Annotated in this window: 55 protein-coding genes and 4 pseudogenes (1 of these 59 running past the window's edge); 23 read left to right on the forward strand and 36 right to left on the reverse strand. The window is 56.0% G+C overall.

Going from position 1 to position 56,954, the window contains the following annotated elements:
• Positions 1-502, reverse strand: a pseudogene (locus tag IQK56_RS05570) (AlgP family protein); the annotation flags it as partial.
• Positions 503-694: 192 nt separating this feature from the next.
• On the opposite strand from IQK56_RS05570, the gene IQK56_RS05575 reads away from it, so the two are divergent.
• Positions 695-1,372, forward strand: a complete 678-nt coding sequence (locus IQK56_RS05575) for an FKBP-type peptidyl-prolyl cis-trans isomerase (RefSeq protein WP_193862419.1) — start codon at positions 695-697, stop codon at positions 1,370-1,372.
• Positions 1,373-1,424: 52 nt separating this feature from the next.
• Here IQK56_RS05575 and rsd read toward each other — a convergent pair whose 3' ends face one another.
• From rsd to IQK56_RS31685, 8 genes and pseudogenes are all read right to left on the reverse strand, one after another.
• Complete coding sequence (gene rsd, locus IQK56_RS05580) at positions 1,425-1,883, reverse strand: sigma D regulator (RefSeq protein ID WP_150762434.1); 459 nt, start codon at positions 1,881-1,883, stop codon at positions 1,425-1,427.
• Between the two features lie 213 nt (positions 1,884-2,096).
• Positions 2,097-2,618: a disulfide bond formation protein B gene (locus IQK56_RS05585; protein WP_122305509.1), complete on the reverse strand. Its 522-nt coding sequence runs from the start codon at positions 2,616-2,618 to the stop codon at positions 2,097-2,099.
• 234 nt (positions 2,619-2,852) lie between these two features.
• Complete coding sequence (locus IQK56_RS05590; protein WP_150674478.1) at positions 2,853-4,094, reverse strand: heme biosynthesis protein HemY; 1,242 nt, start codon at positions 4,092-4,094, stop codon at positions 2,853-2,855.
• 5 nt (positions 4,095-4,099) lie between these two features.
• On the reverse strand, positions 4,100-5,227 hold the full coding sequence (locus IQK56_RS31055) for a uroporphyrinogen-III C-methyltransferase (RefSeq protein ID WP_224794038.1): 1,128 nt from the start codon (positions 5,225-5,227) through the stop codon (positions 4,100-4,102).
• A gap of 18 nt (positions 5,228-5,245) precedes the next feature.
• Positions 5,246-6,007 carry a uroporphyrinogen-III synthase gene (locus tag IQK56_RS31060; RefSeq protein WP_224794920.1) on the reverse strand — a complete coding sequence of 254 codons (762 nt, stop codon included), beginning with the start codon at positions 6,005-6,007 and terminating at the stop codon, positions 5,246-5,248.
• Complete coding sequence (gene hemC / locus IQK56_RS05600) at positions 6,004-6,945, reverse strand: hydroxymethylbilane synthase (protein WP_122305511.1); 942 nt, start codon at positions 6,943-6,945, stop codon at positions 6,004-6,006. Before hemC ends, IQK56_RS31060 begins: the two co-directional genes overlap by 4 nt.
• Positions 6,946-7,083: 138 nt before the next feature.
• Entirely contained in the window at positions 7,084-7,830 is a 747-nt protein-coding gene (locus IQK56_RS05605; protein ID WP_193862420.1) for a LytR/AlgR family response regulator transcription factor, read from the reverse strand.
• Positions 7,827-7,943: pseudogene (locus IQK56_RS31685) on the reverse strand (sensor histidine kinase); the annotation flags it as partial. The pseudogene IQK56_RS31685 and the gene IQK56_RS05605, both read right to left, overlap by 4 nt.
• Positions 7,944-8,333: 390 nt before the next feature.
• On the opposite strand from IQK56_RS31685, the gene argH reads away from it, so the two are divergent.
• A complete protein-coding gene (argH, locus tag IQK56_RS05610) occupies positions 8,334-9,728 on the forward strand; it encodes an argininosuccinate lyase (RefSeq protein WP_193862421.1) in 1,395 nt (464 codons plus the stop codon).
• A 37-nt stretch (positions 9,729-9,765) separates the two neighbouring features.
• Here the strand turns inward: argH and IQK56_RS05615 are convergent, their stop codons facing one another.
• A complete protein-coding gene (locus IQK56_RS05615) occupies positions 9,766-10,425 on the reverse strand; it encodes a glutathione S-transferase family protein (RefSeq protein ID WP_193862422.1) in 660 nt (219 codons plus the stop codon).
• A gap of 125 nt (positions 10,426-10,550) precedes the next feature.
• Between IQK56_RS05615 and IQK56_RS05620 the strand changes: the two genes are divergently transcribed.
• The 3 genes from IQK56_RS05620 (at position 10,551) to IQK56_RS05630 (ending at position 14,188) form a co-directional block, all read left to right on the forward strand.
• Entirely contained in the window at positions 10,551-10,835 is a 285-nt protein-coding gene (locus IQK56_RS05620; RefSeq protein ID WP_150674479.1) for a hypothetical protein, read from the forward strand.
• Positions 10,836-10,930: 95 nt separating this feature from the next.
• Positions 10,931-11,182: a TIGR02647 family protein gene (locus IQK56_RS05625; RefSeq protein WP_193862423.1), complete on the forward strand. Its 252-nt coding sequence runs from the start codon at positions 10,931-10,933 to the stop codon at positions 11,180-11,182.
• A 165-nt stretch (positions 11,183-11,347) separates the two neighbouring features.
• Positions 11,348-14,188, forward strand: coding sequence for a class I adenylate cyclase (locus IQK56_RS05630; RefSeq protein WP_193862424.1), 2,841 nt, complete (start codon positions 11,348-11,350; stop codon positions 14,186-14,188).
• On the opposite strand, the gene rnk is transcribed toward IQK56_RS05630, so the two are convergent.
• The 3 genes from rnk to cyaY form a co-directional block, all read right to left on the reverse strand.
• Positions 14,185-14,598 carry a nucleoside diphosphate kinase regulator gene (gene rnk, locus IQK56_RS05635; protein ID WP_122305518.1) on the reverse strand — a complete coding sequence of 138 codons (414 nt, stop codon included), beginning with the start codon at positions 14,596-14,598 and terminating at the stop codon, positions 14,185-14,187. The genes IQK56_RS05630 and rnk overlap by 4 nt on opposite strands.
• A 131-nt stretch (positions 14,599-14,729) precedes the next feature.
• A complete protein-coding gene (locus tag IQK56_RS05640) occupies positions 14,730-14,948 on the reverse strand; it encodes a DUF1289 domain-containing protein (protein ID WP_015886498.1) in 219 nt (72 codons plus the stop codon).
• Between the two features lie 2 nt (positions 14,949-14,950).
• On the reverse strand, positions 14,951-15,283 hold the full coding sequence (gene cyaY, locus IQK56_RS05645; RefSeq protein ID WP_150674481.1) for an iron donor protein CyaY: 333 nt from the start codon (positions 15,281-15,283) through the stop codon (positions 14,951-14,953).
• 238 nt (positions 15,284-15,521) lie between these two features.
• Here cyaY and lptM point away from each other — a divergent pair, with 238 nt between their 5' ends.
• The 6 genes and pseudogenes from lptM to IQK56_RS05675 all read left to right on the forward strand — a co-directional run bounded on the left by lptM (position 15,522) and on the right by IQK56_RS05675 (position 20,103).
• Positions 15,522-15,689: an LPS translocon maturation chaperone LptM gene (lptM, locus tag IQK56_RS05650; protein ID WP_017845169.1), complete on the forward strand. Its 168-nt coding sequence runs from the start codon at positions 15,522-15,524 to the stop codon at positions 15,687-15,689.
• Between the two features lie 9 nt (positions 15,690-15,698).
• The gene (gene lysA / locus IQK56_RS05655; protein ID WP_193862425.1) at positions 15,699-16,946 is read left to right on the forward strand and encodes a diaminopimelate decarboxylase; all 1,248 of its coding nucleotides are present in this window, start codon (positions 15,699-15,701) and stop codon (positions 16,944-16,946) included.
• A gap of 3 nt (positions 16,947-16,949) precedes the next feature.
• Positions 16,950-17,779 (forward strand): annotated as a pseudogene (gene dapF / locus IQK56_RS05660) (diaminopimelate epimerase).
• Positions 17,780-17,792: 13 nt separating this feature from the next.
• Positions 17,793-18,509 carry a DUF484 family protein gene (locus IQK56_RS05665; RefSeq protein ID WP_099585985.1) on the forward strand — a complete coding sequence of 239 codons (717 nt, stop codon included), beginning with the start codon at positions 17,793-17,795 and terminating at the stop codon, positions 18,507-18,509.
• Positions 18,510-18,511: 2 nt separating this feature from the next.
• A complete protein-coding gene (gene xerC, locus IQK56_RS05670; protein WP_193862426.1) occupies positions 18,512-19,411 on the forward strand; it encodes a tyrosine recombinase XerC in 900 nt (299 codons plus the stop codon).
• Positions 19,408-20,103, forward strand: a complete 696-nt coding sequence (locus tag IQK56_RS05675) for an HAD family hydrolase (RefSeq protein ID WP_122305523.1) — start codon at positions 19,408-19,410, stop codon at positions 20,101-20,103. The genes xerC and IQK56_RS05675 overlap by 4 nt, the downstream gene beginning before the upstream one ends.
• A gap of 119 nt (positions 20,104-20,222) precedes the next feature.
• On the opposite strand, the gene sutA is transcribed toward IQK56_RS05675, so the two are convergent.
• From sutA to glnK, 4 genes are all read right to left on the reverse strand, one after another.
• A complete protein-coding gene (gene sutA, locus IQK56_RS05680) occupies positions 20,223-20,549 on the reverse strand; it encodes a transcriptional regulator SutA (protein WP_032884367.1) in 327 nt (108 codons plus the stop codon).
• Positions 20,550-20,651: 102 nt separating this feature from the next.
• Entirely contained in the window at positions 20,652-21,077 is a 426-nt protein-coding gene (locus tag IQK56_RS05685; protein ID WP_099585988.1) for a secondary thiamine-phosphate synthase enzyme YjbQ, read from the reverse strand.
• Positions 21,078-21,288: 211 nt separating this feature from the next.
• Positions 21,289-22,626: an ammonium transporter gene (locus tag IQK56_RS05690; RefSeq protein WP_112192747.1), complete on the reverse strand. Its 1,338-nt coding sequence runs from the start codon at positions 22,624-22,626 to the stop codon at positions 21,289-21,291.
• A gap of 34 nt (positions 22,627-22,660) precedes the next feature.
• Positions 22,661-22,999 carry a P-II family nitrogen regulator gene (gene glnK / locus IQK56_RS05695; protein WP_002555808.1) on the reverse strand — a complete coding sequence of 113 codons (339 nt, stop codon included), beginning with the start codon at positions 22,997-22,999 and terminating at the stop codon, positions 22,661-22,663.
• Positions 23,000-23,421: 422 nt separating this feature from the next.
• On the opposite strand from glnK, the gene IQK56_RS05700 reads away from it, so the two are divergent.
• The 7 genes and pseudogenes from IQK56_RS05700 (at position 23,422) to IQK56_RS05730 (ending at position 32,115) form a co-directional block, all read left to right on the forward strand.
• Positions 23,422-23,682: an accessory factor UbiK family protein gene (locus tag IQK56_RS05700; protein ID WP_099585989.1), complete on the forward strand. Its 261-nt coding sequence runs from the start codon at positions 23,422-23,424 to the stop codon at positions 23,680-23,682.
• 141 nt (positions 23,683-23,823) lie between these two features.
• Positions 23,824-24,732, forward strand: a pseudogene (locus IQK56_RS05705) (YifB family Mg chelatase-like AAA ATPase); the annotation flags it as partial.
• Between the two features lie 65 nt (positions 24,733-24,797).
• On the forward strand, positions 24,798-27,080 hold the full coding sequence (locus IQK56_RS05710) for a hypothetical protein (protein ID WP_193901594.1): 2,283 nt from the start codon (positions 24,798-24,800) through the stop codon (positions 27,078-27,080).
• The gene (locus IQK56_RS05715) at positions 27,081-29,174 is read left to right on the forward strand and encodes a hypothetical protein (RefSeq protein ID WP_193901596.1); all 2,094 of its coding nucleotides are present in this window, start codon (positions 27,081-27,083) and stop codon (positions 29,172-29,174) included.
• Positions 29,171-29,677, forward strand: a complete 507-nt coding sequence (locus IQK56_RS05720; RefSeq protein ID WP_193863579.1) for a hypothetical protein — start codon at positions 29,171-29,173, stop codon at positions 29,675-29,677. Before IQK56_RS05715 ends, IQK56_RS05720 begins: the two co-directional genes overlap by 4 nt.
• Positions 29,670-31,043 carry a tyrosine-type recombinase/integrase gene (locus tag IQK56_RS05725; protein WP_246500160.1) on the forward strand — a complete coding sequence of 458 codons (1,374 nt, stop codon included), beginning with the start codon at positions 29,670-29,672 and terminating at the stop codon, positions 31,041-31,043. The genes IQK56_RS05720 and IQK56_RS05725 overlap by 8 nt, the downstream gene beginning before the upstream one ends.
• Positions 31,044-31,269: 226 nt before the next feature.
• Entirely contained in the window at positions 31,270-32,115 is an 846-nt protein-coding gene (locus IQK56_RS05730; RefSeq protein ID WP_193863580.1) for an inositol monophosphatase family protein, read from the forward strand.
• 116 nt (positions 32,116-32,231) lie between these two features.
• On the opposite strand, the gene IQK56_RS05735 is transcribed toward IQK56_RS05730, so the two are convergent.
• Complete coding sequence (locus IQK56_RS05735; protein WP_193863581.1) at positions 32,232-32,660, reverse strand: hypothetical protein; 429 nt, start codon at positions 32,658-32,660, stop codon at positions 32,232-32,234.
• Entirely contained in the window at positions 32,657-34,513 is a 1,857-nt protein-coding gene (locus IQK56_RS05740) for a DEAD/DEAH box helicase (RefSeq protein WP_193863582.1), read from the reverse strand. The genes IQK56_RS05735 and IQK56_RS05740 overlap by 4 nt, the downstream gene beginning before the upstream one ends.
• Between IQK56_RS05740 and IQK56_RS05745 the strand changes: the two genes are divergently transcribed.
• Positions 34,512-34,652, forward strand: coding sequence for a hypothetical protein (locus IQK56_RS05745; RefSeq protein WP_193863583.1), 141 nt, complete (start codon positions 34,512-34,514; stop codon positions 34,650-34,652). The genes IQK56_RS05740 and IQK56_RS05745 overlap by 2 nt on opposite strands.
• A 167-nt stretch (positions 34,653-34,819) precedes the next feature.
• On the opposite strand, the gene IQK56_RS05750 is transcribed toward IQK56_RS05745, so the two are convergent.
• From IQK56_RS05750 to IQK56_RS05760, 3 genes are all read right to left on the reverse strand, one after another.
• Positions 34,820-36,724 (reverse strand): UvrD-helicase domain-containing protein, encoded by a 1,905-nt coding sequence (locus tag IQK56_RS05750; protein WP_193863584.1) that lies wholly within the window; start codon positions 36,722-36,724, stop codon positions 34,820-34,822.
• A 2-nt stretch (positions 36,725-36,726) separates the two neighbouring features.
• Positions 36,727-38,709 (reverse strand): AAA family ATPase, encoded by a 1,983-nt coding sequence (locus tag IQK56_RS05755; protein ID WP_193863585.1) that lies wholly within the window; start codon positions 38,707-38,709, stop codon positions 36,727-36,729.
• A 273-nt stretch (positions 38,710-38,982) separates the two neighbouring features.
• Complete coding sequence (locus tag IQK56_RS05760; protein ID WP_017846214.1) at positions 38,983-39,201, reverse strand: helix-turn-helix domain-containing protein; 219 nt, start codon at positions 39,199-39,201, stop codon at positions 38,983-38,985.
• A 105-nt stretch (positions 39,202-39,306) separates the two neighbouring features.
• Here IQK56_RS05760 and IQK56_RS05765 point away from each other — a divergent pair, with 105 nt between their 5' ends.
• From IQK56_RS05765 to IQK56_RS05780, 4 genes are all read left to right on the forward strand, one after another.
• Complete coding sequence (locus tag IQK56_RS05765; RefSeq protein WP_193863586.1) at positions 39,307-39,867, forward strand: hypothetical protein; 561 nt, start codon at positions 39,307-39,309, stop codon at positions 39,865-39,867.
• Positions 39,864-41,252, forward strand: coding sequence for a DEAD/DEAH box helicase (locus tag IQK56_RS05770; RefSeq protein ID WP_193863587.1), 1,389 nt, complete (start codon positions 39,864-39,866; stop codon positions 41,250-41,252). Before IQK56_RS05765 ends, IQK56_RS05770 begins: the two co-directional genes overlap by 4 nt.
• Before the next feature lie 638 nt (positions 41,253-41,890).
• On the forward strand, positions 41,891-42,223 hold the full coding sequence (locus IQK56_RS05775; protein ID WP_046487075.1) for a DUF2790 domain-containing protein: 333 nt from the start codon (positions 41,891-41,893) through the stop codon (positions 42,221-42,223).
• A 220-nt stretch (positions 42,224-42,443) separates the two neighbouring features.
• On the forward strand, positions 42,444-43,769 hold the full coding sequence (locus IQK56_RS05780) for an OprD family porin (RefSeq protein WP_193863588.1): 1,326 nt from the start codon (positions 42,444-42,446) through the stop codon (positions 43,767-43,769).
• Positions 43,770-43,909: 140 nt separating this feature from the next.
• On the opposite strand, the gene IQK56_RS05785 is transcribed toward IQK56_RS05780, so the two are convergent.
• The 14 genes from IQK56_RS05785 to IQK56_RS05840 all read right to left on the reverse strand — a co-directional run.
• On the reverse strand, positions 43,910-45,169 hold the full coding sequence (locus IQK56_RS05785) for a YVTN family beta-propeller repeat protein (protein ID WP_246500161.1): 1,260 nt from the start codon (positions 45,167-45,169) through the stop codon (positions 43,910-43,912).
• 150 nt (positions 45,170-45,319) lie between these two features.
• Positions 45,320-45,541 carry a hypothetical protein gene (locus IQK56_RS05790; RefSeq protein ID WP_193863589.1) on the reverse strand — a complete coding sequence of 74 codons (222 nt, stop codon included), beginning with the start codon at positions 45,539-45,541 and terminating at the stop codon, positions 45,320-45,322.
• Positions 45,531-45,641, reverse strand: coding sequence for a DUF6957 family protein (locus IQK56_RS31690; RefSeq protein ID WP_390620690.1), 111 nt, complete (start codon positions 45,639-45,641; stop codon positions 45,531-45,533). The genes IQK56_RS05790 and IQK56_RS31690 overlap by 11 nt, the downstream gene beginning before the upstream one ends.
• Before the next feature lie 318 nt (positions 45,642-45,959).
• Positions 45,960-49,118, reverse strand: coding sequence for an efflux RND transporter permease subunit (locus IQK56_RS05795; RefSeq protein ID WP_193863590.1), 3,159 nt, complete (start codon positions 49,116-49,118; stop codon positions 45,960-45,962).
• Positions 49,115-50,599 (reverse strand): efflux RND transporter periplasmic adaptor subunit, encoded by a 1,485-nt coding sequence (locus IQK56_RS05800; protein WP_193863591.1) that lies wholly within the window; start codon positions 50,597-50,599, stop codon positions 49,115-49,117. Before IQK56_RS05800 ends, IQK56_RS05795 begins: the two co-directional genes overlap by 4 nt.
• The gene (locus IQK56_RS05805) at positions 50,596-51,852 is read right to left on the reverse strand and encodes a TolC family protein (RefSeq protein ID WP_172689356.1); all 1,257 of its coding nucleotides are present in this window, start codon (positions 51,850-51,852) and stop codon (positions 50,596-50,598) included. The genes IQK56_RS05800 and IQK56_RS05805 overlap by 4 nt, the downstream gene beginning before the upstream one ends.
• Positions 51,853-51,953: 101 nt before the next feature.
• Positions 51,954-52,295 carry a hypothetical protein gene (locus IQK56_RS31065; RefSeq protein ID WP_090401472.1) on the reverse strand — a complete coding sequence of 114 codons (342 nt, stop codon included), beginning with the start codon at positions 52,293-52,295 and terminating at the stop codon, positions 51,954-51,956.
• Positions 52,296-52,542: 247 nt separating this feature from the next.
• Positions 52,543-53,412: a sterol desaturase family protein gene (locus IQK56_RS05810; protein WP_193863592.1), complete on the reverse strand. Its 870-nt coding sequence runs from the start codon at positions 53,410-53,412 to the stop codon at positions 52,543-52,545.
• 68 nt (positions 53,413-53,480) lie between these two features.
• Positions 53,481-54,227 (reverse strand): helix-turn-helix transcriptional regulator, encoded by a 747-nt coding sequence (locus IQK56_RS05815; RefSeq protein ID WP_246500162.1) that lies wholly within the window; start codon positions 54,225-54,227, stop codon positions 53,481-53,483.
• 217 nt (positions 54,228-54,444) lie between these two features.
• On the reverse strand, positions 54,445-54,912 hold the full coding sequence (locus tag IQK56_RS05820) for a DUF411 domain-containing protein (protein WP_052966109.1): 468 nt from the start codon (positions 54,910-54,912) through the stop codon (positions 54,445-54,447).
• On the reverse strand, positions 54,902-55,717 hold the full coding sequence (locus IQK56_RS05825; RefSeq protein ID WP_080370512.1) for a c-type cytochrome: 816 nt from the start codon (positions 55,715-55,717) through the stop codon (positions 54,902-54,904). The genes IQK56_RS05820 and IQK56_RS05825 overlap by 11 nt, the downstream gene beginning before the upstream one ends.
• Positions 55,718-55,726: 9 nt before the next feature.
• Positions 55,727-56,701: a copper resistance protein B gene (locus IQK56_RS05830; protein WP_050683289.1), complete on the reverse strand. Its 975-nt coding sequence runs from the start codon at positions 56,699-56,701 to the stop codon at positions 55,727-55,729.
• A complete protein-coding gene (locus IQK56_RS05835; protein ID WP_177346273.1) occupies positions 56,673-56,921 on the reverse strand; it encodes a hypothetical protein in 249 nt (82 codons plus the stop codon). The genes IQK56_RS05830 and IQK56_RS05835 overlap by 29 nt, the downstream gene beginning before the upstream one ends.
• A gap of 12 nt (positions 56,922-56,933) precedes the next feature.
• Positions 56,934-56,954: the 3' end of a copper resistance system multicopper oxidase gene (locus IQK56_RS05840; protein ID WP_193901598.1), read on the reverse strand. 1,950 nt of this gene lie beyond the right edge of the window; the window shows 21 of its 1,971 coding nt (coding positions 1,951-1,971); the start codon falls outside the window, past its right edge; the stop codon is at positions 56,934-56,936.

A 56,954-nucleotide genomic window follows, 5' to 3' on the forward strand; every position in this document is an offset into this window, starting at 1 on the left:
CTTGGCGGCTGGCTTTGCAGCAGCAGTCTTGGTCAACTGGCTTGGCGGCTGGTTTTGCAGCAGCAGTCTTGGCAGCTGGCTTGGCGATCGCTTTAGCAGGTGCGCGCGCGCCCAGTACCTTCGCTACAGCTTCTTTCACACGACCAACGCCCTGGGCCAGTTTCAGGCTTTCCTGAGCATCTTTCTTGAGTTGGGAAATGTAGGTGCGGGTTTCAGCCTGGCGATCCTTGAGGGCGTCCAGCAGGTCCTCAAGTTCTTTGACAGCGTCTTTGGCTTTGGCTTGTGCCTTGGCCTTGCCGGCAGTAGCGGCACCTTGCAGTTTGGTTCGGGATTTGTGCAGTTTTTCTTGCGCCTTACCGCGTTGTTTTTCCAACTTGGCGAGCAGTTTTTCTGCATCGGCCAACGCTTGGGAACACGCGCTTTCCAGATGTTCGAGCAGGCTGCTCGACAGTTGTTGGAGTAAGTGCAACGGGGTATTAACAGGCTTCTGTTTGGCCGACATGGTTTACCTCCTGGCTGACGTGGGTGCGGCTCATACTAGCCCTCTGCTCTTACCGCCGCTAGGGCATGTTGACAGTATCGTTTGCCATGCGTTGCACGGTACGAAAATTCTTATCGATATAACGAAAATACGCGACACTTTTTACCCATTCACACTGGCATAATCCGTCGCACTTCAGGCGGGAGAATGCCCATGTCGCGTTACCTTTTTCTTGTGCTGGGCTTGGCAATTTCCGTGGCCAATGCGAACGAGCAATCACCTTCCAAAATGGCAGACCAAGACCAGCACGACCTTGCCTACAGCCTTGGCGCCAGCCTCGGTGAACGCCTGCGTCAGGAAGTACCGGAGCTGCAGATCCAGGCCTTGATCGACGGCCTCAAGCAAGCCTATCAAGGCAAGCCGCTGGCGCTGGATAACGCACGCATCGAACAGATTCTTGCCCAACATGAAGCGCAGGCCGAAGCCGACGCTCAAGCCCCCAAAAGCGAAAAGGCCCTTGCCGCTGAGCAGCAGTTTCTGGCCAAGGAAAAAACCGCGAAAGGGGTGCGCGAGTTGGCCGATGGAATCCTGCTCACAGAACTGGCAGCCGGCAGCGGCAGCAAGCCCGGAGCGAAGGATCAGGTTCAAGTGAAATACGTGGGGCGCTTGCCCGATGGCACGGTCTTCGATCAGAGCACACAGCCCCAGTGGTTTCGCCTGGACAGCGTGATCAGCGGCTGGAGCGGCGCTTTGCAACAGATGCCCGTGGGAGCGAAATGGCGCCTGGTGATTCCATCCGCCCAAGCCTATGGCGCCGACGGTGCAGGTGAGTTGATCCCGCCTTACACGCCATTGGTATTTGAGATCGAATTGCTCGGCACTCGCCACTGACCCAATAAAAAACGGTGCGCCATGCGCACCGTTTTTTCCCCACCGCCAGGGCTCAAGCCTCAGCGATAGGCTCTTCCTTGTGAGCGTTGTGCAGCACTTCGATCAGGCAATCTTCCAGTTCGAAACGCTCGTGAAGCAGACCACCAAGCTCCTTGAACTTTTCAGCAACACACTTGCCTTCATCGCACAGATCGTTGAAGGCCAGCAGCTTCTCGGTGATCACATCAATACGCGGGTAAATGGTCTCGGCCAACTCCAAGCCACGCTTGTTGTTGAAGGCTTTCGCTTCGCCGGTCAGTTGCTCGTAGATCTCAAAATGGCCTGCTGAAACGTAGTCCACCAAAGTCCCACAGAACTCTCGCAATGAATTGTGATTTTCTGCCAGAGCCTCAGGCTTGGCGCCAAGCGCATCAAAGGAGCGAACCAGTTCGTGACGTGCCTTCAACCAGATGTCGATCAGCTTGTGCACCCCACCCCAGCGTTCCTGAGCATTCTGACAACTTTCCAGCATGATGATCTCTCTTCCCTATAGGGGCGCTGCCGCCTGATGCCCACGCAAAACTTCAAGGATCAAGCTGCAGCGGGACAAAGCCGCATCTGACAAACAAACGGTTTTGATAACGCGTGCGGGCCAGATTATGCCCGCACGACTATGGCTTCAAGGTACGCAGGAGAGAAAGTTCATACAAGTGTTTAATCCCGTCCTACAAACTGCGACCTTCATTCAGCGCCTTACCGGACGCAAAGGGCGACTCAAAAACAGCCGTGAAAACTGTATGACACCGAGGATCAACATGCCCAGGAAGAACAACAGGCTCCACTCGGGAAGGCTCAAGTCAAACAGTGTCCAGCTGATTTCCACACAATCGACCGTACCTTCGAACGCCCATTGCAATGCCTGCCACACCGAGAGATTTTCAATGGCGTGACCCAGGCTGGGCAAGCACTCGGCGGCCTGATCCGGTGCGACATTTTGCAGCAGCACCTGACGCACGGCGGTGATGGCGCCCAACAACGCACAGGCAATGCTCGCCAGCCCATACAGATAGTAAGTGGCGCGCCTGGGGTTATGGATGAAGGCGAGCAGGTTGATGAGCGCGAATGCAGCCAGAAAGGCCCGTTGTATCTGGCACAACACGCACGGGCGCAACGATGCACCGAACTCAAGATAGAAGGACGCGCCCAACGTCAGCGCACCTGCCATGAACGCAAGGAAAAACAAGGAGCGTGAAGGGGCCAAAGACATGCTTTATCCGCACCGCGAGAGATAGGTGGTTACGGTAGAGGAAAGGCCTGACCGCTTTCAATACGCGCCAGAGCAGACATTTCTGTAACAGGCTGGGGACATCCCGCAAAAGGATGGAAGACTTCGAACAGCCTGGCGTAGGAGTTTGCAACAAAGCGCTTCAGCCCCCCGCACGTAGGGCTTGGAGGGCCAGCTATCAGACGCATCTGAGCCAACCCTCGCATCGCTCCTACATCAAGCTCGGGCAGTAGCTGGCAGCGGAGACGCCAGTAGGCGGTTATCCAACAGGCCCAAACCTTCCTGGAACAGCTGGTTGCTGCGCTCGGTATCACCCAGTTGAGCCAACAACCGCGCCAGCTCGGCACACGCCTCGGGATTGCGCTGCACCTGCAGGCTGCTTTCCAGATAATCCCGCGCCTTGCCCCACAGGCTGTTTTGCAAGCACAAACGACCCAGCGTCAGCAGCAGGCTGGCATCCCCCGGATGATCCTTGAGCCACCCCTCGGCAAACTTCAATTGCCGGGCAGGATCACTGCCGCGCAGCAGGCCGTAGAGACGAATCAGGTGGCTGTCGTAACCCCGTTTGATAGCACTGCGCAACGCCTCCTCCGCCTTGGCATCGGCGCCCAGTTGGCGCAGTTGCTCGGCGTAGGCCAGAACCAACTGCGGCTCCTGGCGCTGGGCCGAAGTGAGTTGCTGCCAGGCCCGTTCAAGGGACTGCAAACCCGCTTCGCCCTGCTCTTCGCGCTGGGCTGCCAGGCTCAGGTTCTCACCCCAGGCACGGCGCTCCAGCTCGGCCAGTTCGCCGGCCGGCAGCACTTTGTCCTTGCGCAGCTCCGGGAGCAGTCGGATTACCGACGACCAGTCGCCTCGCTGCTGGTGCAGACGCTGCAATTGGCGCAGCACCTGGGCGTTATGGGGATGACGCTCGTGCATGGCCTGCAAAGTGATCAGCGCACCATCAGTGTCACCACGGTCCAATTGCAATTGCGCATGGCTCAAAGCGACCGCCAGTTCCGCTTGGGGCTGGCGCTCCAGCGCACGTTCCAGCAACCCGTCGGACTCTTCATAACGCCCCAGCTCATTCGCCGCCCGGGCAGCGCCGAGGTAGTAAAGCAGCGGTTGGCGCTCAGCTTCGGCGGCACGGTGCAGATGCCGCTCCGCACTGGCCCAGCGGCCTTCGGCGAGGTCCATCTGGCCCTGCTCGATAGCGATCTGCACGCGGCGACTGCGGTTACGCCGCGACCACGGATTGACCACGCCACCGGAGGTGGTCACCAGGCTCAGCAACACGCGGATCAGGTAGATGGCGAGGCCGATGGCAAACACGGCCACCACGGTCGCCCATAGGCTCGACTCGTAATGCAGCACGTGAGGGTAGGTAATCAGCACGTAGCCGGTGTGTTTCGAAATGCCCACAGCGAGTGCCAGGGCGATCGCAATCGCCAGCACCAGGATCACATAGAAACGCTTCATCGGGTCTACTCCTGCTTCGCCGACGAGGCCGCCGGGGTGCCAGCCGCCGCCTTGGCTTCATCAGCAGACAGATGACGACGTTCGAGGTACGCCTGCACTGCGGCCAGGCTCGCCGCCAAATCCGGTGTCACCACCGACACGGCTTTGGGCTCAAGCTCGGCGATACGCGCCAGCATCGCTTTGCTTTGCGGGTTGTCCTGGTTGAAGTTGTCCTGCAACACGCTGCGCGCCTCGCCCAGCGAACGGCTGTACACCGCCGACTCGCCATTGAGCGCCGCCCATTGGGCTTGCTCCAGGGCCAGGCTGAGGGCCAGGCGCACTTGGTTCAAGCCCTGGCCGGCAAGCAGCGGGCGGATGTTGTCGTCGGGGTTGAAGTCGATGCGGAAGTAGCGGGAAATCTGTTCCCACCACTGGCTCCAGCGGTTATCCGTATCCGTGCTTGGACGCCCCTGGGAGGCGGGCTCGGTGAGCTGATATTCGGGGGCAATGGCCGCCAACTGAACAACCTGGTCACGCAAGGCTGCCAATTGCAGGTACAACCCGGTACGGTCCGGCTGCTCGGTACTGCGCAACGCGGCCAGGCTCTTGGCCAGTTGTTCACGAGCAGCGTAGGAACCTGGATCGCTCTGCTCGCGAAGAATCTCGTCGGCACCCTGGACCAGCGCCTGGGCACTGTTGATATCCTGCAGGGCGGACAACCGCAGGCTCGCCAGACGGATCAAGTGCTCGGCCTCGGCGAGGCGCCAGTCCTTGCGGCTGGCCCCCAGCACGGTTTCCAGGCGCTGGTTCAGGCGCTGCTGATCACCTTGCAGTTGGGCGACCAGACGGCGGCGCTCTTCCAGTTCGTCCGCACCCGGCAACTGGGCAAGGCGTGCAGCCAGTTGCTGCTGGCTTTGCTTGAGGGACTGGGATTGGTCGTCCAGGGTCTGCACCTGACCCGACTGCTGCTGGCTGCTGGCTTGCAGGGCGCGGACCTGCCAGATCCCCCAGCCGCCGGCGGCAACACCCGCGGCGCCAAGTAGCAGGGCGACAACTGCCAGGCCATTGCCACGGCGCGGCGTGGTGACCGGTGACTCAACCGGCGCATCGAGTGCGGGTTGGGTTTCATCTTTAGGCAAGGCTGTTTCGCTCACGTATCCGTCCTTTGCGTATCAGAGAGTGGGAACGGAATGACTCCGTAACGCCACTAACAAAGCCGCGGCACTCGCGCCGCGACAATCCACAACTTTTTCTGCGCCGGCAGCCCGCGCCATCTCGGCGACGCGTGGGCTGGGCACGAACAACGGCAGCTGTGCCACCTGTGGCCAATCGGAGCCGGCCAAGGCTTGCAGGTGCAAAAAACCCTGCCCACTGCTGACCACCAGCCCGTTCAAGCGTTCCAACTGGATACGTTGCACCAGCACACCGGCGTCATAGTCTGGAAGAAAACGGCGGTACAACTCCAGATAGTCGACACTAGCACCTTGCTCGCGCAAACGCTCCGCCAGCAGCTCCCGACCACCCTCGCCCCGCAGGATCAACACCCGCGGACCGGGGCGTGCTGCAGCCTCGCGCAACGCCGGCAGCTGAAGCAAGGCCTCGCTGTCGTCGCCGGTTTGGGGATAGTGAACGTTCAGGCCATGATCGGCCAGTACCTGCGCAGTTGCCGCGCCGACGCTGAACCAGGGCATTCGCGGCGGGGGACGAAAAGCCAACTGCTGCACGGCAAGGCGTGCAGCGGGTTTGCTCACCACGATCACCGCGCAATAGCGCTCCAGGTCGCTCCATACAGCCAGCTGCTCGGGCGTGACGGGTAAAGGCTCAGTGTCGAGCAAGGGCAAGCTGCTGCTGAAAATGCCGGCTTCAGACAACGACACCGCCAGGGCTGTCGACTCCTCGGCAGGCCGCGTCAGCAGCACTCGCCATCCGCTCACTGCGGGCCGGCCTCACCGTAGACTTTTTGCAGGATGGCACCGGCGCCTTTATCCAGCAGCTCTTCAGCGACCTGGATCCCCAGGGCCGTGGCATCACGCTGCGGCCCGCGCACCTCAGCCGTCAGCAAGGTGCCGCCGTCGGGGTCGCCGACCAGGCCACGCAGCCACAGGTTTTCACCTTCGAGCACGGCGTAGCAGGCGATGGGCACCTGGCAGCCGCCGTTGAGGTGCTTGTTCAGGGCACGCTCGGCCGTGACGCGCACTTCGGTATCGTGGTGATCGAGAGGCTTGAGCAGTGCGTGGATTTCACTGTCAGCGGTGCGGCATTCGATGCCCACGGCGCCCTGCCCGCCAGCAGGCAAGCTGTCTTCGACGCTGATGGCCGAGGTGATACGGTCTTCGAAGCCCAGGCGGATCAGACCGGCAGCGGCGAGGATAATCGCGTCATATTCGCCGGCGTCCAGCTTGGCCAGGCGGGTGTTGACGTTGCCGCGCAAAAAGCGAATCTGCAGGTCTGGACGACGGGTCAGCAACTGGGCCTGGCGACGCAAGCTGGAAGTGCCGACGATGCTGCCCAGCGGCAGCTCATCCAGGGACGCATAGGTGTTGGAAACGAAGGCATCACGCGGGTCTTCACGCTCGCAGATGCAAAAAAGGCCCAGGCCTGCGGGGAAGTCCATGGGCACGTCTTTCATCGAGTGCACAGCGATGTCGGCTTCGTTTTCCAGCAGCGCGGTTTCCAGTTCCTTGACGAACAGGCCCTTGCCGCCGATCTTCGACAGCGGCGAGTCGAGCAGCTTGTCGCCGCGACTGACCATGGGCACCAGGGACACCGTGAGGCCAGGATGGGCCTGCTCAAGGCGTGCTTTGACGTATTCGGCCTGCCATAAGGCCAGGGCACTTTTACGGGTGGCGATGCGGATTTCGCGAGAGGACATGGATCAATCCGTACTGGGTAGATACGGCAGATAATAACAGCTCAGGCAAATGCGCTTTGATTTGAATCAGCAAGTGCGGGGCCTCCCTGGCCACGTCGCACCGGGATAAGGAATGCAGGCCGCGCTACAGCCCTCGGGCTAAAGCTGCTGCATCATTTTGCGCACGCCGGCGACATGGCGTCGGCTGACGATCAACGCATCGCCGTTAAACCCTTTGAGGAACAATTGGAAGTGCCCCAGTGGCGTGCGTTGCAAGCGCTCGATTCGCTCGCGGGCCACCAGCGCGTTTCGGTGGATACGCACGAAGCGATCGCCGAACTCATCCTCAAGCGCCTTGAGCGGCTCATCAAGCAACACTTCGCCGGCCTCATGTCGCAGGGTCACGTACTTGTGATCGGCAATGAAGTAAACCACCTGGCCCAGCGGGATCAGCTCAATGCCTTTGCGTGTGCGTGCGCTGATGTGGCTGCGCGGCCCGTTGCCACTTTGGGCGGCAGGCTGGGTCAAGGCGGCCAGTTGAGCGCGGTTGGGGCGCTCGGCTTTCTTCAGGGCCTTGAGCAAGGCGTCGGCAGTCACTGGCTTGATCACAAAGCTGACGCCACTGGCTTCCAGTGTCTGTTCGGCAAACTCTTCCTGCGCGGCGCACAACACCACGGCAGGCGGCGATTCTCGCTCGCTCAGCCGGGCGGCAACTTGCAGGCCATCGAGGCCCGGCATGCGGATATCGAGCAACACCAGGTCCGGCTTGAGGCTGTCGATCAGCGTCAACGCCTCCTCCCCGTTGGTGGCACTCGGCTCAAGGACTGTATAACCCTCAAGCTCACTGACCAAGCGGGTCAGTCGCTCGCGGGCTTGGGGTTCGTCATCAACGATCAGGACATTCATATAGCGCTGGATTCCTGCGTGAGTCTCGCACAAGGATAGCGTAGACAGGTGCGGTGACTTGCGTCACAGCGATCCACGCTAAGACTAGCGCGAGCGGCAAAAAGTGCCCCGACAGCGGCACCCATATTTACCCGGACCTGTTCAATAGCGCCCAAAACCTGCTGCCATCGGGCATCGTCGTAGGGTTTGCTGATACACAATCCGAATACCCCCCTTTTAAATGGATAGTCAGGCTCTGACCGCAATACCCGACTTTGGTGCATTCACACACTATCAGTCCAACTGTAGACGCTCACTGGAACGATATTGCTCAATCGTCAAATATCGTTTCAATAAACACCTGCCTCCAGTCTCTTCCCGGACGCGGTCGGCGGCAAGGCACTTAGCCATCCTTTGCACAAATAAAAATGCCGACGACCCGCAGCACCGCCTCCACGGGCAACCCTGTTATTATCGCCGGCAGACTTCCATGCCTCTTTATTAAGCAGACCACGAGCGAATCCATGAGCACCGACAAGACCAACCAGTCCTGGGGCGGCCGCTTCAGTGAACCCGTCGACGCCTTCGTCGCCCGTTTCACCGCCTCCGTCACCTTCGACCAGCGCCTGTATCGCCACGACATCATGGGCTCCATCGCCCACGCGACGATGCTGGCCAAAGTCGGCGTGCTGACCGACGTCGAACGCGACAGCATCATCGACGGCCTGACCACCATCCGCGGTGAGATCGAGGCCGGTACGTTCGACTGGCGCGTCGACCTGGAAGACGTGCACATGAATATCGAGGCCCGTCTCACCGACCGTATCGGTGTGACCGGCAAGAAGCTGCACACCGGTCGTAGCCGTAACGACCAGGTGGCCACGGATATCCGCCTGTGGCTGCGCGACGAAATCGACCTGATCCTGTCCGAAATCACTCGCCTGCAAAAAGGTCTGCTGGAGCAGGCCGAGCGCGAGTCGGACACCATCATGCCCGGCTTCACTCACCTGCAAACCGCCCAGCCTGTGACGTTCGGCCACCACCTGCTGGCCTGGTTCGAAATGCTCAGCCGCGACTACGAGCGCTTGGTGGACTGCCGCAAGCGCGCCAACCGCATGCCGTTGGGCAGCGCCGCGCTGGCCGGCACCACTTACCCGATCGACCGCGAGTACACCGCGCAATTGCTGGGCTTCGACGCCGTAGGCGGCAACTCCCTGGATGGCGTGTCGGACCGTGACTTCGCCATCGAATTCTGCGCCGCCGCCAGCATCGCGATGATGCACCTGTCGCGCTTCTCCGAAGAGCTGGTGCTGTGGACCAGCGCGCAATTCCAGTTCATCGATCTGCCGGACCGTTTCTGCACCGGCAGCTCGATCATGCCGCAAAAGAAAAACCCCGACGTGCCAGAGCTGGTACGTGGCAAGAGCGGCCGTGTATTCGGTGCGCTGATGGGCTTGTTGACCCTGATGAAAGGCCAGCCGCTGGCCTATAACAAGGACAATCAGGAAGACAAGGAACCGCTGTTCGACGCCGCCGACACCCTGCGCGACTCGCTGCGCGCCTTTGCCGATATGATCCCGGCGATCAAGCCCAAGCACGCGATCATGCGTGAAGCGGCCTTGCGTGGGTTCTCCACCGCGACTGACCTGGCGGACTACCTGGTGCGCCGTGGCCTGCCGTTCCGTGACTGCCACGAAATCGTCGGCCATGCCGTGAAATACGGCGTGGACACCGGCAAGGACCTGGCGGAAATGAGTCTGGAAGAACTGCGCACATTCAGCGACCAGATCGAGCAGGACGTGTTTGCCGTGCTGACCCTGGAAGGCTCGGTGAATGCCCGTAACCACGTCGGCGGCACTGCGCCAGCGCAGGTGAAGGCAGCTGTCGTACGCGGCCAGGCCTTACTGGCTAGCCGCTAAAAAATGTGGGAGGAGGCTTGCCCCCTCCCACACTTGATCACTTTTTGGCTGCGATCATCGCCATAAACGCCGGCATCGCGGCCTCCCGGTCCGCCGCCACTTTCTGGGCATTCGGCATGGCGTGCAATTTTTCCAGCAATGCCTTCGCCTTTGGCATCTCAGCCAGCAAGTCCAGGCCAAACAGCTTCTCGCTCACGCCACAGGCGAGGTTCACGCTGTACATGAAATACAGGTCTGCAAGCGTAAAGCCCTCTCCCGCCACATAAGGCGCAAACTTGCCGTGCCTGCCTAAAGCACCGATCCCCAGCAGCAACTCCGCTTTGGATTTCTCCTTGATCGCCTCGGGCACCGGCATGCCGAAGAACGCTTCGGCAAAACATGCGCGGGCAGGCAGCTCGATGTACAGCTCGATTTCACGGCACAGCGCCAGCACCTGGGCGCGCTGGAATGGGTCGGCCGGCAACAGCGACGGACCTTCCTGGGTTTGCTCGATGTACTCGAGGATCACACTGGTTTCGTTGATAAACCCCTGCTTTACGCCCAGCGCCGGCACCTTGCCACGTGGGCTGATTGCCAAGGCTTGCGGGGTTTGACCAGCGTAGAAAGGCACCTCTTCAAACAGGAGCCCTTTCTCCAGCAGCGCCAGTTTCACCATGTTGTAGTAGTTGCTGACCGAAAATCCGTAAAGCTTGAGCATCGCAAAGCCTCCAGGCCGTGTGCGGGGTTGGCTGCAGGAGTTATAGATCCTGGGGCGCGGCCTGACCAGCAGCATCACCTGCCTGAATGGGGGTAGACTGGCGCCCTTTCCTTGAGGAGCCTGCCATGAGCGAGCCGACCGATATCGACAACGACGAAGAAGAATTCACCGAAAACACCCTGGTCGAAGCGATCGAGAACCAGATCGAAAACGACAACCCGCCTGCCGCCAAGGCTACCTTCAACAAATTGACGTTGGTGGGTTATGAGCGTGAAGAGATCCTGAATCTCATGGCCCACGTGCTCGCATTCGAGATCGACGCAATGCTGGACGAAGACCGCGCCTTCAATACCGAATGGTATGAAACCGCGCTGCGGGCGTTGCCTGAGTTGCCGCCTGAAAAGGAATAATCCCGGCACGCAGCAACACGCTGGACAGTTCGGCAAAGTGCGTTCACCTTATGGTCTGCTAGCCTCTAATAAATTTTAGAAAGTCTGGAGTCCTTATGTCGTATACCCCTGAGTTGGTTGCCGAACTGGAAATCCTTGCACTCTTCAACCTGGACAGCTCCCAGGAAGGTCTGAAAGTCCACCAGACCGCCGCGCCCACTGCCATCGCCGCTGCCAAAAGCCTTTTTGACAAAGAACTGATTACCCTGCCAGATGGTGGTTACCTGACCAGCCTTGGCCGGGATGCGGCCCAACATACCCAAAGCCTGCTGACGATCCTGAATACAACGAAAAAAGAAGCTGCCTGATACCTGACACAGCCCATGGAATCCGCCTCTTGCGGATTCGCGGGCGTTGCTGTGCAAGTGCGAAAAATCTGACGTCAAACCCCATTTCCCGCTAAACCTCCTACGCGACTGACTGTAAACTCCTACACGGCCGCCCACGTCGGCTCTGCGAGCCACGAGTTCGACATGACCCGCACCCATGAAATCCGCCCGGACCTGGACGAAGGCATCGACCGCAAGGTGCTGGCCCAATTGCGCGCGCGCTTCATGGCCCTCAACGAAGGCCGCATGGCCCGTGCCGTTGAGGGACTGACGCCGCGCCAACAAAGCGTGTTGACCCTGCTGCCGCTGTTTTTCCATGTCAATCATCCGCTGTTGCCCGGCTATGTATCGGGCAGCACGCCGGCCGGGCTGTCGAACTTCGAACCTGACGCCCAGGCCCTGGCCGAAGCCCAACGCCTGACCCGCTCGTTCTCTTACAAGCCACGCCCGGTCAATCAGCCCAAGCCGATCCATGGCCTGTTCCTGATGGGCAGCCTTGGCACCCTCGCCCAGGCGGATCAGAGCGACATGGACGTGTGGGTCTGCCACGCTCCCGACCTGAGCGAAAACGAGCAGGCCGAACTGCGCAAGAAATGCCAGTTGCTGGAAGCCTGGGCCCTGACCATGGGCGCCGAGGCGCACTTCTTTCTGATCGAGCCGACGCGCTTTGTGCTCGGTGAACGCGACACCCAGCTGAGCTCCGACGACTGCGGTACCACCCAGCATTACCTGCTGCTGGACGAGTTTTACCGCACCGCCATCTGGCTCGCCGGGCGCACGCCGATCTGGTGGCTGGTGCCGGTATACGAAGAAACCCGTTACGCCGAATTCACCCATACGCTACTTTCCAAGCGGTTTATTCGGGCCGATGAAACCCTCGACCTGGGCCACCTCGCGCATATTCCCCCCGGCGAATTCATTGGAGCCGGGCTGTGGCAACTGTTCAAAGGCATCGAGTCGCCCTACAAATCAGTGCTCAAGCTGCTGCTGACTGAGGTCTACGCCAGCGAGCACCCGAACGTGCACTGCCTGAGCCTGCGCTTCAAGCGTGCGGTGTTCGCCAACCAGATGGACTTGGATGAGCTGGACCCGTACATCGTGGTGTACCGCCGCATTGAGGAATACCTCAAGGCCCGCAACGAGCCGGAACGCCTGGAGCTGGTGCGCCGTGCGCTGTACCTGAAGGTCAATCGCAAACTCACCGCCGGCCAACGCAGCACCAGTTGGCAGCGACTGCTGCTGGAGCGCCTCGCCCACGAGTGGGGCTGGGACCAGCGTCAACTGGCCCTGCTGGACAGCCGCAGCCAATGGAAAGTGCGCCAGGTGGCGTCAGAGCGCCGTGCGCTGGTCAGCGAGCTGAACTACAGCTATCGCTTCCTGACCCAGTTTGCCCGTACCGAACAGACCGTCAGCCTGATCAACAAGCGCGATCTCAATGTGCTGGGCCGGCGCCTGTACGCCGCCTTTGAGCGCAAGGCCGGCAAGGTCGAGTTCATCAACCCCGGCATTGCCCCGGACTTGGCCGAAGACACCCTGACCCTGGTGCAGTCGCCCAACCGCAAGGAACCGGGCCAGCACCACTGGGGCCTGTACAACGGCAACCTCACCGCGCTGGAATGGGAACACTTCGCGCCGATCAAGCGCAGCCGCGATCTGCTGGAGATGCTCACCTGGTGCCATCGCAATGGCGTGATCGACAGCAGCACGCGCCTGGCGTTGCACCCCGGCACCAGCGACATGACCGAATTCGAGCTGTTCAACCTGCTGGGCAGCCTGCAACAGACCGTCGCCCTGCCCCTGACCAGCGTCGATGAAATCAGCCTGCTGCGCTCGGCGGTGCCCGAGGAGGTGTTGCTGCTGATCAACGTCGGCGTCGACCCGCTCAAGCATCACCGCGACCTGAATATCCTGATGACCACCGAGCGCACCGACTCCCTGAGCTATGCCGGGGTACGCGATAACCTGGTGCTGACCCTGGACCAGGTCACGCTCAACAGCTGGAACGAGGTGATGGTCAGCCGCTACGACGGCCCGCACGCCTTGCTCGACTGCCTGCGCGACTACCTCAATCAACTGCCGCCGGACCACCTGCCACGGCTGCGGGTGCGCTGCTTCTGTCACAACCGTGCGCAATTCATTGCCCAGCGCGTGGAAGAAATCTTCGACACCGCGCAGAACCTGCTGATGGGTCAGTCCAATCACCGCTACTTGCTGCAAGTCCAGCAGCACTACCACGTGATGGAGTTGATGCCGGGCCAAGCCACCCATGTGTCACTGGCAACCCAGGACGCGCTGATCGCCTACCTCAGTGAAGAGCTGGCCAGCTACAGCCCCTTGCATCTGGATTCCATGGCGTTGGAAGACCACGACTTGGCGCTGCTGTTGCCCATGGGCATGGCCGATTGCGTGCAGGTCTTCTATCGGGTCAATGAAGGTTTCGCCGAGCTGTATGTGCTGGATGAGTTCAACGCACTGTGGCAACAGCGCCTGCCGTTTCATGACGAGCAGAGCCTGTTGGCGCCGTTGCAGCGCTTCCTGCAATCGATCATCTACCGTCGGGATGCGTTGTCGCCGCTGGACACGCAACAACCGCTGGGCGCGGCGCAGACGTTGTACTACCAAGTATTGCCGTCAGGAAGCGGCCGCGCACGCGGCATAGAGCCCCGCCCGGCGCCGCACAACCCGACGAACAAACCGTTTTACGACGTGCAGGCGATTATTGGCAAGGCAGCACCGGGGCAGGTGGGCATTACCCTGTACTGCAATCAGCGGGAGTTTTCCGAGTTGGAATTCGGCGACCAGCTATTTGCCGTGGTCGCCCAGGAGATCGTCGGGCAGCGCCGGGAAACCGAACGCTACCGCTGCTACATCACCGACCTTGATCTGTCGGGCCTGCTCGGCGATGTGCAGAGCCCGAGCAACCTTTACCTGCGTTACAAGGCCGAGCTGGAGCTGTCGCTCAACGAGGCGCTGAGCCAGATTTAGAGAGCAAAGGCGCCGCCATCTTTTGGCTGGCCTTCAACGCTGAGCAACTCAAGCTTGAGGGTCTTGCCACCCGGGGCCGGCCAGTCGATGTGCTGGCCCACTTGCAGGCCGAGCAGCGCGCTGCCCACGGGGGCCAGGATCGAGATCTTGCCGGCGTCTGCATTGGCGTCTTTGGGATAAACCAACGTCAGGTGATAGTCCTTGCCGCTGCTTTGCTCACGGCAATGCACGCTGGAGTTCATGGTCACGACACCCGCAGGCACTTCATCGTGGCCAACCACGTCTTCGGCGCGGTCGAGTTCGGCTTGCAACGCTTCGACGCCGGGAGTTGCGTCGCCCAAGCGGTCGATCAATTGCTCCAGACGCTGCACGTCAAGACGGGTGAGGATGATGGACGGTGCGGTGGTCATGATTCAGGCAGACTCCTTTTTTCTGCACAAAAAAGCAAAACCCCGCCAAAAAAAGGCGGGGTTCTCACGGGCCTCGGTGAGTTGAGGCGTACCCGGACACTACCACAGCGTCATAAATAAACAAGACAGCCTCAGGCGTGCGCCCTGCGCTGCTCGGCCTCGGCACAGATCACCCGGCGCCGGGCATCGTCGGCGGAGCGCCATTCGCGGATGTCTTCGACGTGGCGAAAGCAGCCGAGGCAGACTTTTTGCTCGTCCAGGCGACACAAACTGATACAAGGTGACGGCACCGCCGGGCTGACATTGCTGAACAGCGGCTTGGGCGGGCGGACAGGTGCAGGCTGGGTCACGGTCAGATCTCGTCGAAATCCAGCTCTTCGCCGGTATATTCCTGGACCAGGCGCGTGAGCATCTCGCCCAGCAGCTCTTCACTCTTGTCGCACTGCCATTTGCCGCTTTCTTCGTCGTAGTCGAAGTGAACACCACCGGAACGCGCCGCCAGCCACAACTGACGCAGCGGTTCCTGACGGCTGAAGATCAACTGCTGGCCGCTCTCGAACTTGACGGTCAGCACGCCCGCCGAGTTTTCCAGGTCCACGTCCAGATCGCTGTCGTCGAAAATATCTTCCAGCTTCTCCTGCGTGGCATCCACCAGGTCGTGAAAACGGGCTTCGGTCAAACTCATTGTGGCAACCTCAAAAGTGTCTGGTTTTGCTCAAGCGCCGCACGATACGGGCGAGCTTCGCCGATTGCAAAGGATACCGATTTCGTTACCGGTGACGGTACGAAATATCCTCTGCCAGCGTAGCCTGCTTCACCTTCGTGTCGGCAAACCCCCGCCGGACGGGTATTTCAGCGCATAGGCAAGCTGGCGGGTGGTCGGTATACTCGGGCGCAATTAATGCATATTCAAGGATTTCGCCATGAAGCGCCTGATCTCTTCCCTTGCTGCGCTCGTCGCGGTCGCTTGCCTCGTTAGTGCCTGTGGTCAAAAAGGCCCGCTGTACCTGCCCGATGACAGCAAAGACCCGAACGAACAGGCGCAATCGTCGCAAAAACCGGCAAAAGCGCACAAGCACGACACTTACTAAGGGAAAATCATGGACGCTTTTAACTACCGGGACGGCGAGCTGTTCGCGGAAGGCGTGGCGCTGTCCGCGATTGCCCAGCGCTTTGGCACCCCGACGTATGTGTACTCCCGCGCTCACATCGAAGCGCAATACCGCTCCTTCACCGACGCGCTGGACGGCGTACCGCACCTGGTGTGCTACGCGGTCAAGGCCAACTCCAACCTGGGTGTACTGAATGTCCTGGCGCGTCTGGGCGCTGGTTTTGACATCGTGTCCCGTGGCGAGCTGGAGCGAGTACTGGCGGCTGGCGGCCAGGCTGACAAGATCGTGTTCTCCGGCGTCGGCAAGAGCCGCGAAGACATGCGCCGCGCCCTGGAAGTCGGTGTGCGTTGCTTCAATATCGAATCCACCGACGAGCTGGAGCGCCTGCAAGTCGTAGCCGCCGAGATGGGCGTTCGCGCCCCGATCTCCCTGCGCGTCAACCCGGACGTCGATGCTGGCACCCACCCGTACATTTCCACCGGTCTCAAAGAGAACAAGTTCGGCATCGCCATTGCCGACGCCGAAGATGTGTACATCCGCGCCGCCCAGCTGCCAAACCTGGAAGTGCTGGGTGTCGACTGCCATATCGGCTCGCAGCTGACCAGCCTGCCGCCGTTCCTTGATGCCCTCGACCGCTTGCTGGCGTTGATCGATCGCCTCGGCGAGTGCGGCATCTACCTGCACCACATCGACCTCGGTGGCGGCGTGGGCGTGCGGTATCGCGATGAAGAGCCGCCGCTGATCGCCGACTATATCCAGGCCGTGCGTGAGCGCATTGAGGGCCGCGACCTGACGCTGATGTTCGAGCCGGGCCGCTATATCGTCGCCAACGCCGGCGTGCTGCTGACCCAGGTCGAGTACCTCAAGCATACCGAACACAAGGATTTCGCCATCGTCGACGCGGCGATGAACGACCTGATCCGCCCGGCGCTGTATCAGGCCTGGATGAATGTCACCGCCGTGACGCCTCGCGACAGCGAAGCCCGCGCCTATGACATCGTCGGCCCGATCTGCGAAACCGGTGACTTCCTGGCCAAGGATCGTCAGTTGGCCCTGGAAGAAGGCGATCTGCTGGCCGTGCATTCGGCCGGTGCCTACGGGTTTGTCATGAGTTCCAACTACAACACCCGCGGCCGTACCGCCGAGGTGCTGGTGGACGGTGATCAAGCGTTTGAAGTGCGTCGCCGCGAGACGGTAGCCGAGTTGTATGCTGGCGAAAGCCTGCTGCCGGAGTAAGCCATGCTGCTGCGTTTTACCAAGATGCACGGGTTGGGCAATGATTTCATGGTCCTCGATCTGGTCAGCCAGCACGCGCACATCCTGCCCAAGCACGCTAAACAGTGGGGCGACCGACATACCGGGATTGGTTTCGATCAGTTGCTGATTGTCGAGGCACCCAGCAACCCGGAGGTGGATTTCCGTTACCGGATCTTCAACTCCGATGGTTCCGAAGTGGAGCAGTGCGGCAACGGTGCACGCTGCTTCGCACGTTTCGTGCTGGACAAGCGCCTGACCGCCAAGCGCCAGATCCGCGTCGAGACCAAGAGCGGCGTGATCGAACTGGATATCCGCAGCGACGGCCAGATCAGCGTCAACATGGGCGCGCCGCGCCTGGTGCCGGCGGATATTCCGTTCCAGGCCACCGAGCAGGCCGTCAGCTACGCGCTGGACGTGGACGGCCAGTCGGTGGACATCGCCGCCGTGTCCATGGGCAACCCCCATGCCGTACTGCGGGTCAACGACATCAACAATGCCCCCGTGCATGAACTGGGGCCGAAGATCGAACACCACCCGCGCTTTCCGGCGCGGGTCAACGTGGGTTTCCTGCAGGTGATCGACCGTTCCCGTGCGCAATTGCGTGTATGGGAACGCGGCGCCGGCGAAACCCAGGCGTGCGGCACCGGTGCTTGCGCCGCTGCGTCGCCGCGATCAGCCAGGGGTGGATGGATTCGCCGCTGCTGATCGACCTGCCCGGTGGACGCCTGTCCATCGAATGGGCAGGCCCTGGCCACCCGGTGCTGATGACCGGGCCGGCCTCGCGTGTATACGAAGGACAGGTCCGTCTATGAGTGAGCCCAGCTAATGACCGATAAGCCTCAAGTACCCGCACCCGCAACCCCGAGCGAAAGTCTGGAGGCCGCTGCTGTCGCGGCGTACCTTGAGGCGAATCCGGATTTCTTCGTCGAGCACGAAGAACTGCTGCCGGCGTTGCGCATCCCCCACCAGCGCGGCGACACCGTGTCGCTGGTGGAACGACAGATGAAGATCCTGCGCGAGCGCAATATCGAGATGCGTCACAAGCTCTCGCACCTGATGGACGTCGCCCGCGACAACGACCGCCTGTTCGACAAGACCCGTCGCCTGATTCTTGCCCTGATGGACGCCACCAGCCTGGAAGAAACCGTGATCGCGGTAGAAGACAGCCTGCGCCAGGACTTCCAAGTGCCATTTGTCAGCCTGATCCTGTTCAGCGACAACCCGATGCCGGTGGGCCGCTGGGTCAGCGGCAGCGACGCGCAGACCGCGATTGGCGGCCTGTTGTCCGAGGGCAAGAGCATCAGCGGCACCCTGCGCGAGCACGAACTGGACTTCCTGTTTGGCGCCGAACAACGCAAGGAGATCGGTTCCACTGCAGTGGTCGCCCTCAGCCACCAAGGTTTGCATGGCGTGCTGGCCATCGCGAGCCGTGATCCTGCGCACTACAAAAGCTCGGTGGGCACGCTGTTCCTGACCTATATCGCCGAAGTGCTGGGTCGCGTTCTGCCGCGTTTTACCACTGCCCTGCGCGCGGTGCGCTAGCCATGGAACGGCAACTGGACGCTTACTGCGCTCACCTGCGCAACGAGCGCCAGATGTCGCCCCATACGCTGGAAGCCTACCGACGGGACTTGAACAAGGTCCTGGCCTACTGCGAAAAACAGCAGGTCACCAGTTGGAAGGCCCTGGATATCCAGAACCTGCGCAGCCTGATCGCACGCCTGCACCACGCCGGCCAGTCCTCGCGCAGCCTGGCGCGCCTGCTGTCGGCTGTGCGCGGGCTCTATCACTACCTCAACCGCGAAGGCCTGTGCGATCACGACCCTGCCAACGGCCTGTCGGCGCCTAAGGGCGAACGGCGCCTGCCCAAGACCCTGGACACCGACCGCGCCCTGCAATTGCTCGACGGCGCCGTGGAAGACGACTTCCTCGCCCACCGCGACCAGGCAATCCTGGAGCTGTTCTATTCCTCGGGCCTGCGCCTGTCGGAACTGACCGGCCTGAACCTGGACCAATTGGACCTGGCGGACGGACTGGTGCAAGTACTCGGCAAGGGCAGCAAAACCCGCGTGCTGCCGATAGGCAGAAAGGCCCGCGAAGCCCTGCAACTTTGGCTGCCGCTGCGGGCGCTGACCAACCCGGCGGACGACGCCGTGTTTATCAGCCAGCAAGGCCGGCGCCTGGGGCCACGGGCGATTCAGGTACGGGTCAAAGCCGCCGGCGAGCGCGAACTGGGGCAGAACCTGCACCCGCATATGCTGCGGCACTCCTTTGCCAGCCATCTGCTGGAGTCATCCCAGGACCTGCGCGCCGTGCAGGAGCTGCTCGGCCACTCCGATATCAAGACCACTCAGATCTACACCCATCTGGACTTCCAACACCTGGCAACGGTGTACGACAGCGCCCATCCAAGGGCCAAACGCATCAAGGGCGGCGACTCATGAGTATCAAGCTGATCACCTTCGACCTGGACGACACGCTCTGGGACAACGTACCCGTCATCATCAGCGCCGAAGCGTCGATGCGCGAATGGCTGGCCGTGCATGCCTCCAAGGTCGGCGACCTGCCGCTGGAGCATTTCGCCAGCCTGCGCCAACAGGTCCTGCAACGTCATCCGGAGCTCAAGCACCGCATCAGCGTGTTGCGCCACCGGGTGCTGATGCACGCCTTCGAGGAGGCCGGATATCCACAGCCGCAAGCCACGGAGATGGCCGATGTGTGCTTCGAAGCGTTCATTCACGCCCGCCACCAGATCAGCGTGTTTCCGGAAGCCGAGCCGATGCTCAAGGCCCTGCGCCAGCACTTCCTGCTCGGCGTGATCACCAACGGCAATGCCGATGTGCAGCGTGTTGGCCTGGCGGATTATTTCCATTTCGCCCTGCGCGCTGAAGATATCGGGATTGCCAAACCGGATGCGCGATTGTTTCAAGAGGCGTTGCAGCGAGGCGGCGTGGACGCCAGTGCGGCGGTGCATGTTGGCGACCATCCGGGCGATGACATCGCCGGCGCGCAGCAGGCTGGGTTGCGGGCGGTGTGGTTCAACCCGACGGGTAAGGTCTGGGAAGGCGATAAGCACCCGGATGCGCAGATTCGCAGCCTGACCGAATTACCAGCACTGCTACGCAGTTGGCAGTAACACTGGAGATCCAAATGTGGAGGGGCAAGCCCCCTCCCACATTTGGATAATCACAAAGCTCACGGGCATGAAAAAGCCCGCAGCGACGGCGGGCTCTTTCAGCAAGCAGGTGACTGACCTCAGATAGGTCGGCTGCCGTACTTGTTATCCGGCTTCTTGGGTGGGTCCGCCACCACGTTAGCCTCGACTTCCTGCACTCTGCCGCCTTTAGCGAGGAATTCTTCCATCGCACGGGCCAGGGCATCGCGCTCTTTGTTCTTGGCCTCAACGCTCGGCAATTCATCTACCGAAACAGCTGCCTTGGCTTTGCCTTTGGCCGCCGGGGCAGGTGCATCATCGCCACCGTCGTCGTCCGCAACGTCTTCCGCTGCAGCTTCAAGACCTTCTTCGGTGTCGTCTTCGTCACCTACTTCGAGTTCGTCGTTTTCCAGATCATCGTCGCTCATGTTCTACCTCATGACTTGCGAAAAGCAGATTAGTTATAGCCCAGCTTCGCCCTCTGTCGAGGTCGCCGGGGAAAAATCAACATCCACTGGATAACCAGTGGCTTATGCCCCATCACCGTGCAAGGTGGCGAGGACTTTACGAGCACCGCCATGATCACGGTGCTCGCCCAGATAAACACCTTGCCAGGTCCCCATCGCCAAGCGGCCGGCCTTGACCGGCAAACTCAGCTGGCAGCCCAGGAGACTGGCCTTGAAGTGCGCCGGCAGGTCATCCGGACCTTCGTCGTTGTGTTCGAACCCGGCACGGCCTTGCGGCACCAGCGCGTTGAAGAAACGTTCGAAGTCACGGCGAACCGCCGGGTCGGCATTCTCGTTGACGGTCAACGAGGCCGAGGTGTGCTGCAACCAAAGGTGCAACAGGCCCACACGGCACGCCTTCAATTCAGGCAAGCCGGCAAGCAACTCATCGGTCACCAGGTGAAAGCCCCGGGGCTTGGCCCGCAGGGTAATCAGGGTCTGTTGCCACATACAGTTCTCCGCCCATCGGCGCGCATTCTAGCGCGCTCAGGGAAAAAACAAAGTGTCGAATACGCCTACATGCCTGTAAGACATTCGCACGGTGAAAAGTGCCGCGTGCGCCCGATCACAAAGTCAGCGTAAAAAACCGCACAGCCTCTTACGACTGACAAACGCCAGGCAAAAAAATGCCCGGCAAGCCGGGCATCTTTTTAACGCGTACTTACAAGTTGTAGCCGCGTTCGTTGTGTTGCGCCAGGTCGAGGCCGACAGCCTCTTCCTCTTCGGTAACACGCAGGCCCATGACCATGTCGAGTACCTTGAGGATGACGTAGGTGACGATGGCCGTGTAGATCACGGTGAAGCCGACACCTTTGCACTGGATCCAGACTTGGGCTGCGATGTCAGTCACGGTGCCGAAACCGCCCAATGCAGGGGCTGCGAACACACCCGTGAGGATCGCACCGACGATACCGCCGATCCCGTGCACGCCGAATGCGTCCAGGGAGTCGTCGTAGCCGAGCTTGCGCTTGAGGCTGGTCGCGCAGAAGAAGCAGACCACACCCGCCACCAGGCCGATCACCAAGGCGCCCATTGGACCAACGGTGCCGGCGGCCGGTGTAACGGCCACCAGGCCAGCCACCACGCCCGAGGCGATGCCCAGTGCGCTTGGCTTACCGTGAGTGATCCACTCGGCGAACATCCAGCCCAGCGCCGCAGCAGCGGTAGCGATCTGAGTGACCAGCATCGCCATGCCGGCAGTGCCGTTGGCGGCGGCAGCGGAACCGGCGTTGAAGCCGAACCAGCCGATCCACAGCATTGCCGCGCCCACCAGGGTGTAACCCAGGTTGTGCGGTGCCATTGGGGTGGTCGGGAAGCCTTTACGCTTGCCGAGCACGATGCACGCCACCAGGCCAGCCACACCGGCGTTGATGTGCACCACGGTGCCGCCAGCGAAGTCCAGCACGCCCCAGTCCCACATCAGGCCGCCGTTGCCGCTCCAGACCATGTGCGCGATGGGCGCATAGACCAGGGTGAACCAGATGCCCATGAAGATCAGCATCGCGGAGAACTTCATGCGCTCAGCAAAGGCACCCACGATCAGCGCCGGGGTGATGATGGCGAAGGTCATCTGGAAGGTGATGAACACCGCTTCCGGGAACAACGCCGCAGGCCCGGTGATGCTGGCCGGGGTCACGCCCGCCAGGAACGCCTTGCCCATGCCGCCGAAGAAGGAATTGAAATTGACGACACCCTGTTCCATACCGGTGGTATCGAACGCAATGCTGTAGCCGTAGACGACCCACAGGATGCTGATCAGGCCAGTGATGGCGAAGCACTGCATCATCACCGACAGAATATTTTTGGAGCGGACCATGCCGCCGTAGAACAGCGCCAGGCCGGGGATGGTCATGAACAGCACCAGTGCGGTGGCGGTCAGCATCCAGGCGGTGTCGCCGGAGTTGAGGACTGGAGCAGCCACTTCGTCTGCCGCCATGGCCAGGCTTGGCATTACGATGGACAACAGGGCTCCGAGCCCTGCGAATTTACGCAGAGTCATATTGTTTTCTCCTGGGGCGTTGGGGTTTGGCGGCTTAGATTGCGTCGGTATCGGTTTCGCCGGTACGGATGCGAATAGCCTGTTCCAGATTGACCACGAAGATCTTGCCGTCACCGATCTTGCCGGTGTTGGCGGCCTTGGTTATCGCCTCGATAACCCGGTCAAGATCCTTGTCGTCAATGGCGACATCAATCTTCACCTTCGGCAGGAAATCGACTACGTATTCCGCGCCGCGATACAGCTCGGTGTGACCCTTCTGCCGACCGAAGCCCTTGACCTCAGTAACGGTAATGCCCTGCACGCCGATCTCGGACAACGACTCGCGTACATCGTCCAACTTGAACGGCTTGATGATGGCAGTGACTAGCTTCATGAAAACTCTCTCCCGAATTGGTGGACTTGCCCCAGGAAAACAAACCCGTCTCAAGTCTAAGCGCAGTGCCTGGCTTTGTAACGCATCGTCGCAAGGGCAGTTGCCATTGGGACGCCAGCGAACCACTGGTGACGAAACCTGTACCCCTGATCCGTCGGCGCACTGCATTCGTCACAGCGACTGCATCAGTGCATGGGTCATGATCGTCTAAGCAGAAACCTTGCCAGCTCCGTAAAAATCACTGAAATCAGTCCTTTGCCCACTTAACCCCACCCACGGGGCTACTTGGCGGCTGCAATGCGCACGAAAACAGTGCGTCGCCGCCCGGCCCGATGCGCGAAAAGCGTGCGCCGCAGGCCGTGAAAAAGACTATAGACGCTGCGTGATACACTGCCCGCCAACAGTTTTCCGGAATATTTCCCATGCTCGCGCCCAAAGACCTCCTCGACGCCCTGAGCGGCCACGCCTCTCGCCTGTTCAGCGGCGAAACCCCGCTGCCCCGCAATGAAATCGAAAGTCAGTTCAAGGCTTTGCTGCAAAGTGGTTTCAGCAAGCTTGATCTGGTCAGCCGGGAAGAATTTGATAGCCAGATGGTAGTGCTCGCCCGCACCCGTGCGCGGCTGGAGAGTCTGGAGGCTAAAGTCGCGGAGCTGGAAGCGCGGTTGACACCTGCGGCTGAATAAATGCGATCAGTGTGGGAAGGGGCCAGTCCTCTCCCACCTTTGCTCTGGATACGTTCTGTAAAACCTCCCCGCCTCGCCCTTCTCCACCTCGTCTACCCTTGAAAAACCGCAGGAAGCGGCCTCCCACTTCAAGGAACGAGCATGTCCCTCGCTATCGTCCACAGCCGCGCCCAGGTCGGCGTAGAAGCCCCTGCCGTCACCGTCGAGGTGCACATGGCCAATGGTTTGCCGTCCTTGACCCTGGTGGGTTTACCCGAAACCGCCGTCAAGGAAAGCAAGGACCGCGTGCGCAGCGCCATACTCAACTGCGCCCTGCAATACCCCTCGCGCCGTATCACCCTCAACCTCGCGCCCGCCGACCTGCCCAAGGACGGCGGGCGTTTTGATTTGGCGATTGCGTTGGGGATCCTCGCCGCCAGTGTGCAAGTGCCGGCGTTGATGCTCGATGACGTGGAATGCCTGGGTGAGTTGGCGTTGTCCGGTGAAGTGCGCGCAGTGAAAGGTGTGTTGCCGGCTGCTTTAGCGGCGCGCAAGGCCGGGCGCACGGTGATAGTGCCGCGGGCGAACGCGGAGGAAGCGTGCCTGGCGTCGGGTTTGAAAGTGATTGCCGTGGATCACTTGCTGCAGGTGGTGGCGCACCTCAATGGGCATGTGCCGATTGAGCCCTACAAATCCGATGGTTTGCAGTACCTGAACAAGCCATACCCGGACTTGAGCGAAGTGCAGGGCCAACTGGCGGCCAAGCGGGCATTGCTGATTGCCGCAGCGGGCGCACATAACCTGCTGTTCAGTGGGCCACCGGGTACCGGCAAGACCTTGCTCGCCAGCCGCCTGCCCGGTTTGCTGCCACCGCTGAGCGAACAGGAGGCCCTCGAAGTGGCGGCCATTCAGTCAGTGGTCAGTCTCGCCCCACTGAGCCACTGGCCGCACCGGCCGTTCCGCCAGCCGCACCACTCGGCGTCAGGGCCGGCATTGGTGGGCGGTGGGTCGAAACCGCAGCCAGGGGAAATCACCCTGGCGCACCATGGCGTGCTGTTTTTGGATGAGTTGATATTTTGACTTTTTAGGTTTGGCTGTCAAAAATCGAATTTAGACCGTCAGATCAAGGGTTTACCATGGCATTTCCGTCCGTAGAATCGTTACCAATCTTCTCAAATGGAGTCCACTATGATCATTACCCGTTTGAGCAGCTGGATGAACACCAAAGGGCAATATTTAGCGACGCAATGTCGAGCCGTGGTCGGCTATGTTCATCGGTGGTGCAGATTACGCTGAAGAGCTTTGAGTGCTACCTCCAGATAACCCGTCAGTTGGTAACTCCGCGATCGCAATCGAAATTCCGAAAAATGGCGGAAGGCTTTCTGGGTTTTTTATATTCAGAACAACATGTTGAAACGGCTCCGTCACTTCGATCCCAACGAGCGAAGTTTTTTATATCAGTAATTCCTTTCCTATCAGCAATATACCCCACCAAAAAAGATTACTCATTTCCTCTGACCATCGAAGCAATAGACAAATACCTAAATGTGTTGAATGGCTTAGAGCAATGCCCGAAAAAAATAGAATATTGGCGAGGGTGGCCGTTGCAGAACGTTTCTGGAGGGACGCATTTTCTTCCCTTATGGGCATTTTACCGAAAGCTTGGTGCAGAATTTACAAGGAAACTCTATTCTGAAACTCATATCTTCCTTTCAGGAAGGCGTTATCGAGCAATGCCATTGCTATCGTATCTAGGAGATTTTATAGAGGCTCAACCATCAGATATCACACCTACACACTTAACTTCAGACGTATTCATGAATGAATTCTGGGATCGTTTTGTAAAGTATTACGTTACAACAGCATATGATAGCGGACAAGGCCAGAAATTAAGCACCATCGCATCGGCCTGGAACGTGCAATTCTCAGCTTTCGTACGCAACCAACTCATTCCGGCATCAGTACTAAGTGGGGGATATGCTGGATTACCCGTTTTACCAAAGAGACTGTATAACAATGCGGCCTCCAGAATCAGCACAGGAAATGACGGAACGCTGGTTCATTCAAAATTATTGCACGATATTCCACTAGAGGTGACAGACCAAGCGGCCATCTACAATATTTTTGATAATCTAACATCATCAATGAATGACTTAACAACCTGGGCTAAAGCTGAGGTGGCAGATCTAGAGGCCAGACTAAATCGTCGGTTACGAGAATCACCTAATGGAAAACTCCGCCGGATCGGTGGACTTGGAGAAAAAGAGGGCGGCCAAATTCAATGGATGAGAGATCGCAATAATCCAGCATGCTTTGCTAATGCAGCACGAAATATCGAAGATCACTCCTATTCATATATAATGGAGCGAGCTGTCCAAATTTTTGCTTCGCCATTTGCAGAAACAGCATATGAGCTAGGATTAGCAACAACAGGCTCATTGTACCCACATTGCCTACTACTCGTAAGTTTGTATCCAAAAATTACCGTTGGCTTCTTGGAAAACTTGGAGATATATGATGAGCATGGAAAAAAAATTGGTTTCATCCGAACCGACAACGGGTATCAGTTAGTTGGGTATAAACTCCGTAGAGGGCACCGTGAAGCTGAGCAGGTGATTAGCCTTTGCGAGTACGGTGCATATCTTGTTCAACAAATAATCGATGTCACCGACTACGGAAGACGATACCTACAATCTATTGGAGACGATAATTACAGATATTTATTATTATCTGCAGTTAGAAGCTTCGGCAAATTTCAGCGACCAAAGTTAGCTTCGGTTACCACTTCGCCCATCCCCATAGAAAGACTCGTATCCGGCTTAAAGAAATACACAAACCTAAATCATGCTGACGCTACGTACCTCGCACAACGCGCTAATCTCTCCACAGTTCGCGCGACCGCTGGAGTAATGATCTATTTAGAATCAAAAAGCGCAAAAAAAATGTCCGAAGCTCTTGGCCATAAATCATTTGATCCATCGTTGTTAGCACGCTATCTCCCAGCACCCATTTGGGATTTCTTTCAGGATCGATGGATTAGAATTTTTCAAGCAGGAATAATTATCGAAGCGATGGATGGGAGCCCTTACAAACTGAAGGCTTCAGGTTTTGACAGCTTAGAACAGGTTGAGGAGTTTTTATTAAACCACTCGATAAAACTACCCCCTGAGGAATCAAACACTCGCTTTAGCGAGGCGCGGCCCGACAGCTCTATATTGGTATCACTGAATGAACAAATTTTTGAAGAACTATTAAAGCTTAATGATTCAAGGTACAAATCCAGCAGTCATTTACAATCAAGTCTTTGGAGAGATCTCAGCTCTAAAATAATCACTCACGTTGACTCATGCCTCAGTGATCGACCAGACATTCAGTTTGCACTCTCTAACGCTAAAAATAAACTAGGGATAACCATTTAAATGAGCGCGAAAGAAAACATTCACGCGTTGGCCTTTCTGGAGGAAATGTTCCCCTCCCAGAAAACTCGGTTTGAAAGCGAATGGTTGACCTCGGACTTTGATTCAAATATATGGTGCTTTGATTTCGCGCGCGGGCATAGATTTTGTATAAATTTCAACTTAGAGCTCGAGGACGGGTCTAAACTTTCCGACCCCAAAAACAAAAAATTACTGCAATTGTTCAAAAACTGGATAACCGTTCAGAATACCCAAAATTTAAATCAAGGGGTAAAACCAGGCAGTATCACCGCGTACGCTAACACGCGAAGAGCGATAAACATCATTGACTACCTTTTGCTAAACAGTTCGCGCCTTAAGCTCGCCAGCCATGGATTGAATCTTCTAACAGAAAACGATGTCGCATCGTTTTTTTATCAGTTGTCGAGTTCGGAGAAAATTGCCGAAGGGGTCTATAACTGGCGGCAAACCGTGGTCGATTTCCTAAGAAGATCCAGTGAGTGTAGCGATCAGATTGTCTTACGTTTCGCTGAAAAAAATCCCGATCTCTATTTTTTAATGATTCAAAATGAAACAGCGTATGGCCTTACGCCAAGCGAAACTCTTAAAGTCAAAATATGGCTACACGAGAACGATTATTACAGCCCCATTCTTAGCTCAGGGTACAGGTTATCGGTAAGCATCACTCGACTGGCATCACACATCTATAAAAATACCCTTGTGGGGGGCGCTATAAAAAGTGCTTTACCTGAGCTAAATCTGGCCCCTTATCCAGGGATGACAACTGAGTACAATGTAGTTAGCGTTCGCGCGGCAAATGAAGACTCGATGTCAGATCGACAGTTTACCAAATATTATGCAACTTTTATGGCGATAAACAAACTTCCAGAATTAGGAATTGAAATTCCCAGTCATGCTTTTACTACGCTCAGTTTGAGTTCTTTGAAAGCGCACCTAAATTTAGCGCAAACCATGCGGTTTAAGACATTGAGGCCGAGCATCCTATTACCCGCTCTGCAGAAGGCTATCGATTTTATTTACGAGTACGGGGATGACATTTTCCAATCTGCTTCTGCTGTTATTGCTGCTCAAGCAAAGTATGGTGAGAGCGTAAATGATCCGAATTCGGATTGGTGGGTTCGCAAAGCTATCGCACCTCGTTTAGCTGAATTAGGAGTACAGTGCTGGAGTCTCAGCTCCAAGATGCTGGCTGGCAAAAAACTCTCTAAAGAACTTAGAGAAAACAAAGTTCAGGAATATTTTAAGAGACTTCGCAATAACGAGGGGCTGTGGGAACTGTTACGAGTATATTATGGCGCAGCGCAATTAATCATCGGATTACTGATGGCGCGACGCCAATCGGAACTTACAAGCCTGATGCCGTTTGAGTGCCTTGATGAATCAAAGCGCAATTTAGTTTTTTTTAACGCAAAGTCCGGATTTTTATCCAATAAACAAGTTTTAAAGAGACCCATTCCAAGTATCGGGGTTCATATTATTGAAACATTGGAAAACTTCCAAAGTCTGCTGCTCAAAAATAAACTTATTACTGAACATACATATTTGTTCGCGCCGCCTGACAGATATGCAAAAGGACTAAAAAAGAGCTTACATTCGCCCGCCTACAATAGAAGTATTGATTTTTTCTGCGACTACATTGAGGCACCGCGAAACAGCGAAGGATCAAGATTTTATTTCCGCCAGCACCAACTTAGGCGCGGCTTTTCGATGATATTTTTTTGGGGCAATTCGTTTGGTGGTCTTGACACATTACGATGGTTCTTGGGCCATGCGGATCTTGAACACCTCTATCATTACATTACTGAAGCGACTCCTGGAGAAGTACTTCGCGGTGTAAAAGCTGCTTACCTAGCAGACTCCTTGGCGGCTGGCGACAAAGAGGTATCTAATGAACTCGCGGCAGCTCTATTTTCACATTTTGGAACATCTGAATTTACCATACTGGATTCTCAAGAAGTTGAAACCTACTTGGAAACGCTCATCGAAAACCACTCGCTGACTGTCGAGCCGCATTTTATTAAAGTAGACGACGTAACTACCTATAGACTTGTAACGAAGCTGATAAAATCAATATGAGCAAAAAACTCCACTCGACAATCAACCTTTACAATTTGCTTCTCGATATTGCCTCTCATCCGCACAAATACCGGGAATCATCGATAGGAGTTTTCTTAAAATCACAAGGCTCATTATCTCGATACTCAGCTCCGGATAAAAGTATCTATCCTTGCTCTTTAAATACGTTGAAGACCCGTGCGGATTGCTTCCTTGCAGGAGGCTTTGAGGCTATGGACCATGCAAGAATTTTGGCACTAAAAGCATTTCCCCCAGTAAAGGCTCTGATTTCCGCCCAAAACAAACCTAGAACGTTAAAAGATGACGTCATTGCCCTTAAGAGAGAAATACAGTTTCTCAACGAAGAAATTCTTTGCTACACCATCGCATTAGAATCAAGCATGGAACAGGCGAGAGGGTACGCCAGGAAGACAAATAATATAGTAAATATTCAACTCTGCGAAAAACAACAATCGGAAATTTACGCGCTATTGAAACACCCCAGGGCCACTGCCAATGACTAAACTTTATCGTTTGACATCAGAGCACTTTCAGTTGCCTTTAGCGCTACTTGCCGATCAAACATATATTTTCAACTCAGCTTCGTACATCCCGATGCTTCGTTATCCTAACGGCACATGGTGTCACTATTCTAATTGCTACATGCATTCTCTTTATAGAAAAGGGTTGTCGCGCAATAACAAAGGCGGAACATTAAAAACCTATGCAGGTAACATAAGCCATTTACTACGTTTTTGTTCGGATAACGCTATAGATGTTGCGCAAATGACCGATAGCCTCTTTATACTATTCATGCAGACGTTGCTTAGCGACAAGAAATCATTGTCTACGTCACACACACTTCGGTCGACAACTTCAATACTTACGATAGGGAAAAATTGTATCGATTTACTGGCCTATATCGGAAAAATCACCGGTAGAGATGAGTTTGTAGGTAAAGATGGAGTGATCAAAGCTGAAAAAAGAAAAGCTGAAATAGATATTGGGAAGGGAAGAAAGCGCATCACCAAATACTATTGGCATCACCGTTCATTTCCTGAGCCATCTCCTGACAAAAAAAGATTCCCGATTACTGAAGCTCATTCTAATGCCATTATCGCCGCAGCCGCTGGTACTGAGGACCTATTTCTCAGAAAGCGTAGATTCGTAATGCTTAAACTACTTGCCCATACTGGTTGCCGACGTTCTGAACTGGTTTCGATAACGACGCATGATGTATATGCAGCACTTCATGATCCAACCATCGGCTTAAAACTGATGACGGCGAAAAAGCGCGGAAACTCAATCCATCATCGATACTTGCCCATCTCAATTCCGGATTTGAAATTCATCGTTTCTTATATTGAATTTAACCGACTCCCAAAAATTAAATCTCTGGGAGTTGAGGACGTTGGCTTGCTGTTTATCAGTGCACGTACTGGAAAGGGCCTTATGCCAAATACGATCACACAAGAGATCTCAGAGTTGGCGGGACTAGCGGGCATCAATGAGCGCTTATCTCCACACATGTACAGACATCGCTTCATTACTCAATATTTCATAAAATTGATTATTCAGCATGACTTTAACAATCCTGATGAATTCAGGAACTTACTAATCAACACTGAGTCCTTCAAGCGTGAGGTGCAACAGTGGACAGGTCACACAAACATTAATTCTTTAGACAACTACATACATCTTGCTTTCTCAGATATATCTAACAGAAAAGAAGTTGTGGAGGCGGCAATCCGCAGCGAGCACCTTTCATCGTTACTACAAACAGTCAAAATGGCCCAAGCGGAAATAAAAGCGGGATTTTCCTCATCATCAGTTAATGAGTTGCTGAACACGATATCCGAATATCTAAATGAGCTTCAGCAATCGGCCTAACAAGCGTTATTTGGAATTACCAAGCACTTGCACTATCAACCGCTTGTATGCGTGTACGAGACAGTGCGAAGCTTGAGGGCGGGTAGCTTCTGACAAGCCTGGAGCTTCTGAAGCAGTTGCTGGACGATTTGCTACGACCGGTGCGAATTGCAGCCGGCATGCCTATCATGCACCACAGCGGCCTTGGAGACATTCCTTGAGCGGTTTACCAGCCTTGAGGTGCATTATGTCTAGTCCAAATCTTTCGGAACTACTTGCTCAAGTAACAGAGATCGTTCAACACGCAGGCGCTCTCCTCTCCGCCGAGTGGAGTCGTCCAGATGGACGTCGAGGCATTGGTGACAAGGCTGTAATCGATGTCGAAATCGAATGTTTTTTGCGTCCTGAACTTCTCAGACTGTTCGGCTGCGACTTTTGGGGCGAAGAGACCGGGCACGTCCTGACAGGGCATTCTTGGTGTTGGGTTGTAGACCCTAACGATGGCACCAGTGACTTTTTGAATGGCTTGAAGGGATCAGCGATATCGGTGGGGCTACTGCATAACGCCATTCCCGTGATGGGGGTGGTATACGCACCAGTGACTTCTGAGGGGCGACCCGATTGCATCGGTTGGGCTGAGGGCAACCCCCATTTGATTCGCAACGGTCGAGCAGTATCTGTACGCCTCGAGAATAAACAGCTTTCGAACCAGAGCACGATCATGGTCAGTGCAGCAGCGGTAAATAAGCCAGAACTCAATCGTGAACTGTGTGCTCCAGCGCATTTCCATGCAATGCCATCGATCGCGTACAGACTGGCAAGAGTGGCCGCGGGTGACGGAATATGCGGCATCTCTCTCTACGCTGTTTCAGCGCATGATGTTGTGGGTGGTCATGCGCTGTTGAGAGGTGCCGGAGGCGTCTTATTGGATGAAAATGGGTCCGAGATTCGCTATGCGACAGAGTCACAGATGACGACAGTTTCACAACGCTGCTTCGGTGGATCACCTTCAGCATGTCGCGAATTGAAATGTCGTGAATGGAATCGAGTGCTCGGGCGATCAAACTCTATTGATCAGAAGCCAGACGATTGACCATCAGAATCGGTCAAGAGAAGGCTCTACGCGAATAATTGAATTCCACGGACTCAACTCTCGTTGCCACACAGGACGGACACTCTTCGAGCTCGGCATGCCCAGTTATACGCAGACTAGGCGACGAGCTTCAGACGAGGGAACATGGCCACAAAATCATCTGGGATAGTGGAAAGTATGGCCGCCACTTTCTCTTGTGGAAGGCTGGTGGCCAGCATCGCTTCCAGTCTTTCAACCCGTTGGCGTATTGAAGCTGCACGATCCCACTGAATTGCGTATCTCTTTGCTGCGACCTTCTGCTCGATGAGCACCAAGTGGCGACTACTGTCGTAGGTGTATCGCATCGCCACTTTCACAGGACGGTCGTCATCATCGGCCTCGAGAAAAGTGATCTCAAATACCGCACCATTCGATGTCTTACGGGATGCTGATTCGACGTAGGCATTTTCGAATACGTTGTCGATGAGGTCGCTAGGCTGAACGCCTCGGCTAATATGGAGAGTCGTCAGTTCGTCAACGAGTAATTTGATAGATTCGAGGCTCATCTCAGCATTTTCCTCAGTTCAGCGATGACTACTTCCACGTGCGCGATCGACTCGGAAAGCGAGCTATTATCACGCTCAGCAACCTTGCCGTACTTCTTAGCCAGCTTGGTGTTGATAAAGCTCACCAGTATACCGTCGTTGGGCGTATTCGGCTTTGCCATCGGAACGTGAGCTGCGAATTTCCGATAAAGCGTAGAGTTTTTCTCGTCGATCCCTAGGTCGCTGAGCAGCGTGGCTACTTCATCTTGGGCCTTTTTCGTAAGGATCTCTCGAAGCTGCTTCCGCGCGATCTCTGGTCGCTTTTCCATGAGGGTAGGGTCGATGACCTGGGCGGCTTTCTTCATCTCAGCGTTACGGATGACGTTCGTCAACTGTGCAAGCACGTCAGCGTCGTAACCCTCTATACCCGGCAACTCTTTGACTTTCTGGGCCGCAAAAGCATCGATTTCAGCTCGCTTGTTAGAGAAAATCTTGTTGAAGTCCAGGTCTTCCAAATAGGAGTCCTGATCGCTAACAAAAGCTTCGGAGGAACCTACCCCCGCCAGGGACTCCTCTTTTCGAGCGTATTCCTGGTCAGTGATTATGTATTCCTTGGTGCGTTGATGTTTTGCTCGATCAACCTCCTTCTGAAACGAGCTCCACATCGCATCCAGGCCGGTTTCCTCGTGGTAGATCACAACAGCGTTATTATCAATCTCGAACGCTGTGATCTCCTCTGTAGGGATTGCGCGTAGCACCCGGCCGACGATTTGAGCGAAAGCATTCAGGCTTCGATAGGGTCGAAAAAGCGCAAGAACCGTAAGGTATCTATGGTCATATCCTTCCATCAGCATGTTCACGGAGATGACCACGTCGCACTGATTGTTATCGATCGTTCTGAAAGCTGCATCGATGTCCGGCTGCTCCATGTAGCTATGAACAATCGCCGCTCTCAGATTTTTGGCCTCGTACCAGGTACGTAAATCCTCGGCATGGGCAATACTGCAGCCCACAGCAAGGATTTTGTGAGGCACTTCAGGTGACGCTTTCTTCAGCTCGGTAAGGTTGTAAATGCTCTGGTCAATCACGTCCAGTGAGCATTCCTTGGACAATGCAACGCTGCGCTGGACCCACTCAGGATCTTTGAACCCGAGAACTTCCTCCTTTGACAGCCTAACGCCAGGCTGGTCAGCCAACGTGAAATAGAGTTCATGAGCATTGACCGTTTCTTTTCTGAGCCATTTGACGTAGCGGTCTCTCATCACCTCAGACAGCGGCGTTGTGTGAATCAGCTTTCCGGGCACTTCCTGGTTGTCACCACGAAATGGGGTTCCAGTTACAAAAAGCTTTTTAGCCTTGGCGAAGTAGCCAAGTGTCTTTTGCCAAGTTTCAGCCGGCGCGTGATGCCCTTCATCGACGATGATCAGGTCGAAGAAGTCGGGTGGGACTCGCCTGGTCAGGCACGTAGAGCGGTCGCTGTGAATTTGCTGAATATTGGAGTAAACGATGTGGCTTTGCTCCAGGTTGCGCTGGAGCGTCAGCGAGTTGAATTCGCAAGTGACGGGCAGGTCATTTCCGCTGAAGATCACATCAAAGTTAATCCAGAAATTGTCCTCCAGGAGGTCCTGGGTCTTCCTGATGCTCTGCTTGGTCACAAGGCCAGGGGTGATGATCAAGACACGCCCTTTCGCCAATCCAAACGGCACGATGGAAATCAGCCCTGATTTGCCCGTGCCCGTAGGCAGCACGATCAGCGCATCCTGTTCAGGATTGCTTGCAAAATGCTCTTGGGCCTTGATGTAGGCTTCGATCTGAGGCGTCCGCAGCTTACTGTTGCCTAAAATGTTAACGGCAGTGTCGGTAAAGTAATTCATGAAAAACTCTCTGGCGTTTTTCGAGAATCCACGCCAAAACCGCTCGAACGAGCAGCATGCACTTGCGCAGATTGCGATAGAAAGAGAACTGTCGGCAGCAACGAAGCTGTGGCGGGCATCGAAATATCCTTATTTCTGAATCAGCTGGATCAACAAAGGTGGTCTAGGGGGCTAAACACGCTTTTAATTATAATAGCCGAATGATATTGCTCAAGGTGCGTGGAATTTTCGAGCCTGCTCATGCCGGCACTGCCGAAGACAGTTCATAGCCACGATACTCTTATCTTGAAGTCTCGCTTAGATACATCAATTCGATCCGGACGTAATTTGGACTCCGGCTTTAGTAAGCAGCTCGTACAGAGTCGCAATTTTTGTTCGTGTGCCACGCGAGGCACAGTAAGTAAATATGACCCGCTGCTTGGCCCGGGTGAAAGCCACAAAAAATCCTGCTGTCGCCTCAATTTCATCCTGGGAAAAACTCCACCACGCGCCGTCATCCAGTCCGACAAAAATGACGGTGTGATACTCAAGGCCCTTGCTCTTGTGGATCGTCATCAATGGAATTGCGTGGACGCCTTCGTACATGTCGAGGGCGTGGGACCAGTCCGTACTGTGGAACGAGGCGGACAGAAGATGTTCCGCCGTCGCGTCTAGCACTTTTTCTAGCCAGGTTCCCTGGTCATAGGCAGGGTTGGAGCGGATCACATGCTCTGGACCCACGAAATTTAGGATGTCGTCAACAAGTGCGCGTGAGGCCGCCTTGCTTTTTGGGGGATGGGAGTAACGTGCAGCCAGTTCGGTTGTATAGGTATCCAACTCACGAGCGAGCCTACTCTGCCTGATTGCGTCATCGGCATCGATCCCCCTCATTGATGCGAGCCAATTCTGGCAGGTCGACCAATAACCACCAGCTCGCGTAGTCATTGCGAGGCGGAGAACGGTGACCAGCAACTTTGAGATTTCCTCTGACATCAGCTCTTGCAGCATTACTTTGCCGACCATTCCAGATTCGTTACGCAGCGCCAGATTTTCGCTCGCGAAAGCAGGTTCTAAAAGTTCGGCATACTCTCCTGCCTTTTGTCGAACCAGGATGACGAAATCTCGAGGAGCCAGTTTCAGATCGGCAATGTATGACGCTACTGATCGTGCCAACTGACGCGCTTCAATTTTCGGACTTGCGAAATCGAGAATTGAGCAACTTTCTCCGTCAATTGTGCCATCAGTCTGAGATACCGGCTGTACAGCTCGTGCGTCTAACGCCTGGGCCAACACGTGCTGGATACGTACCAACTCCGGCGAAGATCGGTAATTGTTGAAGAGCGAAGTCCGGACACCTTCGAAATCGGCGTCGAAGGCAGAGAAAGGATCATCCATCGCCATTGCCCAACGCATGATCTGCTGCTTGTTATCTCCGACAGCAGTCACGATGGTTTCTGTGCCTCGAAAAATCGTGCTTACCAGATCGTACTGAACCTTGGTGGTGTCCTGGAATTCGTCCATGAACAAATGCGAATAAGTGAGGCGCAGGGCATCCCGCGCCATCGGATTGACTCGCAACAGCAATTCAGCGAGACGGCCAATCATTGCGAAAGACAGCACACTTTTGCCGCCGTTGTGGAGTGACTGTTGCCAGAACGCATCTGCCGCCCATTCTGCGACAGTTGGGGCTGGCCATCCGTCTACAGGTAGCGGTAAGCCGAGCAGGTGCCGGCGCTCAAATGTTTTTGGCCCAATCTCACGCACGTCATTTCTCGTTCCGATTATCGCAGGCGGCGTTGGAAGGTCATGGAGGAACTCACGAAAATCTCGTTCATTGTGAGTCGCGATCTCGTAATCGGGTCTTGGCCGCCAGCGGTCAGGCAATGCTTGACCGAAGCGGTCGACCAATCCTTTTGCAAACGCATCAAACGTCATGGAGTCGAAGCGGCTCGCATGGGTGTGGTGGCAGCGCTGACGTACGCGTGCTGCCAGATTGGACGCAGCATCACGCTTGAAACTAATAGCCAGAACGCGCCGAGGGGATGAGGCCGCATCCGTCTGAAGGAGAAAGGCGGCGCGCTGCGCAAGCAGTTCTGTCTTGCCAGCGCCTGGCCCTGCAATAACGGACCGATTTTTTCTGGAACGGACCACCTTCAGCGCATTCGCCTCAAGAGCTTTAACCCCTACGGGCTTCCAGTCCTCGGGACCTATACGGCGTGACGAAACGGCCATGATCAGTCTCGCCTCAAGGAGCTGGAAATATGTCGAACGACTTCGGCCAGAACTGCTGGCATTCCTGCGATCAGGCTCGCCTTACTAACCCGGGCCAATGCCGCCAGATGCGTAGCGGGCTTGCTGTGGGTAAGAAAGTGGTACCGATAGTTCGGAAACAATGTTGGGTAATTCTCATAGGGTCCCGTGTATACCGAAAGTCCCGGACCTGACGTCCCCAGCACAACCTCCGCAGCCTTGTCAGCGGCCATACGTGGACCACCCCCTTTAGGGATCACGGCGGCATAGTCAGCGGGGAAGGCATTCAGCATGCCCAGATCAAGGTCTAGCGGCGCCGAAAAGTAGACCCCGTACTGCTTCAAGCTGTTGATCCAACCCAGCAGAATGGAGTGGTCAGGCAAGTTGTTCCATTCATGCATCTTGGCAAATGACGCGTCGGATACAACGCCGCTTGTGCTTCCTAGCAATTTGGCCTTGGGTTCGCCGAACTCAATAAGCTTCTCAATCGCTGTTTTCACTCGCCCCCACCCCCCACCATCACGACCGAGGTCCAAGTCGAGGAGAGTCGCGTGAGGAATACCCAGGGCCTTAAGTAAGCGCCAAAAATATTGGACGTGTCGTCCACCGAGAGGGACGATCGCGACGAAAGCTGGGTCGATGAGAAGATCAAGCGCCTCGGCGAGTTGAGGGAGAACGATCCTTTCGGAGTCGCCCTCGACAAGCAGGACGAACCGCGCGAAGTAGAGCTCGGGATAGGCCAAGATGGCGCCACGTACGAACTTGCTGGCTTCAACATCGTCAGTTGGGAGCTCAATTCGCTTCACAGTAGAAACGCGCGTCTTTGCATGGCAGCGGCAGTAGCGGACCTCGCTTGGCTCGACTCGGCTAAGAACTGCCGGCGAATGGCTCGTAATTATGGCCTGCGCTCCGCGGGCCTCAGTCAACGATCGAACCTGACGGATGATTCGAGCAAGGAAGTAAGGTGAAAGATGGTTTTCAGGTTCCTCAAGGGCAAACAGTGTGAGCGCGGGAATATGGAGTGCATCCTCTCGAAATCCGCCTACAGAACCTTCAACGACCTCGCGCTCTAGGTCAAAAACGGCGGCGGCCAATGCAAAATAAAATAGCGACTGTTGTCCGTCGCTAAGGGCATCGATACCTCTTTCTCGCCCGTCAGGACCCTGCTCAAATATGACTGCGATCTTGTTTATCACCTCCTCAAACCGTCGGCTCACCAGACTGAGCCTAGGCTTGGTATTGGAAGCGTCGTCATGCAGATCTGCCCAGCGCGTTTGCAGGGCCTCGGTGATTGCGGTGATCGCAGACTCGCCTTCAAACGCGGCTGTCAGGCTCTCAGTCGCCTCCTGCACTTTGTCTTCAGTGTCGGAGGACCATTCAATAGCCCTCAGGAGTCGGGCGGCCAGGGTACCGGCAGTTGCACGGATTTGGCCGGCGGCATCCCGGCTAGCTGGAGTGTAATAAAGTTGTATAAGGCCCCGATCGGTTACAGCCACTGGCTGGTATTTGTCCTCTGCGGGCTCCTTATCCAGGCTATCGATCCAAAAGAGATTCTGTGAAACCTCTCCCTCAAGCGTGCCGTCGTCGTCCCATTGTGCTTCAAGCCGCATTCGGCAAACGGGCGCTTGGGCCGCTCTCGTAATCAGCATGTGCCGAAATGAAGGGGCGATGGTTTCTGGGGTTGCAGACCCGTCCAGCAACTCAGGGAAGGCAATAAGCGCCTCGATGTAGAGTTCTTTGGAATCGCGGCTCTCAGGATCCTCTCCGGGGGCGAGGTGGAAATCCGAAAATGATACGGTGCGCTGCGCCCGCGTGACCCCGAACATCTTCGACATAGCCTGAAGAAGCGCAGTTTTACCCGCAGCGTTAGGACCAACGATTGTGGTGACCTCATCTGAGATTGGGATGGCAATCTCATTCGGGCCGAAACAGCGAAAGCCAGATACCGTGATCGACTCGATGCGCACAGGTTCCTTCCTCAATGCGGTAACGGGCACACATGCTCGTTACTATCCGGCGAGGTTAGCGCAGTATCCCTTCGCGCACAGCCCTCTAACCTCGAATTTTTGGGCCACTCTGGCCAATTAGGTACTCAGGCCAGGGCTATCAGCTACGGGATAGCAGCAAGCTGATTTCAGCCCCCCAAACACCAGTGCGAGCATCCCCCTCGATCCATCGGCGAGCCTTGCGAAAATCGGTTCAGTGCTTCTTCAGAGAAGGGTCGATCTAGAGTCAGGGCTCTAACGACTGATGTATGGCAGCAGGGTGTGAGGTTGGCAATCCAGTTGGTATGCGATGCGGTAGAGCTTCTCGATCGTAAGGTTGACTTCGCCTCTCTCGATCCTACCGACATAGCTGCGATCCATCATACATACGTGCGCTAAAGCATCTTGAGATAGGCCTACCGATATCCTTCGCTCACGGATGTTCTGCCCGAGATCCTTTGCCAGCTGCTGCATAACCGCCTCGACTTACTCAAGGCGAAACTATCCGTCGTTTGCGGACTAGGTGGCGACGGATTATAATCCGCATTTGTATAGCTATTTGCATTCCTAGGTGCCTGCATGAAACCGGCTACATTTAAGTTAAACAGGCACATCTGCGAGTTACTCCAGGAAGGGAAACTCCAACGATTCACCACTCTCGACCTTCGAGATGCCTACGCTCAGAAAATAGCCCCATCAGATATCGGTCTCGGTGAGCTCTGGAAATATGTATATGAGCAGGTCCGCCGCTTGAAGCATGTCGGATGGATTCGGCAAGATGAAGTGCGTCGAAAACGAGGACAGGTCTTTCACGTGCTAGACAAGCCAGAGCTTCTCTCTGTTGAACTCGTCGACTGCAATTTCATGAGTTGTTCCCCTCAGCAAGGTCAAAGCCCTACTGCGGGTATTCTTAAACCGTTTGAGGCGCCTTCCCAACGGCTTGAGACGTTGGCCAAAGAAATTCGGTTGGACTTGCTCACATCCATGGGCGAGGCTGAGCGGTATAAACAGCTCTTGAATGAAATGCCACAGCTGAAAGTCTGGGTTGAAGATAATTACATTGAGGCCCGCGATCGAAGCTCTCGGCTTCTTGGTCACCTCAAGGCTGTCGAGAAGACCTTAAAGTCGCTAGCCGCATGAATGTCTCTCTGCGCGCTTGGCAGGCTGCATGCGTTGATGCAGCTCTATCTCGTTATAAGCATTCTCCGCATTTTTTTTGCCAAGCAACCCCTGGTGCAGGAAAGAGTAGAATGGCGGCGGAAATCGCCCGTCAACTATTGCTCACCGGTGAGATTGATCTTGTGCTCTGTTTTGCTCCGTCCTGCCAAGTAGTAGAGGGATTGAGGAATACATTTTCAGGTGTGTTAAACCGCCAGTTTGATGGCCTATTAGGCTCTGTTGGTGTCGCCACCACTTATCAAGGCATGCATCATCAGGGTGAAGAATTCTGGAGGCTGCTTGATAAATATCGAGTCTTCGCAGTGTTCGATGAGATCCACCACTGTGCAGGCCATGACCCACTTTTTAGCAATTCTTGGGGGCAGATCATTCTGCAGAGGGTTCAAGACAGAGCTGCCTATACCCTTGCGCTGTCAGGCACACCTTGGCGGTCGGATGAGAGAGCTATCGCATTGGCAAGGTACTCAAATCCGGAGGGCCGCCTGATCTGCGACTTTCGCTACGGCATTGAGGAGGCGATATCAGACAAGGTATGCCGTCCTCCCCGTATCGTGCTGATCGATAACAATGCAATAAGACTGACAGAGCAAGTGGGTAACAGCTCAACGGACGTTGTTTATCCCAGCATTGCCCAGCTCCTCACTGAGTCTCCCGTTAATTTTGAGGACTTACTCTCTAACGATGAGATCGTGCAACAGACCATCGAATTGGGCTGTGAACGGCTAAATGAGATCCGGAAGGTCACCCCAAATGCCGCGGGCTTGGTGGTAGCGACTAACGTCCGGCACGCCAATCAGATTGCCTCTATTTTGATGGCCCGCGGTGAAAATTGTTTGGTCGTCACAAACCAGACTCCCGGGGCTCAAGGCCTTATTGATAAGTTTCGCAATAGCAATGATCGCTGGATCGTGGCAGTGGGGATGATTAGCGAGGGCACCGATATTCCAAGACTGCAGGTCTGCTGCTACCTCAGTAGGATTCGCACAGAACTACATTACCGGCAGGTGCTGGGGCGGGTGTTGAGGCGCATGGGAGATATTGATGAGCATGCATGGCTATATGCGCTTGCAGAGCCCCTTTTGCAACAATTCTCCCAGCGGATTGCCGAGGATCTTCCAGAGGATCTGGCCGTTCTGGATTATGTTCAAGGCGCCAGCTCGCGTTTTGCATGGGGAAAAAATAGTGAGCTCGAAGCACCTTTCGATGGCTCAACTGAAATTTCGATACACCGTGCAGTTCCTCAAGTAGAGGGTGAACTATCGTTCGTAGGGGATGTAGAGAGAAAAGGCCTCTACGAACTGGATATCTCGTCAAGCTTTCGAACAGAGATTCTTGCTTATTATTGAATTCCGGCACCGCACGATGATTGCTAGATCCTTCAGATCCTTCAGATCAGCCAGAGCAGCCTGGACCGGAACCCATAGCTGCCAGTCATTTGTGTCTACAGAGTCAGGGGCAATTCAATCAGAGGGCAGTTCAGCGGCACGCTCTGGGGCTCTGTAAATATTCTATAGCGAGGGATGGTGGTGCCATCGTACGTGTTTGTCGGTTCGTGAAGATACCTACGATGAGGAAGTATACCCGGCCTTCGAATGACTGACTGATGGGTTGCCGATTGCCTTCCTGACCGGCAGCTGTTGGCCGTTTTTTGTCTGTCGCGAAGGACGGCAACTGACCGTGAAGCGGTCAGTCATGACAGATAAAAAGCGACCAAGTGAAGTCGTTCGCTATGGGGATATGTATTTTTGAATAAGAGGCTCGTAGATACTCAATATGGAATTCGAGCGAGTTCTGATGCTGGTACGACCATACAAAGTGCTCCGCCAAAAAATTAAATTCCTAAGAGTTGCGCTCACAAGTACAGGGGGAAAGGGGGAAAGGGGGAAAGGGGGAAGCTTACACATAAGTAATATTCGCGGCAGCTTTCTGAAAGGCTTCATTGGTTATTCTCTATTCAGAAGTTAGTGAGAACCAGGAGATAATCATGAAAACACTCAAAGCACTTTTTGCCGTCACTATTTTGACCTTGTCGTCATTGGCCATGGCTGAAGGCGGCGGTGACCGCGTTTACGGTCGGATGATGCAAGAAAACCAACAGGCGATGGAGCAATATGCCTTGAAAAATGGTAAGGCCATCCCTGAGGTTGTTCATTATGAATATGGTATGAACCTCGATATTCAGAAGGTGGTCAGTGTCACGCAAGCCAACAAAACCTGTAGTGTTGCGCCTTCGCGCATGACCTATGAAGACTCGGCGGGCAGGCTTAATACCGTGGAGTACAAGATTATGGGTACCAACTGCCCACACGGAAGCTAACCCCTAAAGGTCATATCTACGTCAGATCATTCATTAGGCTTTTTAAGCATGCTTACTGGTCGCTGACATAGAAGTAATTTTCAGGTCACGCTGGAGTTATCTTTTGTATGAAATTATGTCTGCCGGCACTTAGAGGGAATCTCTACGTGCCGGTGGCTTTTTTATAATGATAAAAATATTTCATAAAGAAACTCTGCCAAGCTAAAGCCTGGAGTGTTAAATGAACAATAAAAGCTTTTATGGTCTTTCTCTCATTGCCCTTGGCATGAGCATGGGGCAAGTTGCAGTGGCCGTTGAGCAAAAGCCTGAGGGGTTCATTGAAGGGAGCACCTTTAGTCTTCTCAATCGTAATCTCTATTTCAATCGTGACTATCGAAAGGGCCAATCAAGTCCTACAGGCAATGGCTACGCTGAAGAATGGGCTCATGGGATTATTGGACGTTTTGAGTCGGGCTTTACCCAAGGCACCGTCGGGTTCGGCATTGATGCATTTGCAATGGTAGGACTCAAGCTTGATTCGGGTGATGGGCGCTCGGGGGCTAGAAGCTCAGTGGATGTCATGCCCTATAACAGCAAAGGCCAACCTGAAGACTCTTACTCAAAAGTAGGCGGAGCCGCGAAGGCTCGCTTTATGGATACGGTGGTCAAAGTAGGAGACGTCTTTCCATCCACGCCTGTCGTGGCATATGGCGATTCTCGACTGCTGCCAGAGAGCTTTAGGGGGGCAACGTTTACCAATACAAGCATTAAAGACCTGACCATTCAGGGGGGCCGGCTGCATGCGATGAGCCAACCCAATTCGAGCAGCATGCGTGACGGCTTTTCGACTTTCTATGCCGGTGCTGTTGATGCTCCGTGGATTGCTTACCTAGGGGGCGATTACACCGTTAATGAGCATGTTGGTGTGAGTCTTTACTCCAGCCAGTTTAAGGACGTTTGGAATCAGTATTACGCTGGCACTTCCTTTAGTTATCCGCTCTCAGACAACGTCGCGTTGATCGGTGGATTTAATTACTACCGCGCGGTCGACGAGGGTAAAAAACTCCTAGGCAGCTTTGATAACAATATCTGGAGCGGCAAAACCGGGGTCAAATTCGGCGTCCACACGGTGACCGTTGGCTATCAGCGCAGCAACGGCAATGACGACTTCGATTACCTGCGCCAATCGGACTCGATTTTTCTGGATAACTCCATCCAGTACAGCGACTTCAACTCACCGAAAGAGCAATCCTTGCAGCTACGCTACGACCTGGATATGCAAGCTTTCGGCATTCCGGGCCTAAGCTTCATGACTCGCTACGCGAAGGGGTGGGACGCTGATTACTCCAACGCGAACAGCGTGTACATGCGTCGCGGAGCAGATGGAGCGCCCTTGCAAGACCAAAAGCGTTGGGAGCGAGACATTGAGGCTAAGTACATCATCCAGTCAGGCTCTCTGAAGGACATGTCTCTGCGTGTTCGCCAAGCAACCACGCGTGCTACCGATTTCGAATCTGATTTGGATGAGGTCCGACTGATTGTCGAGTACCCACTGCAACTGCTTTAACTAGCGCAAACCTGCGGCACCAATTGTTCGATTACCAGATACACCCCGTCTCCTTGTTTCTCCTTTGGTTTGGGAGGCGGCTTAGGCGCCCTAGTGGCGCTTTTTTATGTGGATTGACATAAGGGCGGGACGTTCTGTTGTCAGTACTTGTGTTTGCCCCGCTTGGGAAATCTGCTAGCTAGGTTCTTTTGATCTGCTGATGGGTAATTGCACTGACTTGACCACCCGTTTGCATTTGACCTGACCAGCCATTTGCATCGGATTCGACCAGTACGTTTCTTGGTCATGGCCGGCAGAGAGCGACCAATTGCTGCCTTCGAGATTTTCACACAAGTCTTTGGACCGTCAGACTCGGTTGCCGCAGCCCGGCAGCACAAACCAGCGGTTGTTTGCGGCTCACTCGGGCACTTGGTAGCTAATGCCATTGGGGCCGGCCCGACTTTATGGCTGGCCACCACCGTGCGACTGGCCGTGTCGATCACAGAGAAGGTGCCGGCCTCGATATTGCTAACAAATACATAAGCGCCGTCGCTGCTGATGGCCACGCCGTGAGCACCCTTACCGGTGGTCAGGGTGGCGACAACGCTCAAGGTCTGCGGGTCAATCACCGAGACGCGGTCATCCGGCTCACTGCTGCTGCCCTGATTGGCTACGTAGACCTGGCGACCATCTGCCGTGGCATACATCTGAATCGGCGTTCTGCCGACGGCAACTTTACCTATCAAGCGTTGTGTTTTCGTATCGATGATTCCGAGCTTGTTCTCCGCGCTCAGCGACACATAGGCCTGCTGTCCATCTGGGGCGAAGCCGACTTGCACGGGGCCGTTACCAACGGCAATTTGCGTGGCTTCTTTCAGCGTTGCGGTATCGATTACTGAGACGCTGCCACTGCGCATATTGGCGACATACAGCATCTTGCCATCCGGGCTCAGGCGTAAACCATGGGGGAAACTACCGGTCTTGACAGTGCCGAGCTGAGTGCGTGCTTGTAGGTCAAACACCCGCACCAGATTAGCGGCAGAGTCGCTAACGAAAGCCCGCTGTCCGCTCAGGTCAGTCACCACGTGGGCAGGATGTTGCCCCGCCGGCAGGCTAAAGACCGGTTTATCTAGCGTGGCAGTGCTGAACACCAACAACTCACCCGCCTTCATGGCTCCTGTTTGATGTTCAGCATGCGTAGGCATGCCCACCACCAGTAGCAAGCGTCCATCGGCGCTTATTTGTAAATTATGCGGTGCAATATTCAGGGCCAGCGTTTTGACCACACCCGTGTCGAGCCTGACTTGGCTGATCGAACTGTCGCGCTCATTGGCCGTGTACACGGTGCCAACTGGTGCTGCCAGCGCTACGTTTAAAGCCAGAGCGAGACTGGAAGCCAAAAGCAGTTTGAACTTGAACATGAGCGCTGATCCTTTTAGCGAAACAGTGACTATTGCGACTGTTGTTCGGCGAGCAATCGCCTGCCTACCATGCTGCGCCGCCGCAACTAGTCGCTCATTGATCATGATCAACTACTCGGCATTGAGCACTACGGAAAAAGTAGTTATTGCTCACGGTAAGACGAAGCGAAACAGCTCAGCCGACTTGCCGGGAAACGTCAGTTTGAGCACAGCTTTGCTGCCTGCTGCGGCTTGGTAAGAGCCTTCCGCCAACAGCGCGTTGTCGCCGGAGGATGCCAGCGGCAAGACCTGCTTGGCACTGCCGTTCAAGAGCGTGACTTCGCCCAACGCACCGTTGCTGGTGATCGGGTTATAGGTAGCATCATGGCGCAAGCATTTTGGTTTGCTCGTCGGAAACGGACACATCGATCACGGTCCAGTCAGCTACCAGGCAATACGCTTTGCCCGGAAAATGCGCCTCAACAAACGACACCGCTTCGGCATCTCAGAACACTGCCGATCAAGCTGTTTCCTTTACCAACGAGTAAATCGATCAAGCCCGACATTTCCATACATTCCTCCGGGTTTGCCTAAGAAGAAATATGCCTTCGTTCTTACAACCTATCCGCATCGAGAAGGGCTTATTAGCCTCCGGCGTCGATCTCTATCAGCTGTGTTTTGGCGCATTGCCGATAGAGTTCGATCCCGGATTGATTATAAGGGTCGTCCTCTGTCCAATCAGAAAGCCAGACCGCTGGATGATATTGCGCATGCAACCAGGAGCCGTGCAGCAGTGACGGACACGATTACTTCATAGTCCGCTTCCTTGCGAGAGTTTAGATTCAACAGCGAGGCGCCGGCGGCGCATCAAGCGGTAAGCTGCCGGAATAACAAACAGGGACAGTAAGGGCGCGGTAACCATGCCACCGACCATGGGCGCGGCGATGCGGCTCATTACTTCGCTACCGGTACCGCTACCCAATAGGATCGGTAACAGGCCAGCAATGATGACGGCTACTGTCATGGCCTTGGGTCTAACACGCTGCACGGCTCCTTCGCTAATCGCTGCGATTAGTCCACGCTCAGTACTGTCGCCGGCCTCTACACGCTCGGCCCAGGCGTTTTTTAAGTAGAGCAGCATGATCACACCGAATTCGGCAGAAACACCCGCCAGAGCAATGAAACCGACGCCAGTAGCCACTGACAGGTTGAATCCCAGCAGGTAGAGGAACCACGCCCCACCGGTAAGGGCGAACGGCAAGGTGGCCATGATCAGCAAAGCCTCGTCGAATCGGGCAAACGTCAGGTACAGCAGTACGAAAATGATCAGCAGCGTGGCCGGCACCACCAGTTTGAGCCGTGCGTTGGCTCGTTCAAGAAACTCGAACTGTCCCGAGTAACTCAGGCTCATGCCTGGCTGCAGCTTGACCTGCTCACTCACAACCCGACGCAGATCGGCAACCACGGAAGCAATGTCCCGGCCACGCACGTCGATATACACCCATCCGGAAGGTCGGGCATTTTCGCTCTTGAGCATCGGCGGGCCTTCACTGACTTTGACCTTCGCCACGGTGCCAAGAGTGATCTGACTCCCCAAAGGGGTGTAGATTGGTAATTGCTCCAGGGCGCCGAGCGAGTCACGCCACTCACGGGGATAACGTACGTTGATCGGGAAGCGTGCGAGCCCTTCAATGGTCTCGCCAACGTTTTCACCGCCAATAGCACCGGCCACGATCGACTGCACATCAGCGATATTCAATCCGTAGCGGGCAGCGGCTTTGCGGTCGATATCCACATCGACGTAACGCCCACCGGTTAATCGTTCGGCCAGTGCCGAACTGACACCGGGCACGTCCTTGGCCGCGCGCTGGACGGCCTGCGTGGCTGCATCGATCTCCGTCAAGTTGCTGCCGGCAATTTTCACTCCGATCGGACTCTTGATCCCGGTAGCGAGCATGTCGATGCGATTGCGGATCGGTGGTATCCAGATATTGGTCAGGCCCGGGACGCGTACCACTCGATCCAGCTCTTCCACCAATTTTTCCTGGGTCATACCAGGACGCCATTGCTCGCGAGGTTTGAACTGGATAGTGGTCTCGAACATCTCCAGCGGCGCGGGGTCGGTGGCAGTTTCAGCGCGGCCGGCCTTACCGAAGACGTGTTCAACTTCGGGTACCGTCTTGATCAGACGGTCAGTCTGTTGCAGCAACTGCGCTGCTTTCTGCGCCGACAATCCCGGCAGAGCCGAAGGCATATAGAGTAAATCGCCCTCGTCCAGCGCAGGGAGGAATTCGCCACCCAAACGGGAGATCGGCCACAACGCGCTAAGGAAGACCAATAACGCGATCAACAGGGTGACTTTGGGCCGATGTAACACCGCATCCAGGGCCGGTTGATAGATCCTGATCAACCAGCGGTTCAGAGGATTCCGGTCCTCTTTGGGGATCCGTCCACGAATCCAGTAGCCCATCAGCACCGGCACCAGAGTTACCGATAGTCCTGCCGCCGCAGCCATGGCATAGGTCTTGGTGAAGGCCAATGGACCAAATAGACGACCCTCTTGGGCCTCCAGGGTGAACACTGGAATGAACGACAGAGTGATGATCAGCAGGCAGAAGAACAGCGCCGGTCCCACCTCCGCCGCCGCTTCGGTTATCACATGCCAGTGACGTTCGCCCTTCAACTCTTCCCCTGGATGGGCCACATGCCAGGCCTCAATCTTCTTGTGGGCGTTCTCGATCATTACCACCGCGGCATCGACCATGGCGCCGATGGCGATGGCGATCCCGCCCAAGGACATGATGTTGGCGTTGATCCCTTGGTAACGCATAACGATGAAGGCAATCAGCACCCCCACCGGTAAGGAGATGATTGCCACCAGGGATGAACGCAGATGCCAGAGGAATACTGCACAGACCAACGCGACGACGATGAACTCCTCGAGTAGCTTGTAGCTGAGGTTTTCGACGGCGCGATCGATCAGTTTGCTGCGGTCATAGGTGGTGACGATTTCCACCCCGGCCGGCAAGCTGCTTTTCAGGTCGTCCAGTTTGGCCTTGACCGCCGCAATGGTCTCACGAGCGTTCTTGCCGCTACGCAGAATAACCACGCCGCCCACAGTCTCACCCTCGCCATCGAGCTCGGTGATACCACGACGCATCTCCGGGCCCAACTGGATCGTTGCCACGTCGCCGAGGGTCACCGGCACCCCGCCGGCACCGAGCTTGAGCGGAATCGAACGAAAGTCATTGAGCGTCTTCAGGTAACCGGAAGCGCGCACCATAAACTCGGTCTCCGCCATCTCCAGTAACGCACCACCGGTTTCCTGATTGGCCTTGCCGATAGCCTCAGTCACCGCTGCTTGAGTGATGCCTAGGTTGGCCAGTTTCAGTGGGTCGAGCTGCACCTGATACTGCTTGACCATGCCGCCCACGGTGGCCACTTCCGCAACATTCGGTAGGGTCTTGAGTTCGAACTTGAGGAACCAGTCCTGCAAGGCGCGCAGTTGCGCCAAGTCGTGTCCGCCACTGCGATCCACCAGTGCGTACTGATAGATCCAGCCCACGCCTGTGGCGTCGGGTCCCAAGGACGGTTTGGCGGAAGCCGGTAGGCGGCTTTGGACCTGACTCAAGTATTCCAGCACCCGCGAGCGGGCCCAATATAAGTCCGTGCCGTCTTCGAACAACACGTACACGAAGCTGTCGCCGAAAAAGGAATAGCCGCGTACGGTCTTAGCCCCCGGCACCGAGAGCATGGTGGTGGCCAACGGATAGGTCACCTGGTTCTCAACTATCTGCGGCGCTTGTCCCGGATAAGGGGTGCGGATAATCACCTGAACATCGGAAAGGTCTGGCAATGCATCGATGGGCGTGCTCTGAACCGACCAGACGCCCCAGACCGTGACGAAGATCGTCGCCAGCAGCACCAGAAAGCGATTTGCCACTGACCAGCGAATCAGGGCGGCGATCATGGCTGGCCCCCTAGTTTTTCCAGGTGTTCAACGCGCAAACCATCATCGGTTTGGCTAACCGAGACCCTAACCTTCTCGCCAGTCTTGAGACCTTGAATGAGAGCAGGGTCAGCCAATGGGAAGGTCATGGTCATACCAGGCATGCCCAGCGTCTTGAACGGACCAAGGGCAATTGTTACGTCTTGGTTATTGATCTCGACGATCTTCCCATCCGCCTCATGAAAGCTGGAGGCTGCTGCGCTGGGTGGTGACATTTCCAGCGTGCTCGCAACAATGCCCTTGAGACTGGCCTCAGAGTCGAGCAGAAACTGTCCAGAGCTGACTACCTGCTGGCCTTCTTCCAACCCCTTTAACACCACCGTCTTGCCTTCGCTTTCCTGCCCGAGTTGCACTTCTATGGGGCGGTAGCGACCAGCGTCTTCGGCGAGCATCACCAAGACGCGTCGGCCGGTGCGAATGATTGCCTCGCTCGGCACCCACAGCACACTTTGTTCGGTCGAACGATTCAGGTGCACCTGGGCCGTCATACCCGGCCTGAGTCGCCCATCCAGGTTGGGCAGTTCGACCCGCACACGTACAGTTCGGCTGTCGGGATTGGTTTCGGGCAAAATCGCACTGACCGTGCCCTTAAGCACTGTGCCCGGAAAGGCTGGCAGACGTGCTTCGACCGCTTGCCCCATGATGATCGATCCAGTCTCCGACTCTGGAACGGCCACTGCCAGCCAGACGCTGCTCAAGCCATTGACTCGAGCCAGAGTCTCGCCGGCCGCCACGGTCATACCCGAACGTACATTCAACTCTTGCAGCACACCGCTTATGGGGCTGGTGAGCGTCAGGACCGGCTGGGTCTTGCCGCTTCGCTCCACTTGAGCAATCAACGTCGCGGGCATCCCGGTCAAGCGCAAGCGTTGGCGCGCTGCCGCCAGCAAGTCGGCATCGCCACTGCGTTTGAGTGCGAGAAACTCTTCCTGAGCAGCGGCCCACTCCGGGACCAGGATATCGGCTAAAGCCGCATGGGCTTTGAGCACATCGCCTGGAGCACGGGCATACACCCGCTCCACAAAGCCAGCAGTACGCGATTGAATCACCGCAACATCCCGCTCGTCGAATGCCAGCACACCGACCACGTCCAGGCTGGAAGCAAGCACGCCGCGAGTGACTGTGGCCAGTCGTAAGCCGAGATTCTGGGTCAGGCTGGGGTCAATACTGATGGCCGCACTGTCCGCTGCAGCATCAGCGTAGCGGGGCTTCAACTCCATATCCATAAAGGGAGATTTGCCTGGTTTATCGAATTTCTGTTGCGGCTGCATCGGGTCGTACCAATACAGTACTTTGCGTTCGTCTTGCGTTTTAGGGGCCTGTTCGGAGGTGGTCTCAGGCATTGCACTCATGCGCTGCTGAGCGAACCAATAACCGCCGGCAGCGCCCAAGGCAATCGAGAGGCCTGTCAGCAAAGCCCCTTTCCAGATTCGAGTGCTCATTGATTGGCGTCCCCATAAGCAAAATACAGGCGAGCACTGGTGAGGGCGCGCTGTTCTTCGAAGTCGATCTGTTTGAGGCGGGTCTCGATGAGTTCCCGTCGGGCCGCGATGACCGCCGCCAAGTCGCTTTTACCGGCGCGGTAGCTGGCCATGGTCAGCGCCACCTTTTCCTTGGCCAGGGGTAGCAGACTGTCCTGGCTGCGGCGCATGGCACGGTTTAGACGCTCGTACTCGGCCAAATCGTCCTCCAGTTGCTGGGTATGTTCACGTATGAGAGCCTCGCGCTCGGCCTCCAACTGATTCAGTTCGGCGTGTTTGGCGGCGATCTTCGGGTTTTGTCGGGAGTCGGGGAACAGTGGCAGGTCGAACGTGAACTGCACGCTGACCATGTCGCCGAACTGACGGCCGCGCCGCTGGTAATCAAGCTCCCAACTCCAGTCGGACTGCTTTTCCGCCTTGGCTTCACGGACCTTGGCCTGCGCTTCGCGAGTCATTGGAACGAACGCCGCCAGTGCGGGGTGATGTTGCAGCTTATGCGGGTAACCCGAAGCGTCGATGGGCCACTCGGGCAAGCTGCCGACGGGCTGGTCATTGGCGGCCGGACCTATCCAGCGTCTGAGAGCTGCTCTGGCTTGAGCCCGCAAACGGATCAGGTCGTCTTGTTGTTCCGCCAACTGAGCCGCCTCCTGTTTCGGCGTTACTGCATCGGCAGGCTGACCACGGCCTCCGGCGATCTGCGCCCGGACGGTATCAGCCAATAGACGGTTCTCCCGGTAAAAATCCTGAAAAAGCGCCTCTTTACGTTCGACGGAGTAGCTGCTGATCCAGGCTAATGCCGTGGCCTGACGAACGTTCAAGCGCTCGACACGGCTTTCGGCCGCGGCTCGATCTATTGACGCTTCCGCAACTTCAATGCGCGCCCTACGCTTGTCACGGTTGGGTACCTCCTGCATGACGCCGACCATCTGCATGGTCATGAAGTCCTGCTCGAGGCGCCAGCGGTCAGGGCCGCCGATGGGATAGTTTTGTACGCCCAGTAGGAGCTTCGGGTCGGGTAGTTCACCGGCTGGAATGGCGGCGCTGCTGGCCGCTTGCAGTTTGGCTGCTTGGGCGGTCAGTGATGGTGCATTGTTTTCAGCCAAGCGTAAGGCTTCGTCGAGTGTCAGGGGCGCAGCAAGACTTGGCAACGCCAGCACGCTTGCCGCCAGGGCCGCCACGAGGGGCCAACCGGTGCAGTAGCACTTGGAATTCATGTTCACGATTCCTGTGATGATCCACTGCGCGCCTCTCTAAACATGCGCACAGATATGCCATCCCGCGCCAGAGCAGGATGAGGCTCAGTGTGGTACAGGAATCAAGCGCGAGGCGGTCGCCACACCCCGGACGGGGTCTGAGTAGGCAGGGAGTCGCTGAAGATTGTCAGCATCTGAGGACTGGACAAACGGGTGGCAGGTTTCCCAAACGACACCTGTAGCAGACTGGCGCTCCTGCATTCCTGACCAGGTTTGCAGGGTTTGCCATGGTCGGAGGAGCTGCTCATCTCGACGCAGCAGTCCTGGTTCATATCAGCCATCATGGTCATGCCCGTCGTTTTCATCGGGCAAGGTTCTATCGGTGACTGAATACCCGCCATCCCGCTGAGGGGAAGCGCCAAGCTGATCAGGAAAATGAGGCAACACCGCAGATAGCGTTTCATGCGAAGGAGTTTAGTCGCAGGTAAAGGGATAAACCATTACGAATCTGTCAGGAGGAACCAGCCAGATAGCCCAGCAGGTCAACATGAGTCTCCTTGCCTAGAAACAAGGACTCGCTAAACAGCGAAGCCTGACTCCCTGAGCATGGAAGTAGTTAAAGCTCACAGAATACCGTTCGGATCACGTTTGATTGGTTTTACTATTAGTGTGGCCTCGGTAGCTGCCGTAGCTGCAAAGTAAGGGAGCCCACTAGCCTTTGTTTACACGGCCATGCTCAAAGGGTTCGATGAGCTGTCCAAGGTAATTTTTGGGGTAATCCTTTCCATGCAATCCGACCTCGGCTTGGCCTAGTTTCCCCAGACTGTCATAGAACGTGCCAAATATTCGGTCCCACACCATCAGAAACTCACCATAGTTGACCTGGGCGTCTTCAAAGTCGCGTCTGTGATGCCAGCGATGAATTTCGGCAACACCGATAATGTAGCGCAACCATCCCACCCGGTAGTCCAGGTTCGAATGCTGGAAGGCCAAGTGCACTGTTAGAACTCCAAACCAAGTGGCCACAACTGCGGAGGGTGCGCCTGATGCGAACAGGATCACCAGCCCCGGACTCGCCATAAGCACCGCGTGCAACGGATGTCGTCGCTCCCCGTTCATCCAATACAACCGCTCGGCGCTGTGATGTGGCATGTGAAAACGCCACAGCCAATGCACTCGGTGACTGATCCGGTGCATGACATATAGGCTCAGATCGAGTACGGCGATGACTAGTAGCAACTGCAGCCACAGCGGGCTCTCGATCGGAAAGAGACGAACCGAAGCTGGCACCGCATCACCAAGCTTGACCAGGACTCCAGCTGTGAATTGAATGACAGAAAGGTTCACCAACATGTGCAGCAGGTCTGTCGCGGTGTCGTGATGATCCTCAAGCCAAGCTTCTCGGAAAGGTTGGATGCGCTCCAAACCAGCAATGATCAAAAGTCCCACTGCAGCAACTAGGGGAGTCGTGGGCCAATACGGTACGCCGGTATACAGCGTCCAGATCATGAAGGCAGCAGAGCCGCCAAACACGAGTGGATAGCTCACCCACCGTAAGGCGAATCGTAGAAAGGAAGGCATTGCTCAGCTCCTAGATATGGAACCATCACAATATGTTAAGAGGTGAGCTTTCGACTTGAACGAAAGAGCTAAACCTCCTGGAGATGAACATCTGCCAAGGCGGATGACGGATCGATACCCAGTAGCGCCCGGAATGTCCGGGAGAAATGAGCCGAGTCTGAAAAGCCCGCCTCATGAGCCGCGTCGGTCAGCCGTACACCTTTTGCCAAATGCTGCAGGGCTTGCGTGAGACGTAACCATCTCGCGTAACTGCGAAGCGGCAGCCCCGTCTGCTCCACGAACCAATGAGAAAACCGCGTGGGGGATAGATGCACCACCGCGGCCAACTCTTCGCGTCCCATTTGGCCTCTGCTCAGCGCCTCAATGACCTTGATCAAGCGAGGATCTGGGGGCGGGAGATCGGGCAGTCGCAGTGCCTGGCGCACCCCGGTCCTAACCTGGAGATCAGTGTGTCCTGGCTCGTGCAGTGCGTCGACTATCGGCGCTACGTCCGCCGGAGTGATCCAAATCACCCTCGCTTCTTCCGCACCCCGCAGAGCGCGGGCTTCCTCGGACAGCGCATCCACATAGATCGACAGAACGTGACCGGCGCTCAGTTGGTGTTTCAAACCGGCCGGAATGAAGATGGCGCCCCCTGTTTGAATACCCATCGGGGTTTGAACCGATACAGTTGAGTCGAGGCCAACTGAGATCTGATGTGCTTGATGGAGGTGCCATTCTTGGTGACCGGCACGGCCATAAAAGACACCGATACCAGGGTCAACCCATGCATGACCCGCCCAGCGCACGGTCTCTGCTGTAACCCAGCTTTTCATTCTCTAGCTCGGCCTACTTCCACTTTTTTCCGTGCTGACTGCACACGTATAGTCATTCGGCATCTGACTGCGGCATCGTATTGATGCTGGGCCATGATGGGCTATTCGTGCGCCGACTCCCAATTTCTTTACCGTGCTTGCGCACCTGGATAGTTGAGAATTTTTGCCGACGCCGGTTCGACCGCTTTGCCACCGTTCGGGTAATGAACTTTTGTGATTAGTTTGCCGGGTACTCAGCGATCACTTGGTCAGTACCTGCTTTGCTCAGACCGATGACCTGATACGCATCCTGCTTCCCACCAGCCTCCATACCAGGCGAGCCTGCCGGCATCCCCGGCACAGCAATCCCAATAAGGTCATCGCGTTTGCTCAAGGCAACTATTTGCTCAGCTGGTACGTGGCCTTCAACAAATTTTCCGTTGATCACTGCGGTGTGGCAGGACGAGAGTCGTGGAGCAACACCGAGATCCTGCTTGACCGCGCTCATGTTGGTTTCTACATGATCAACGACGGTGAAGCCGTTAGCTTCAAGGTGCTGGATCCACTTCTTGCAGCATCCACAGTTAGCGTCACGATGGACGTCGATCGTCAGCGACTCTGCTGCATGACCAACTGAACTGATAAACAGAGCCGCGAACGCAGCGAGGCGAAGTGCCCGACCGGGACGAAGAAAGTTATTTCGCATGGGTATGCTCCTTCCCATCAGCGTGGGTATGAGTTTTTGGCTGAACGGCCGGAGTTGCAGGAGCGTCATGTGAAGCCTCCACAACCTGAGGATGGGCGTGTTTGGTACTTTCATCCTGAGAAGGCGCTGCGGCCGCCTCATGGGCATGGGCGCTGTTTCTCTCGCCATGATGGTCGCCTGCTTCGGCTATCTCTTCGGCTGCACCCGCATCATGATGCCCCGCGACAGCCCCTTTTTGGCCCTCATGCTGGCCTTCATGGTTATGCATTTTGCTCTCGCCGCCACCGTGTTGATGACCACCGCTGCTGGTTGCTAGAGCGTTGTATTGCTCTGCATCCAATGAAGGCAGCTGTTGGAGAAAAGCGACCATTCCCCATATGTAGGGATCGGCCATGCTTTTACCCCAAGCGGGCATGCCTGTGGATTTGATTCCATGCTTGATGATCCAGAAAGCTGCGGAAGGGTTTCCATCAACGCCCAGTTTTGAAAGATTCGGAGGTGCAGGGTAAAGGCTATTACTTAATTCGGTTCCTGCAATACCTGGAGCCAGATGGCAACCAATGCACATAGCGTTGTAGTTGCCAGCACCTGCGCGGATGAGAGCTTCTTCGCTCAGGTCGGGGACTTTAATATCGCGTGAGCGCACAGCAATCGAGCGATCCCGAGCAGTGGAAAGAAGTGAGTGAACGGGGCCGAAATGCGGATCATCCGCCCCAACATTGATCACACCAGAATACACCACGCCGGCACCTACTATTGCGGCGACCACCCCGGCAGCAGTCAATGTTTTCAATGTTCTTTTCATGTCAGGCCCTCAAAACCACATCCGAATACCGGCGACAAATCGCGCCTCGTTCGCATCCTCTCCTTCATCGCTGGCCAAGTCTGCCGTATTGCCGTAGGAGCGGCTCCAGCTAACACCAATATAAGGGGCAAATTGGCGAACAATCTCATAACGCAATCGGAGCCCTACTTCGGTGTTTGCCAATCCAGACCCAATGCCGCGTTGAGGATCATTTTTTCCGTAAAAATTGGCTTCGGCCGTCGGCTGCAAGATCAGGCGATTGGTCAGCAGAATGTCGTAGTCGCCTTCCAATCGAGCTGCGGTTTGACCGTTCTCACCGATGTAGGCAGTCGCTTCGGCTTCAAAGTTATAGAGGGCCATGCCCTGAATACCGAGCGCTCCCCAAGTTTGTGGTGACCCGGGCTTGAAGTCTTGTCGTACGCCGGTGACGACATCCCACCATGGACCGATGGAGTGCCCCCAAAGTGCTGAGAGTTCAGCGCTTTCCGTTACGCCATTGGTACGTTCGCCTTCCGAGCGCAACCACAGTCGATCAACGTCACCGCCGATCCATCCTTTTGCATCCCAAGCCAATGCACTACCGTTGTCAGCATCCTGGTACTCGAACTTATCCAGCAGCATGAAGGAGTTGAGTTTTTTGTCGTGGACACCATGACCAGCGACATCTGGAAAGGCGGCTGCACGGTCAGCGTCGGTAAGTACGGGGACTGGGGTTCGACTGGTGGTAGTCGCCCCTCCATCCATACTTTCCATTCCGTCCATTTTCCCGTCATCCATACTCATCTTGCTGTGATCCATAGCCCCCATCTTGCTATGGTCCATAGCTCCCATTGAGCCGTGGTCCATCTTGGAGTGATCCATCTCTTCAGCGGCGTGAGCCACGACAAAGAAAGCAGGACTGGTAGAAACTGCCAGTGCCATCAACGTTGGGCGTAAAAACTTCCTGGTCATGATCTCAATCTGCCTTTTTGGTTTTTTGGTCATGATCCATCGACTCATGGCTCATCTTGCTGTGGTCCATTGACCCGTGATCGGGCTTAGACTCGTTTGTCGCAGTTGCAGGCTTGCTCGTTGCTTTCGCAGGAGTAGCAGGTGAGTGATCACTACTATCTTCGACTGCCAGCGTCACGGACGAGAGTCCACCCATCAAGCCGACGGCAAAGAGGCAGCCGACCAGCGATTTACGATTTAGGTATGTGCTCACAGATCGTCTCCTTTACTCATCAACCCGTACTTC

This window comes from Pseudomonas cyclaminis, from assembly GCF_015163715.1.
In the GTDB taxonomy this organism is placed as follows: Bacteria; Pseudomonadota; Gammaproteobacteria; order Pseudomonadales; family Pseudomonadaceae; genus Aquipseudomonas; species Aquipseudomonas cyclaminis.

Excerpts from the sequence above, each read along its gene's own strand:
- IQK56_RS05820 (WP_052966109.1), bottom strand. The coding sequence starts at position 54,912 with ATGCGAAATAACTTTCTTCGTCCCGGTCGGGCACTTCGCCTCGCTGCG.
- IQK56_RS05730 (WP_193863580.1), top strand. The coding sequence starts at position 31,270 with ATGTCTAGTCCAAATCTTTCGGAACTACTTGCTCAAGTAACAGAGATC.
- IQK56_RS05620 (WP_150674479.1), top strand. The coding sequence starts at position 10,551 with ATGAGCGAGCCGACCGATATCGACAACGACGAAGAAGAATTCACCGAA.
- IQK56_RS05675 (WP_122305523.1), top strand. The coding sequence starts at position 19,408 with ATGAGTATCAAGCTGATCACCTTCGACCTGGACGACACGCTCTGGGAC.
- IQK56_RS05665 (WP_099585985.1), top strand. The coding sequence starts at position 17,793 with ATGACCGATAAGCCTCAAGTACCCGCACCCGCAACCCCGAGCGAAAGT.
- IQK56_RS31065 (WP_090401472.1), bottom strand. The coding sequence starts at position 52,295 with ATGAAACGCTATCTGCGGTGTTGCCTCATTTTCCTGATCAGCTTGGCG.
- IQK56_RS05615 (WP_193862422.1), bottom strand. The coding sequence starts at position 10,425 with ATGCTCAAGCTTTACGGATTTTCGGTCAGCAACTACTACAACATGGTG.
- argH (WP_193862421.1), top strand. The coding sequence starts at position 8,334 with ATGAGCACCGACAAGACCAACCAGTCCTGGGGCGGCCGCTTCAGTGAA.
- IQK56_RS05625 (WP_193862423.1), top strand. The coding sequence starts at position 10,931 with ATGTCGTATACCCCTGAGTTGGTTGCCGAACTGGAAATCCTTGCACTC.
- lysA (WP_193862425.1), top strand. The coding sequence starts at position 15,699 with ATGGACGCTTTTAACTACCGGGACGGCGAGCTGTTCGCGGAAGGCGTG.
- IQK56_RS05815 (WP_246500162.1), bottom strand. The coding sequence starts at position 54,227 with ATGAAAAGCTGGGTTACAGCAGAGACCGTGCGCTGGGCGGGTCATGCA.
- glnK (WP_002555808.1), bottom strand. The coding sequence starts at position 22,999 with ATGAAGCTAGTCACTGCCATCATCAAGCCGTTCAAGTTGGACGATGTA.
- IQK56_RS05725 (WP_246500160.1), top strand. The coding sequence starts at position 29,670 with ATGACTAAACTTTATCGTTTGACATCAGAGCACTTTCAGTTGCCTTTA.
- xerC (WP_193862426.1), top strand. The coding sequence starts at position 18,512 with ATGGAACGGCAACTGGACGCTTACTGCGCTCACCTGCGCAACGAGCGC.
- IQK56_RS05770 (WP_193863587.1), top strand. The coding sequence starts at position 39,864 with ATGAATGTCTCTCTGCGCGCTTGGCAGGCTGCATGCGTTGATGCAGCT.
- IQK56_RS05585 (WP_122305509.1), bottom strand. The coding sequence starts at position 2,618 with ATGTCTTTGGCCCCTTCACGCTCCTTGTTTTTCCTTGCGTTCATGGCA.
- IQK56_RS05745 (WP_193863583.1), top strand. The coding sequence starts at position 34,512 with ATGAAAAACTCTCTGGCGTTTTTCGAGAATCCACGCCAAAACCGCTCG.
- IQK56_RS05575 (WP_193862419.1), top strand. The coding sequence starts at position 695 with ATGTCGCGTTACCTTTTTCTTGTGCTGGGCTTGGCAATTTCCGTGGCC.
- IQK56_RS05735 (WP_193863581.1), bottom strand. The coding sequence starts at position 32,660 with ATGAGCCTCGAATCTATCAAATTACTCGTTGACGAACTGACGACTCTC.
- IQK56_RS05710 (WP_193901594.1), top strand. The coding sequence starts at position 24,798 with ATGGCATTTCCGTCCGTAGAATCGTTACCAATCTTCTCAAATGGAGTC.
- IQK56_RS05825 (WP_080370512.1), bottom strand. The coding sequence starts at position 55,717 with ATGAAAAGAACATTGAAAACATTGACTGCTGCCGGGGTGGTCGCCGCA.
- IQK56_RS05685 (WP_099585988.1), bottom strand. The coding sequence starts at position 21,077 with ATGTGGCAACAGACCCTGATTACCCTGCGGGCCAAGCCCCGGGGCTTT.
- IQK56_RS05720 (WP_193863579.1), top strand. The coding sequence starts at position 29,171 with ATGAGCAAAAAACTCCACTCGACAATCAACCTTTACAATTTGCTTCTC.
- cyaY (WP_150674481.1), bottom strand. The coding sequence starts at position 15,283 with ATGAGTTTGACCGAAGCCCGTTTTCACGACCTGGTGGATGCCACGCAG.
- IQK56_RS05590 (WP_150674478.1), bottom strand. The coding sequence starts at position 4,094 with ATGAAGCGTTTCTATGTGATCCTGGTGCTGGCGATTGCGATCGCCCTG.
- IQK56_RS05690 (WP_112192747.1), bottom strand. The coding sequence starts at position 22,626 with ATGACTCTGCGTAAATTCGCAGGGCTCGGAGCCCTGTTGTCCATCGTA.
- IQK56_RS05765 (WP_193863586.1), top strand. The coding sequence starts at position 39,307 with ATGAAACCGGCTACATTTAAGTTAAACAGGCACATCTGCGAGTTACTC.
- hemC (WP_122305511.1), bottom strand. The coding sequence starts at position 6,945 with ATGTCCTCTCGCGAAATCCGCATCGCCACCCGTAAAAGTGCCCTGGCC.
- rnk (WP_122305518.1), bottom strand. The coding sequence starts at position 14,598 with ATGACCACCGCACCGTCCATCATCCTCACCCGTCTTGACGTGCAGCGT.
- IQK56_RS05740 (WP_193863582.1), bottom strand. The coding sequence starts at position 34,513 with ATGAATTACTTTACCGACACTGCCGTTAACATTTTAGGCAACAGTAAG.
- sutA (WP_032884367.1), bottom strand. The coding sequence starts at position 20,549 with ATGAGCGACGATGATCTGGAAAACGACGAACTCGAAGTAGGTGACGAA.
- IQK56_RS05775 (WP_046487075.1), top strand. The coding sequence starts at position 41,891 with ATGAAAACACTCAAAGCACTTTTTGCCGTCACTATTTTGACCTTGTCG.
- IQK56_RS05700 (WP_099585989.1), top strand. The coding sequence starts at position 23,422 with ATGCTCGCGCCCAAAGACCTCCTCGACGCCCTGAGCGGCCACGCCTCT.
- IQK56_RS05800 (WP_193863591.1), bottom strand. The coding sequence starts at position 50,599 with ATGAGCACTCGAATCTGGAAAGGGGCTTTGCTGACAGGCCTCTCGATT.
- IQK56_RS05750 (WP_193863584.1), bottom strand. The coding sequence starts at position 36,724 with ATGGCCGTTTCGTCACGCCGTATAGGTCCCGAGGACTGGAAGCCCGTA.
- IQK56_RS05795 (WP_193863590.1), bottom strand. The coding sequence starts at position 49,118 with ATGATCGCCGCCCTGATTCGCTGGTCAGTGGCAAATCGCTTTCTGGTG.
- IQK56_RS05830 (WP_050683289.1), bottom strand. The coding sequence starts at position 56,701 with ATGACCAAAAAACCAAAAAGGCAGATTGAGATCATGACCAGGAAGTTT.
- IQK56_RS05715 (WP_193901596.1), top strand. The coding sequence starts at position 27,081 with ATGAGCGCGAAAGAAAACATTCACGCGTTGGCCTTTCTGGAGGAAATG.
- IQK56_RS05810 (WP_193863592.1), bottom strand. The coding sequence starts at position 53,412 with ATGCCTTCCTTTCTACGATTCGCCTTACGGTGGGTGAGCTATCCACTC.
- rsd (WP_150762434.1), bottom strand. The coding sequence starts at position 1,883 with ATGCTGGAAAGTTGTCAGAATGCTCAGGAACGCTGGGGTGGGGTGCAC.
- IQK56_RS05605 (WP_193862420.1), bottom strand. The coding sequence starts at position 7,830 with ATGAATGTCCTGATCGTTGATGACGAACCCCAAGCCCGCGAGCGACTG.
- IQK56_RS05780 (WP_193863588.1), top strand. The coding sequence starts at position 42,444 with ATGAACAATAAAAGCTTTTATGGTCTTTCTCTCATTGCCCTTGGCATG.
- IQK56_RS05805 (WP_172689356.1), bottom strand. The coding sequence starts at position 51,852 with ATGAATTCCAAGTGCTACTGCACCGGTTGGCCCCTCGTGGCGGCCCTG.
- IQK56_RS05760 (WP_017846214.1), bottom strand. The coding sequence starts at position 39,201 with ATGCAGCAGCTGGCAAAGGATCTCGGGCAGAACATCCGTGAGCGAAGG.
- lptM (WP_017845169.1), top strand. The coding sequence starts at position 15,522 with ATGAAGCGCCTGATCTCTTCCCTTGCTGCGCTCGTCGCGGTCGCTTGC.
- IQK56_RS05785 (WP_246500161.1), bottom strand. The coding sequence starts at position 45,169 with ATGTTCAAGTTCAAACTGCTTTTGGCTTCCAGTCTCGCTCTGGCTTTA.
- IQK56_RS05630 (WP_193862424.1), top strand. The coding sequence starts at position 11,348 with ATGACCCGCACCCATGAAATCCGCCCGGACCTGGACGAAGGCATCGAC.